The organism is Streptosporangium sp. NPDC002544 (assembly GCF_040295965.1).
GTDB lineage: Bacteria > Actinomycetota > Actinomycetes > Streptosporangiales > Streptosporangiaceae > Streptosporangium.
Genome location: NZ_JBEOWJ010000051.1, coordinates 1 through 55503, shown reverse-complemented (window position 1 = coordinate 55503; position 55503 = coordinate 1). Strand labels below are relative to the sequence as shown.

The following is a 55503-nucleotide window of genomic DNA, read 5'->3' as shown; positions in this document are numbered from 1 at the left end:
TGGGTCCGTCTCAACGTACCGCGGCCGTTCGTGCCGTTCACCGAGGGCTTCCCGACGCCCTCGGGCCGGATGGAGTTCGGCGCGGGACCCGCCTATGTCCCGCCGCACACCGCCTCGGCCGCGCCGGGACCGTATCCGCTGACCCTCATCACCCCCGCCTCCCACACCTTCCTCAACACCATCTTCGGCAACAACCCCGAGTTGCTGCGGCGCTCGAAGGGCCCGCGGGTCCTGGTGAATCCCACGGACGCCGCGCCGAGGGGGCTGAGCGACGGGCAGCGGGCCCGGGTTTTCAACGCCGGCGGCGAGTTCGAGGCCGTGGTCGAGATCAGCGAGCGGGTCCGGCCGGGCGTGATCGCGTCCACCAAGGGGCACTGGCGCAAGCTGAGCTCGGGGGGCACGACCGTGAACGCCGTGGTGGAGGCCCGCGACGCCGACATGGGCCGTGGCGCCGTCTACCACGACAACCTGGTCGAGATCGGCCCGAGCGCCACCGAGTGACCGGACGGGTCACCTCGACGCCGACCCCTGGCCGATTCAGGTCAGCGCGAGTTTGTAACCCTCGTGGGACGCGACGAAGCCGAGGGAGTCGTAGAAGCGGTGGGCGTCCGCACGGGTCTTGTCCGTGGTGAGCTGGACCAGGGCGCAGCCTCGGGCCCGCCCGCGCTCGACGGCCCATTCCATCATCGTGCGGCCCAGACCCCGCCCGCGCAGCTCCGAGGCGATCCTGACCGCCTCGATCTGCATCCGGAGGGCACCCCGGCGGGAGATGCCGGGAATGTAGGTGAGCTGCATGGTGCCCACGACCTCGCCGTCCAGCTCCGCGACGATCAGCTCGTTGGCGGGGTCGGCGTCGATGACCTCGAAGGCGGCACGATGCTCCTCGCCGTAGGCTCCCTGGCGGGCGGCCGCGACGGTGTCGTCGGCGAGCATGGCCACGATGAGCGGAACGTCCTCGGCACGGGCTATACGGAAGTTCACCGGCATGGGGGTCAAACTATCCCGAACCGGTGCCGCCTCGGCTCCTCCCGTACCCCTGAGGGCGCTCTCGTGAAGACCTCCGGAGGCGGATGAAACTGTCAGCGGCGGTCGTAGTGGGCGACGATGACACCCTTCGTGGTCGTGACACTGCTGGTGAGGCGGTACTGGGTCAACGGCGCCGGCCCCTCGAACATCCGGGTACCCGAGCCCAGGGTGAGCGGGTGAACCACCAACGTGTAATGGTCGATCAGATCGGCCGCATGCAGGCTGCGCACCAGTGCGGAGCTGCCGATGATGCTCAGGTCGTTGCCGTCCCGCGCCTTCAACTCCGCGATCGTCCGCGTCGCGTCGCCGCGCAGCAGCACCGAGTTCTGCCAGGCACTCGCGTCGTCAAGCGTGGCCGAGGCGACGTACTTGGTGACGGCGTTCATACGGGCGGTGTAGGGGTTGCCGTCCTCGCGGTGCGCCCACACGGTGATGAAGTCCTGCCAGGTGCGGCGGCCGAGCAGCATGTCGCCGGGACCACTCATGCCCTTGGCCATCTCCTGGGCCAAGACCTCGTCCTGATGCCAGGCCCCCCAGCCGCCGTGCGTGAAGCCTCCGCGGGTGTCCTCATCGGGACGACCTGGGCCCTGTACGACGCCATCCAGGCTGATGTTCATGGTGACGGTGATCGAACGCATCGGAATCTCTCCTCCGCTCCTGCGGGCCGCCCCAGTGACGGCCCGATCACCCTCTACACGAGCGCCGACCGCCCGAATCGACATCGTTGAACGACAAATTTGTGCTTTCTGTCCGACCCGTTCCGGCGCCGCGGCGAGGTACACACAGATCAGCGATCTCCGGCTTCAAAGACACGCTTTGAAGCGGTGCGGCTCACCCCACCCAGACCGTCAACAGCGATGTGCGGCTGGAGTACGCCGCACCTGGCACGGTCCCGGAGAGTATGGGCAGCGGAGAACGGTAACCGCGGAAGCCAGATCATGCGGTTACCCGATCGCGGCGCCGGTTACGCGGTCAAGCCGGCTTTCAGCAGGAGACCCAGGCGACGCTCGTGACCGGCCAGGGCGTGATCGTCGCGCTGGAGGTCTGGCCGACGGGCACACAGGGACCGGTGATCAAGATGGGACCGACCACGGGTGAGGGGTGCTGCTGCCGTACGACCACCATGTGCCCACCCGTACCGGAGGTGCAGTGGCTGGTGGCCCACTGCTGGGCCAGGTTGTACTGGACGGTGCAGCCGGAGGGGGCGGCCATGGCAGGGCCGGGGGTGAGCGCCATGGCGCTCAGACAGAGGGCGGCGACGCCCGAGAGGGTTGCCACACGACGACGAAGGCTCATGACGAATCTCCTAGAGGTGGGGGGTGGGTACTAATCCCTTAGGAAACTTTCCTAAAGGAAACCTAGATCGCGGCAAACGGGCGGTCAATAAGCAACACGAACGGCGGCCGATACAGCAGGTAGGGGAACAATCAGGGTCGCTCCCCGATGTGAGCAAGGGTGTTCGGGAGGCAGCCTTGATGGCATGAACGACGAACTGACTCGACGTGACGAGATGTCCCTCGCCGGAGCGGCGCTGCGCGGCGCTCCCTGGAAGGCCGCCGCGGTGACCGGTGGCGCGGTGACCGCCACCAGCTTCGGACTGGGCGTGCTCACCGGTGGCGGGGATCTGACCTGGGCGATGGTGGTCGGCATCGGCCTGTTCTCGCTTATCGCGGCCATCGGCTCGATCGGCAAGCCCAACAGCGGGGACCGGGTGACCCGGCAGGCCCGGCTCTGGGCGCTGCGCCACCCCTGGAGGTTCGCCCTCTACCCCTCGCTCGGCGCCGCGATGCTCATGTACCCGGTGCAGCTCATCGTCGACGGCGAGGGCGTGTTCAGCGCGGCGCTGGACGCCCTGCAGGGCGGGGTCGTGGTCTACCTGATCACGGCTGTCCTGGCGCTGACTCTCAAGGGCCGCGGCCAGACCTCGCTTCCCGGCGGTCGCTGAGCCCTCGGGTGATCGCCGACCTTCCGGTGATCACCCGGCCTCGTGGGGATCACTCGTGTCGGCCGCCGCAGATCGCCTTCGGTCGCCGGGGCTCGCGGCCCGGCCGGGCCTTTCTGGAGTGACCGGGCCCAGAGCCGCTCCGCTAGACGCGCTCGTATTCGGCGCGGCAGACGCAGAACTCGTTGCCCTCGGGATCGAGCATCGTCACCCAGCCGGTGCCTTCGGGGTTGCGCATGTCCGCGAAGACCGTGGCGCCGAGCCCGAGCAGGCGCTCGACCTCCTCGTCGCGGGTGGTGCCCGCCGAGCCGGTGAGATCCAGGTGAAGGCGGTTCTTGACGGACTTGCCCTCGGGAACCTTGATGAACAGCAGATTCACCCCGCCGCCCCGCAGGAGGATCTCATCGTCCTCCTGCTTCGTCTCCGGATGGAGCTCCCCGCCGGTGGCGTCGCGCCAGAAGGTCGCCAGTTCGTACGGCCGGGCGCAGTCGAAGGTCACGTATTGAACAACAATCATGCGCCCACCCAACCCGACACCATCAAAACCGTCAAGCCGGTTTCGGGCGACCCCGGTCCGAGCGGGGTCGCCCGTGTCCACCCCTCCCGATCACGTCGTACGGCGTGCTCGGGCAGGCGTACGGTCAGTGGCCGCCGGCGGCGAGGTTGAGCCCGACGACGCCCGCGACGATGAGCAGGATCGAGGCGATCTTGAGGGCCGACGCGTTCTCGCCGAGGGCGACGATGCCCAGCACGGCGGTGCCGACGGCTCCGATACCCGTCCAGACGGCGTAGGCCGTGCCCACCTCCAGGGTCTTCAGGCCCACCGCGAGCAGGCCGAAGCTGAGCAGGCCGAAGACGGCGAAGCCGACGCTCGGCAGCAGCACGGAGAATCCATTGCTCAGCTTGAGCGAGTACGCCATCGCGACCTCGAACAGACCGGCGACGAGGATGACAACCCAGGCCATGACAGCTCCTCCTTTGATCAGGAGCGTCGTCTTTGCCTACCGGGTACGGCGCGTCTCGTCCGGGAACACCCCTTTTGAGGGTTCGATCGGTGGAACGCGGCAGGGGCTCACTTTGATTCCCACCAGAGTGTGAACCACCGGTCCCGGGGGACCGGCCACATGTCCAGCTCGATCACGGCCGCGATGACCTCGTCGGCCCGCTCCCGGCCGAGGCAGAGCCTCCGGCAGGCGCTCTCGGCGAGGTCTTCGAGCCGGGTGAAGCGCGGCAGCGGGGCCAGGCGCCACTCGTGGTGGACCTCGTACCCGAGCCCCTCGGCGATGGCGATCACGTCGTGGGCCGTGGGGCGGCGGGGGCGGGTGATGCCGTGGAAGTGCTGCCAGAGGGGGTTGAGCCAGCTCATCGGGTGTTGCCCGGTGAGCTCCAGGACGACCCGGCCCCGGGCGTGGCCGGTGAGCTCGGCGAGGAATCCGGCCAGCCCCGGCACGTTGTAGACGACGTGGGCGGCGACCGCGACGTCCGCGACCGGCGTTTCGGCCGCGATGTCGGGCCAGCGGCCCCGGAAGAACCGGGTGGGGACGCCCAGCGTGTGAGCCCGGGAGGCCAGTTCGGCGAGCATGGCGTCGGAGACGTCGACCGCGATCAGCTCTCCCAGATCGGGAGCGAGCGGCAGGGAGGCCGCCCCCGTTCCGGCACCGACGTCCAGCACGCTCCCGCCGGGCGGGAGCGCCTCGGCCATCCGCGCCAGCGTCGGCCCCTCGGGGGCCGCGAGCGCGCGGTCGGTGCGCTCGGCGAACCGCGCCGACGAGTGCCCCCAGGGGTCGGCCGGCGCCCTGGCCGCGATCTCCTCGGGAATGCCCCACAGTTCGAGGTCGGCCCGCCATCGTTCGTCCATGTGGCGAGCCTAGAAGAGCTTCGGGGGGCCGGTCGATCGACGCCGGCGCGGGTGTCTTCGCATGTCGTGACGAACGTCCCAGTCGGTGCGGTTTTCTAGGGGTTACTGACGGGTAGCATTACCGGTAACGTTACTGGCGAGTATGGAAAGTTCCGGTTCCCCCGGTTTCAAGGAGCAGACCCCATGGGCCACTACAAGAGCAACGTCCGTGACCTGGAGTTCAACCTCTTCGAGGTGTTCGGGCGCCGGGACATTCTGGGCACCGGCCGCTACGCCGAACTGGACGAGGACGTGGTGCGGAGCCTCCTCGACGAGGTCAACCGCCTGGCCACCGGCGTACTCGCCGACTCCTTCGAGGAGGGCGACCGCAAGCCGCCGGTGTTCGATCTCGCCACCAACTCGGTGACGATGCCGGAGGGCTTCAAGAAGTCCTTCGCCGCCTACCGCGACGCCGGCTGGACCAACCTCAGCCTCCCCGCCGAGCTCGGCGGCCCCGGCCTGCCCAGCAGCGTGAGCTGGGCGCTGGCCGAGATGGTCCTCGGCTCGAACCCGGCCATCTGGATGTACTCCAGCGGCCCGGCCTTCGCCCACGTGCTCCACGTGATCGGCACCGAGGAGCAGAAGCGCTACGCCGAGCTGGCCATCGAGAAGCAGTGGGGCGCCACCATGGTGCTCACCGAGCCGGACGCCGGTTCCGACGTGGGCGCGGGCCGCACGAAGGCGGTACGGCAGGACGACGGCACCTGGCACATCGAGGGCGTCAAGCGCTTCATCACCAGCGCCGAGCACGACATGAGCGACAACATCTTCCACCTGGTGCTGGCCCGCCCCGAGGGACACGGTCCCGGCACCAAGGGCCTGTCGATGTTCCTGGTCTCGAAGTACCACGTGGACCTGGAGACCGGCGAGCTCGGCGAGCGCAACGGCGTCTACGTCACCAACGTCGAGAAGAAGATGGGCCTGAAGGTCTCCACGACCTGCGAGCTCACCTTCGGCGACAAGCACCCGGCCGTGGGCACGCTGATCGGCGAGGTCCACGAGGGCATCAAGCAGATGTTCATGATCATCGAGCATGCCCGGATGATGGTCGGCACCAAGGCGATCGCCACGCTCTCCACCGGCTACCTGAACGCCCTGGAGTACGCCAAGGCCCGGGTGCAGGGCGCCGACCTGACCCAGATGGCCGACAAGTCGGCCCCGCGGGTGACCATCACCCACCACCCGGACGTACGCCGGGAGCTGATGCTGCAGAAGTCGTACACCGAGGGCATGCGGGCGCTGGTCCTGCTCACCGCCACCTACCAGGACGACGTGCTGATCGCCGAGCACGAGGGCCGCAGGAACGGCCACGCCGAGGCGATGAACGACCTGCTGCTCCCGCTGGTCAAGGGCGTCGGCTCCGAGCGCTCCTACGAGCTGCTCGCCCGCTCCCTGCAGACCCTGGGCGGCTCGGGCTACCTGCAGGATTACCCGATCGAGCAGTACATCAGGGACGCCAAGATCGACTCCCTGTACGAGGGCACCACCGCGATCCAGGGTCAGGACCTGTTCTTCCGCAAGATCCTGCGCAACCAGGGCGTGACCCTCGGCTCGCTGTACGACGACGTGCAGGCCTTCGCCGCCTCCGAGGCCGGCAACGGGCGGCTGAAGGAGGAGCGCAAGCTTCTCGCCGAGGCCGCCGACGAGGTCAAGAGCATGGCCGACACCATGGCGGGCTGGGCCATCGGCTCGCTGGAGGCGCCGAAGGAGATCTACAAGGTCGGCCTCAACACCACCCGGTTCCTGCTCGCGCTGGGCGACGTGGTGATCGGCTGGCTGCTGCTGCGCCAGGCCGAGGTGGCCCTGGCCGCGCTGGGCTCCACCGAGACCGCGCAGGGCGACCAGGCCTTCTACACCGGCAAGGTCGCCGCGGCCTCGTTCTTCGCCCAGACCGTCCTGCCCCGCGTCGCCGCCGAGCGCCGCACGCTGGAGGCCACCGGCCAGGACCTGATGGAGCTGCCGGAAGAGGCCTTCTGAGCAAGCCACCTGCTCCCGCGGCAGGCATGGGGGCGGTCCCGTCTTGACGGGACCGCCCTTCGCCTTTCTCGGGGCCTGGGACCGCGCGCCGTTGCGAGCGGGTTGACACCGGCCTTTGTTATTCTCATACTGAGATTGTCTCACTTTGAGAAGGACATGTGATGGATGAGTCCGAGTTTCTGGCGGGTTACGACCCGCGGATGTACCCGGCGGTCGCGGTGACCGTCGACGTGGTGGCGCTCACCATTCGCGGGGGCGGGTTGCGCGTTCTGCTCATCAGGCGGGGCGAGCAACCCCATGCGGGGCGGTGGGCGCTGCCGGGGGGGTTCATCCGGCCGGGAGAGGACCTGCCACAGGCCGCGGCGCGGGAACTGGCCGAGGAGACGGGGCTCTCGGGCCTCGGGGACCGAGTCCACATCGAGCAGCTCGCCAGCTACGGGACACCCGACCGTGATCCGCGGATGAGGGTCGTGTCGATCTCCTACCTGGCGTTCGCCCCCGACCTGCCCGATCCCCGGGCGGGCACGGACGCGGCGGACGCCGCCTGGCAGCCGGTCGACAAGCTGCCGGAGCTCGCCTTCGACCACGATCGCATCCTGGCGCACGGGCTGGAGCGGGCACGCGGCAAGCTGGAGTACACCCCGCTGGCCACCTCGTTCGCCGGTGAGACGTTCACGATCTCCGAGCTGCGCGGTGTCTACGAGACGGTCTGGGGCGTGCCACTGCACGCGGGCAACTTCCACCGCAAGATCCTTTCGGTGCCCGGTTTCGTGGAGAGCACCGGCGAGACCACCGAGAGCGGCGGGGCCAGGGGCGGCCCCCGGGCCAAGCTCTACCGGGCCGGCGACGCACGACTCCTGCACCCCGCCCTGCTACGACCCGCCAGGGAGGAACAGATCAGATGACCAGGGCCGAGGCGATCGCGCTGGTGACCGCTGCCCGTACCCCCGACGACCTGTTCGGCGGGGACTCTGCGCACCGGTCGTACCGGAGGCTGGCGAGGCTGCTCCACCCCGACCTCGCGCCGGGAGTCGAGGCCGCCGAGGCGTTCGCCAGGCTGGCGGAGCTGTGGGCGGCCCGCGGCGGGGCCCCGGGGCCGGCCGCGGAGACGGTGATCACCACCGGGCGGGGGACCTACCGGATCGGGGGCGTCTTCCGGCGGGGCGCCTCGGCCGTGCTCTACGAGAGTGGTCCGGACACGCTGCTCAAGCTCCCGCGCAGCCACGCGGACAACGACCTCATGTGCCGCGAGACGGACGCCCTGGAGACGATCGCGCGAGACGGCGACCCGCTGCTCCTGCCGTACGTGCCACGCCTGGTGGATTCGTTCCGGCACCGCCGCGACGGGGTCGAGCGGCGGGCCAACGTGATCAGCCGGGTACCCGACGGGTTCGTGAGCCTGGACGAGGTCAGGCGGCGGCGGCCGGTGCTCGACGCGAGGGACGTGGCCTGGATCTGGCGGCGGCTGCTGGTGGCCGTCGGCGCGGCCCATCGGGCGGGGGTCGTGCACGGCGCGGTGTTCGGGCACCACGTCCTCGTCCACCCGGTCGACCACGGCCTGGTGCTCGTCGACTGGAGCCAGTCGGTACCGCTCGGCACCCCGCTCACCGCCCTGGTGACCAGGCACCGCGACGACTACCCGCCGGAGGTCCTGGCCAGGAAACCCGCCACCCCCGCCACCGACATCCACCTCGCCACCCGCTCCGTGGCCGCCCTCATGGGCGACCAGGCCCCCACTCCGATCAGGCGCTTCGTCCGGGGAAGCCTGCTGAGCCCGCCCGGCGACGCGTGGCGGCTCCTGGGGGAACTCGACGACCTGCTCGACGACCTGTACGGGCCGAGGAAATACCGGCCACTGCACCTTTGAGAACGTGCCATCCCTGATCCGAGGAGATCCCCCGTGGGAAGCGGAATCTGGTCCACCGACGTCTACTCCGCCGCCGCGAGCTACCGCGCGGCCAAGGGCTCAAGCGCCTTCGCCTACAGCGACGGCGGCGCCCGCTCCACGCACCCCGACCTCGACCCGCGCGGGGTGACGCTCCGCGAGAGCCGCGACTCCGCCGAGCACCCCGACTCCCTCGCCGTGGCCGTGCTGTTCGACGTGACCGGCTCGATGGGCGGGGTGCCCCGGACCCTCCAGACCAAGCTGCCCGACCTGCTCGGCCTGCTGCTCCGCAAGGACTACGCCACCGACCCGCAGATCCTCTTCGGCGCGATCGGCGACGCCACCTGCGACCGGGCCCCGCTGCAGATCGGCCAGTTCGAATCCGACAACCGGATGGACGAGCAGCTGGGCAAGGTCCTGCTGGAGAGCGGGGGCGGCGGCCAGATGAGCGAGTCGTACGAGCTGGCGATGTACTTCATGGCCAGGCACACCTCGATCGACTGCTTCGAGAAGCGGGGGCGCAGGGGCTACCTGTTCATCATCGGCGACGAGCTTCCCTACCCCCAGGTCAAGCGGCGCGAGGTCGAGGGTGTCATCGGCGACCGGCTCCAGCGGGACATCCCGACCAGGGAGATCGTCGCCGAGCTGACCAGGGTCTACGACGTCTACTACATCCTTCCGGCGGGGACGAGCCACGCCAGGGACGGCCGGGTGCTGGCCGCCTGGCGCGAACTGCTCGGCCAGAACGTGCTGGAGCTGGACGACCTCGACGCCGTCTGCGAGACCATCGCGCTCACCGTCGGTCTCGGCGAGGACGCCATCGATCTGCGGGAGGGACTGGACGACCTCGACGAGCTCGGCTCGACCGCCGGGGCCGCCGTGGGCAGGGCCCTCGCCAAACTCGACCGCGGCACGCTCGTGGTCGCCGACGGTCTCGACCTGGGCGGCGACAGCGGCGTGACGCGGCTCTGAAGACCTCCCCGCCGTGCGGCGGCCACCGCGAAAGCGGCGGGGAGTGCCACCACGAAGGGAAACGGCCCCTGCCCGGCGGTGAGAACTCACCGCCGGGCAGGGCGCCACCACGAACAGAGGACCACATGCGCGAACACATGATCGTGACAGACCTCGGCTACGGCGACGCGGGCAAAGGCACGATCATCGACTGGCTCTGCACCCGCGAACCCATCGGGGCGGTTGTCAGGTTCAACGGGGGTGGGCAGGCCGGCCACAACGTCGTGCTGCCCGACGGACGGCACCACACGTTCGCACAGTTCGGATCGGGCACGCTCAGAGGCGTGCCCACCCACCTGTCCAGGTTCATGGTCACCGACCCGCTCTCGCTGGCCCGGGAGGCCGCCCACCTGAGCGAACTGGGCGTTCCCGACCCGTTCCGCCTGCTCACCGTGGACCGGGACGCCCTGCTCGCCACGCCGTACCACGTGGCGGCGGGGCAGGCCAGGGAGCTGGCACGCGGCGAGGACCGGCACGGGTCGTGCGGAATGGGCGTCGGCGAGACCATGGCCTACGCCCTGGAGCACCCGGAGCTCGCGCCGACCGTCGGCGACTGCGAGGCCCCGGCCCGGCTCACCCGCAAGCTGTACGCGCTCCGCGAGGCGCTCGGGGTGACCGGGCCGCCCGTCGAGGACTGCGTCGCCGCCTACCGGGCGTTCGCCGAGCGGGTGATCCTGGTCGGCTCCTCCTTCACGACCGCGCTGCTGCGCAGGCGGCCCGTGATCTTCGAGGGGGCACAGGGCGTGCTGCTCGACGAGTGGCACGGCTTCCACCCGTACACCACCTGGAGCACGACGACCTTCGCCAACGCGCTGGAGTTGCTCGACGGGGTGCCGGCCGTACGGCTGGGCGTGCTGCGGACCTACACGCCCAGGCACGGCCCGGGACCGCTGGTCACCGAGGCCGCGGCGCCGGTGCTGCCCGAGGCGCACAACGGGACCGGTCCCTGGCAGGGGCCCTTCCGCACCGGTCACTTCGACGCGGTGGCCCACCGCTACGCGCTGGCGGTCGCGGGCGGGGCCGACGCCCTCGCGCTCACCCACCTGGACGCGCCGGTCTCGCGGATGTGCGTGTCGTACGACATCGGCGAACTGCCGGTGGGCACGGCGGGTGACCTCGAAGGGCAGGCCAGGCTGACCGGGCGGCTGTCGGCGGCCCGGCCGCACTACACCGACGGTGTCGACGACTGGCCCGCGGCGGTGGCCGGGGCCCTGGGGGTTCCGGTGTGGCTGGGCTCCCGAGGACCCACCGCCGCCGACAAGGTCCTTTTCAGTGGTGTGACCGCGGCCGAAAGGGTATGACCCTTCTCGTACTCTCCCTTTACCTGGCAGGCAGCCTTACCCGGAGGAACTCATGGGTGTCGGGGTCAGCATCTTCTTTCTCACGCTTGGCGCCATCCTCCGCTTCGCCATCGACCCCACCGTCCTCGGCGAGGCCGTCCACATCGACGTGATCGGCCTGATCTTCATGATCGTCGGTGCCGTCGGGGTCGTGCTGAGCATCGTGATGGCCCCCAAGCGCGGGAACACGTCCGAGGACCGCCTGATGCACCGCGAGAACCACCCACCGGAGGTCTAGGCCCTGCCCCCTGGATCTTTTGCCTACCGCGGTCGGTCAGGCGGCGCCTCGCCGCGTTGTCGCCGGTCACCGCAGCACGCTGCGGCTCCCTCCTCCGCCCTGCGAGACACCACCTGACCGATCCTCGCCACGGCAAGATCCGCGGGGCAGGCTCTAGAGCTCGAACTGGATCGCCGCCCGCGAGGCCACGATCGGCTTGATGTGCTCGGCGATCACGGCCTGGTGCAGCGGGTGGTCCCGGTAGGCCAGGTAGTCGTCGACGCTGTCGAAGTCCGCGACGACCGCGAACTGGTGGTTGCCCGGGTTCACGCCCGCGTCCGTGCCAAGGGTGTAGGAGCGGATCTCCGTGATGGCTTCGGGCAGCTTGCCGAGCTCCGTCGCGACCCTGGCCCTCTGCTCATCGGTGGCCTCTTGTGCCCAGGTGAACAGCACGACATGCCGGAACATGATCTTCCCTTCGTTTGGGTGCCCGGCCAGCGTAAGGCCAGGCGTCATCGGAACCGGCAACGGCCCCGCGACCGCGGAGCGGGGCAGGGCGGGGGGATGTGCGACGGAGAGCCCCGGACGGGGTGTCGCGGCCCGTCCGGGACCTGAATCGCCGTCGAGAGGTGATCCGCGCTCACACCGAGCGCGGTGCGGAACGGCGGCTGATCCTTATCCGGCTGGAACGCCGCGGCACGGCTTCGAGCACGATCTTCTGGGCCGCCTCGGGAATGAAGCGGAGATCGTGGGTGATCAGGATGGTCGTGCGGCCGGCCATGAGCCTCTTGAGCGGTTCCATGATCCGTTCTGCGGTGAGCGCGTCGAGCCCCGTCATCGGCTCGTCGAGGACGAGCACCGGGGCGTCACGCAGGATGGCCCTGGCGATGGCGATCCGCTGGCGCTGCCCGCCCGACATCAGTCGCCCACGCTGCCCGATCGGCGTGTCGTACCTGTGGGGAAGCGTGTTGACGAAGTCGTGGACGTCCGCCATGACGGCGGCGCGGACGATGTCGTCCAGGTCCGCGCCGGGGCGGCCGTAGGCGATGTTGTCGCGTACGGTCCCCGAGAAGAGCAGGTTCTCCTGCTGCAGGATGGTGATGTTGTCACGGAGCGACTCGCGCGACAGATCCCGGATGTCGGTTCCGTCGAGCAGGATGCGCCCGGCGGTGGGATCGTAGAAGCGGAGCAGCAGCTTCGCGAGCGTGGACTTGCCCACCCCGCTCGGCCCGGTGCACACGACCAGTTCCCCGGGCTCGGCGACGAAGGACATGCCGCGCAACGTCGGTCTCCTCCTGTTCGGGTAGGTGAAGCCGACGTCCTGGAACTCGACGCGGCCACGGCCACGCCCCAGATGGACGGGGGCCTCGCGGTCGGTGACGGCCGGCCGGGCCCGCAGGATCTCGATGACCCGGTCGGAGCCCGCCGCCGCCTCGGAGACGGTGAGGGCGATCTGCCCCAGGCTCTGCACCGCCGGGTAGAGGTAGGCGAGGTAGGCGGCGAAGGCGAGCAGTCCGCCGATGGTGAGGCGCCCCGAGGAGATCTCCCACGCGCCGAACCCGAGGATGGCGATCAGGCAGATGGTCTCGATCACCTGCACGACGGGCCCGTACAGGGAGGACAGCCACGCCTGTGCCACGTTGGCCCGCATCCAGGTGCTCCCCTCCACGTGCAGCCGCTCGGCCTCGGTGCCCTGACGGTTGTAGGACTGGACGAGCGCCTGGTTGGACAGGCTCTCCTCGATGACGCTGTTCATGGTCCCGTTGCTGAGCCGCTCGCGCGCCGACACGGTCCTGAACCTGCCCGCGAAGACCTTGGAGACCAGCAGGAAGGCCGGGGCCAGCAGGAACGTCAGCAGTGCCAGGTCCCACCGGATGTAGAAGGCCGCACCGGCGAAGAAGACGACACTGGCGAGCGTGGTGAAGAGCTTGACCAGGCCGGAGGCGATGAGTTCCTCGATGGCCTCGATGTCGTCGGTGAGCCTGGCCATCAGGTCACCCAGGCGGCGGTTGTCGAAGAAGTCGGGCGTGAGCGTCTGGATGTGCTCGAACACCCTGTCTCGCAGCCGCAGCAGGAAGCGCTCGCCGCCCAGGGCCGTGAGGTAGGACCCCATGAAGGAGACCAGCCCCGCGACGGCCGCGAGGCCCAGCCAGGCCGCCGCGGGGAGCCAGAAGGCCCCCAGGTTCTGCTTGCTGAGCACCTCGTCGGTGATGAAGCCGAACAGGCCGATCGCGGCGACCTCGCAGACGGCCGCGACGATGGCGAGCACGCCACCGGCCACGAGCAGCCGGCGGAGGCCGCGGGTGTACGGCCAGAACTCCCGGAAGGTCCTGCGGATGGAGACCGTCGGCGCCGTGGGAGGACGACGCACCGCTGCCCTCGCCCCGTTGGGCGAGAGCGACTCTGAGAATGAGAGCCGGCGGTTCACCCGCCGGCTCTCATTTGTTTCTGCTAGCACCGGATCTGGTTACCACCACCACCCGCCGCCACACCCACATCCACAGCGGCGGCGCCGGCAGCAGCATCCACCCCAGGTCACGTACTGGCTGGACGGGAAGAGCTGCTTGAAAGTCATGGCTTCCCCCTTCGTGCTGAGCTTGTCGCGCTTACCAACCACGACACTAGCACCCATACCCAGACAAACACCCCATATCGACGCGCATTAAAGATGTTTTAACAACCAATTCAGAAATGCCGTAAAACGTATCGAGAGCAAAGCCTGACAAAAGTTTCACACGGCAGCCCGACCGCCTGCCCGAGCTGGGGATACGCACCACAAACCCTGATCCACAGGGGACAAAAGAGGCTTCCCGATTATCGCCGGGACGGCGGCCCGCACGGCGTCGCGGCGGCCGGGAGGGCCGTCCCGGAGGCCTCGCCCATTTCCCGTAACACCAATTGACAGGCCCGGCCGTCATGTTTAGCGATTCGCCTGCCGGATTTACCCGGCAGGCGAATCACCGCTCTGTCATGAAACCGGCTCCGGAATCACCGGGTCATCCCCAGGCGAGCATCCGGAGAGGGTCCTCAAGCATCGCGCCGACGTCGCGCAGGAACAGCGAGCCGATCTCCCCGTCCACCACCCGGTGGTCGAACGAGACCGCGAGCGTGCAGACCTTACGCGGCACGACCTGCCCGCCCACCACCCACGGCATATCCCTGACCTGGCCGAGGGCCAGGATCGCCGATTCGCCGGGGTTGAGGATCGGGGTGCCCGAGTCCACCCCGAAGACGCCCACGTTGGTGATCGTGATCGTGCCCCCGGCCATGTCCGCGGGCTGGGTGCGGCCCGCTCTGGCGGTCTCGGCGAGAGCGCCGAGGGCGCCGGCCAGAGCGGGGAGCGACAGCAGGTGGGCGTCCTTGACGTTGGGGACGAGCAGGCCGCGCGGGGTGGCCGCGGCGATGCCCAGGTTGACGCGGTGCTTGACCACGATCTCCTGACGCGCCTCGTCCCAGACAGAGTTGATCATCGGGTGGCGGCGGGCGGCGACGAGCACGGCCTTGGCGACCAGGAGCAGCGGCGAGACCTTGACCTCGGCGAAGTCGGGCAGCTCCCGGAGGCGCCGGACCGCGTCCATGGTCTCCGTCATGTCCACCTGGAGGAACTCCGTCACGTGCGGTGCCGTGAACGCGGAGGCCACCATGGCCTGCGCGGTCGCCTTGCGCACCCCCCTGATCGGGATCCGCTCCTCGTCCTCCGCCGCCTGCGTCACGGCCGGCGTCTGCGGCCAGGCCGTCTCCCGCGTCACGGCCGCCGACCGCGGCCTGGCCGGCGCGGCGCCGACCGCGGCCTGGACGTCGTCCCTGGTGATCGAGCCGTGCGGGCCGGTCCCGGTGAGAACGGTCAGGTCGATGCCCAGATCCCTGGCCAGCTTCCGCACCAGGGGCTTCGCCAGCACCGCGGCATTCGTAGGCGGTGCGGCCGTGCCGGCGCCGCCCTCCCGCACACCGGACGGCACCGCCTCGGGTGACCGCAACCCGGTGGCCGTACCGGCAAGGGACGCACCGGCGGGAGGCGTACCGGCAGGGGAGCCGCCGGTGGGAGAGGTGCCGGACGGCGACGGTTTGCGGGGGCGGCGCTTGGCCGCACCCGGCTTGACGCCGTAGCCCACCAACACCGGCTGCCGCACCTCGGCGGGTGGCGCGGGCACCAGGTCGGCGGCGGCGTCGGCCAGGGCCGCCGGCCGCTCCGCGACGGGAGCCCCGGGACCGGCACCGTCGTCCACCGAGATGATCGGCTTGCCGACGTCCACGGTCTCGCCCTCGTCCGCCATCAGGGCCGCCACGACGCCCTCGAACGGGCAGGGCAACTCGACGACCGCCTTGGCGGTCTCGATCTCCACGATGGTCTGGTTGACCTTGACCGGGTCTCCGACCTTCACGTGCCAGCGGACGATCTCCGCCTCGGTCAGTCCCTCTCCCACGTCGGGGAGCCTGAACTCCTTCATTTCAGCCCTCCCCTAGAACGCGAACGCGCGGTCGACGGCGTGCAGGACCCTGTCCAGATCGGGCAGGTAGTGGTCCTCAAGCCGCGAGGGCGGATAGGGAGTGGAGGGCCCTCCGACCCTCAGGACCGGGGACTGCAGGTTGTAGAAGCACTCCTCGGTGACGCGGGCGGCGATCTCCGCGCCGAAGCCGTTGTAGACGGGCGCCTCGTGCACCACGATGCAGCGCCCGGTCCTGCGCACCGACTCCGTGATCTTCGGGACGTCGAGCGGATTGAGCGAGCGCAGGTCCACGACCTCCAGGGACCGGCCGTCGTCCTCGGCCGCCTTCGCGGCCTCCAGGCAGGTCTTCACCATCGGCCCGTACGCGAGCAGGGTGGCGTCCGTGCCCTGCCGTACCACCTTGGCCTCGTCGAAGGGGGTCCAGTCCGAGGAGTCGACATCCACCTCGGCCTTCTCCCAGTAGCGCCGCTTGGGCTCGAAGAAGACGACGGGGTCCTCGCAGCGGATCGCCTGCTGGATCATGGCGTAGCCGTCGGCCGGGTTGGAGCAGGCCACGACGCGCAGGCCCGCGGTGTGCGTGAAGTACGCCTCGGGCGACTCGCTGTGGTGCTCCACCGCGCCGATGCCACCGCCGCAGGGGATCCGGACGACCACCGGCAGTCTCAGCTTGCCCAGCGAGCGCAACGGCATCTTGGCGAGCTGCGTGATGATCTGGTCGGCCGCGGGAAAGACGAATCCGTCGAACTGGATCTCGCAGACCGGGCGGTAACCCCGGAGCGCGAGGCCGATGGCCGTCCCGATGATGCCCGACTCGGCCAGCGGGGTGTCGATGACCCGCTGCTCGCCGAAGTCCTTCTGCAGGCCGTCGGTCACCCGGAACACACCGCCGAGCTTGCCCACGTCCTCCCCCATGACGAGGACCTTGGAGTCGTCCTCCATGGCCTTGCGCATGCCCTCGTTGAGCGCCTTGGCCAGCGTGAGAATGGTCATGCCTCGAACCCCTCAAGGTAGGTGGCGAACTCCGCGCGCTCGGCGTCCATCAGGGAGTGCGGCTCGGCGTAGACATGGTCGAAGATGGCCAGCGGTTCGGGGTCGGGCAGCGCGAGGCAGCGCTTGCGGACGTCCCGCCCGAGCTCGTCGGCCTCCGCGTCGATCGTGTCGAAGAAGTCCTGGTCGGCGATCTGGTTCTTGAACATGTAGGCCCTGACCCGCTCGATCGGGTCCTTGAGCTTCCATCCCTCCAACTCTGCGGCCACCCGGTAGCGGGTCGGGTCGTCGGAGGTGGTGTGGGCGCCCATCCGGTAGGTGAACGCCTCGATCAGCACGGGCCCCTGCCCCGACCTGGCCTCGGCCAGTGCCTTTCGGGTGACGGCCAGACAGGCGAAGACGTCGTTGCCGTCGACCCGGACACCGGGGAACCCGAACCCGCTGGCCCTGCGGTACAGGGGGATGCGGGTCTGCTTCTCCAGCGGCTCGGAGATGGCCCACTGGTTGTTCTGGCAGAAGAACACCACCGGCGCGTTGAACACGGAGGCCCAGATGAAGGCCTCGTTCACATCACCCTGGGAGGTGGCGCCGTCGCCGAAGTAGACGATCGAGGCGGCCTCGGCACCGTCGCGCTGGATGCCCATGGCGTAGCCGACCGCGTGCAGGGTCTGGCTGCCGATCACGATGGTGTAGAGGTGGAAGTTGTGCTCCGCGGGGTCCCACCCTCCGTGGTTGACGCCGCGGAACATGCCGAGCAGGTTCACCGGGTCGACGCCCCTGCACCAGGCCACCCCGTGCTCGCGGTAGGTCGGGAATGCCATGTCGGCCTCGGTCAGCGCCCGGCCGGAGCCGATCTGCGCGGCCTCCTGCCCGAGCAGCGATGCCCACAGACCCAGTTCGCCCTGGCGTTGCAGGGCCACGGCCTCCAGGTCGACGCGGCGGACCAGGGTCAGGTCCCGGTAGAGACCTCGGATCTCCTCGGGGGTCAGATCAATGTCGTAGTCGGGATGCTCGACCCGTTCTCCTTCCGGGGTCAGCAGTTGAATGAGCTCCGGGGGTGCTTCCGCACCACGAGAGGCGTCGGCTGTCACGTGCCACTCCTGTGTGCTAGGGGCCGTCTGGATGGGTTCGCCACCGCTGTCCGGCCGATTCGCGACGCGTTCGACCCGTCTGATGGTGGTTCGTACGCGCTTGTGGCCATCGTGGCAGAGGTCACATACGTGTGCGCAAGACCTACCTCGGCGTCCATATGCTCCCCGTTCCCCGCGCGCTCCCTTTCACCCGCCCGTTTCGTCCGCGTGGCGCGGGTCCGGCCCCCGCGCCTGAGCACGGCCGGAGCCGGTTACTCTTGAGGCGCCGAACCGTCCCCGTCGCAACCAGGAGGAACATCGTGGCGCGCGTCATCGTCGACGTCATGCTGAAGCCCGAGATTCTCGACGCGCAGGGGCAGGCGATCGCCCGCGCGCTGCCGCGGCTCGGCTTCTCCGGTGTCTCAGCGGTACGGCAGGGCAAGCGGTTCGAGGTGGAGGTCGATGGGCCCGCCGACGAGGCGGCACTTTCGGACGTCCGGAAAATGGCCGAAACCCTGCTCGCCAACACGGTGATCGAGGACTACACCGTCACTGTCGAGTCCTAGGCCGTCACTCCGCGCAGATCAACCGCCCAGATCCAGCTATATCCGGCAATATGGGCGGAGCAATCCCACGGCTTGACCACTAGTCAATAACATTACGGTTATTTTGCGGTTAGCCCGGATTCTGCAGGGAAGCCTTCACGAGGTGACGTCTGACCCCGGGAGGAAACCGGTGGACATGGAGTTCTCGCTGGCTCTGCCACGACAGGCCATCGGCATCCCGATGGTCCGCAGGGCGCTCGGCGACTCCCTGCGCTCACTCGGCGTCACCGAGGACTGCGTCTCCGACATCCTGCTCGCGGTGACCGAGGCATGCGCCAACGCCGTGCGGCACGGGGGTCCGGCCAACCGCTACGAGGTCGAGACCGCCATCGGCCACGGCCGCTGCGACGTCCGCATCATCGACCGGGGCCAGGGCCTCGTCGGAGTGCCGGAGCACTACCCGTCGGCCGACGTCGAGAACGGCAGGGGCCTGCTCATCATGCAGGCGGTGGTGGACGAGATCTCCTTCGACATCACCCCGGGCAGGGGCACCGTCGTGCACCTGCGCAAGCACCTGGACTGGGATGACGACGCCGTCTTCTCCCGCGACCGGGTGCTCGCCGCCGTATAGCCCCGCGGCCCACCGGGAATCCGGCTCTCCCCGGCCCCGTACGGGCCGGAAGACGCCCATGCCGGCTGCCCGGTTGTGTGATCCGGCACTCCGCGTATGACCGCTTGTCCGGAGCGGATAGCCTGGACGCACCGCCGCAGACCGACGTCCGATGTAAGAGACGCCGGCGCGGCGCCCGTTTGCGGAGGGGAACGTTGCCATGAGTGCTGCCCGCGTGGGCGTCGTCACTTTTCCAGGAACTCTTGACGATCAGGACGCGGCCCGCGCCGTGCGCCACGCGGGTGGCGAAGCCGTGCCGCTGTGGCACGCGGATCCCGATCTCAAGGGGGTGGACGCGGTCTTCCTGCCCGGCGGGTTCTCCTACGGGGACTACCTGCGCTGCGGGGCCATCTCCAGGTTCGCCCCGCTGATGGAGGAGCTGATCCCCGCCGCCAGAGCCGGGCTACCCGTGCTCGGCACCTGCAACGGCTTCCAGATCCTCTGCGAGGCCCACCTGCTGCCCGGGGCGCTGATGCGCAACGCCGGGCTGCACTACATCTGCCGCGACCAGGGCATCCGGGTCGAGAGCAACACCACCCCCTGGACCTCCGACTTCACCGAGGGCCAGGAGATCGTGCTGCCGATCAAGCACGGGGAGGGCCGCTACGTCGCCGACGAGGCGACCCTGGGCGCGCTGGAGGCGGGCGGCCAGGTCGTCTTCCGCTACACGGGTGGCAACCCCAACGGCTCCCTGAACGACATCGCGGGCATCCGCAACGAGGCCGGCAACATCGTCGGTCTCATGCCACACCCCGAGCACGCCGTCGAGGACCTCACCGGCGCCCCGAGCACCGACGGGCGCGCCTTCTTCTCCTCGATCCTGAAGAAGCTGGTGAACGCATGAGTCTCGACACCGTCAAGCGGGCCGAGGAGACCCCCGGCGAGCGCCAGCCGTACGCCGAGCTGGGTATGAAGGTCGAGGAGTACGAGCGGGTCCGCGAGATCCTCGGCCGCCGTCCCACCGGCTCCGAGCTGGCCATCTACAGCGTCATGTGGAGCGAGCACTGCTCCTACAAGTCGTCCAAGGTGCACCTGCGCCAGTTCGGCACCAAGGCCCCCAAGTCGGCGGCTCTGCTCGTCGGCATGGGGGAGAACGCCGGGGTCGTGGACATCGGTGACGGCTGGGCCGCCACCTTCAAGATCGAGTCGCACAACCACCCGTCCTACGTCGAGCCCCACCAGGGCGCGGCGACCGGCGTCGGCGGCATCGTCCGCGACATCATGTCGATGGGCGCCCGGCCGGTCGCGGTGATGGACGCGCTCCGCTTCGGCGGCGCCGACGCCCACGACACCCGGCGGGTGCTGCCCGGCGTGGTCGAGGGCATCAGCCACTACGGCAACTGCCTGGGCCTGCCCAACATCGGCGGCGAGGTCGTCTTCGACCCCTGCTACATCGGCAACCCGCTGGTCAACGCCCTCTGCGTGGGCCTGCTCCGCAAGGACCAGATCAAGCTCGCGGTGGCCCCCGGACCGGGCAACAAGGTGGTCCTGTTCGGCGCGCTGACCGGCCCCGACGGCATCGGCGGCGCGTCCGTGCTGGCCTCGGCCACCTTCGAGGACTCCTCGCATGCCAAGCGCCCCAGCGTCCAGGTCGGCGACCCCTTCATGGAGAAGCTGCTGATCGAGTGCTGCCTGGAGCTCTACCAGGCGGACGTGGTCGTCGGCATCCAGGACCTCGGCGCCGCCGGTGTCTCCTGCGCGACCACCGAACTCGCCGCCAAGGGCACCGGTGGCATGAACGTCAGGCTCGACCTGGTGCCGCTGCGCGATCCCTCGCTGCGGCCCGAGGAGATCCTGATGAGCGAGTCGCAGGAGCGCATGATGGCGGTCGTCACACCCGACGACATCGATGCCTTCATGGCGATCTGCGCGAAGTGGGACATCCCCGCGACCGTGATCGGCGAGGTCACCGATGGAGGCCGCCTCGTGATGACCTGGCACGGCGAGACCATCGTCGACATCCCGCCGGGCACCGCGGCCGACGAGGGCCCGGTCTACGAGCGGCCGTTCCAGGAGCCGGCCGGCCAGATCGCGCTGAACAGCGACACTCCCAAGCGCCTTGCCCGCCCCACCGACCTGCGCGCGGCGCTGCTGGAGCTCCTCGGCTCACCGAACCTGGCGTCCAAGGAGTGGGTCACCTCCCAGTACGACCGCTACGTCCGCGGCAACACCGTGCTGGCCCAGCCCGCCGACGCGGGCGTGCTGCGGATCAGCGAGGCCATGCCCGGCGCCGAGGAGACGACGCGCGGAATCGCGCTGGCCACCGACGGCAACGGCCGCTACGCCCGCCTCGACCCGTACGCGGGTGCCCAGCTCGCCCTCGCCGAGGCGTACCGGAACGTGGCCACCACCGGCGCGACGCCGCTGGCGGTGACCAACTGCCTCAACTTCGGCTCCCCCGAGGACCCCGAGGTCATGTGGCAGTTCGCCGAGGCCGTGCGCGGCCTGGCCGACGCCTGCAAGACCCTCGGCGTCCCGGTGACCGGCGGAAACGTCTCGTTCTACAACCAGACGGGATCCGTCCCGATCCACCCGACGCCGGTCGTCGGCGTGCTCGGTGTCATCGACGACGTGGCCACCCGGGTACGGTCCGGTTTCACCGGTGACGGCGACCGGATCGTGCTGCTCGGCGAGACCGAGGCGGAGTTCGGCGGCTCGGAGTGGGCGCACGTGGCCCACGGCCACCTGGGCGGCCTGCCGCCCAAGGCACGGCTGGCCTCGGAGCGCGACCTGGCTCTCGTCCTGACCACGGCCGCCTCGCGGGGACTGCTGACCGGCTCCCACGACCTGTCCGACGGCGGGCTGGCCATCGCCCTCGCCGAGGCCTGTCTCGCCCAGGGCATCGGCTGCGCGGTCTCCCTGACCGGCGACGACGCGTTCGTCGAGCTGTTCAGCGAGTCGTCGGCCCGCGCGCTGGTGACCATCAGGCCCGAGTCGTTCGACACCTTCGCGAAGCTGTGCGCGGCCCACGAGGTGCCCTGCTACGGCCTGGGCACCACCGGTGGTGACTCCCTGAACATCAAGGGCGTGCTGGACATCCCGGTCACCGAGCTCCGCCAGACCCACACGTCCACCCTGCCGGGCATCTTCGGCTGATCCTCACGCACCATGGAGGGGGTACGGCTCGCATGAGCCGTACCCCCTTTTCGTTTTCCATGCCTTGCACGGCACCCGGTCGGGCCCGTCTCCAACCTGGAAGAAGGCCCCCGACATGGGAGAAGGCCCCCCGGAAGCCATCCGGGAGGCCCTCTGTCGCGCTGTCGTGCTCAGTCGGGGATCAGCCCATGCAGAGTGCGTAGACGGTGCCGCTGGAGTTCTTGCCGCTCACGGTCCAGCTGGAGGAGCCGCTGGGCGCGCTCGTGTAGATCTGACCGGAAGAGCTGCCGCCACCGCCACCGCCACCGCCACCGCCACCGGGGCTGCTGCTGAAGCCGCCGCCCGTGACGACCTTGCCCGCACCGCAGCTCACGGTCTCGCTTCCGCCCTGACCGCCGAAGGTGAAGGAGTCGGTGACGGTGGTGATGGTGGGCTTGGCGCCGGTGCCGTCCTTACCCGCGGGACCCGCGGGACCGGTCGGACCCGCCGGGCCGGCCGGGCCGGCCGGACCCTGAGCACCCTTGGCACCGTCCTCGCCGTCCTTACCGGGGAGACCAGGCTTGCCGTCGGCACCGGGCTTGCCGGGGAGACCGTCCTTGCCGTCCTTGCCGTTGAAGCCGTTCCGGCCGTCCTTGCCGTTCTTGCCGTCGACACCCTTCAGCCCCTGCGGGCCGGTGTCGCCCTTGGGACCCTGCGGGCCGGTGTCACCCTTCGGCCCCTGCGGACCGGTGGCACCGTCCTTGCCGTCGGCGCCCTTCGCCCCGGGGGCGCCGTCCTTGCCGTCCTCGCCCTTCGGACCCTGAGCACCGGTGTCGCCCTTGGGGCCCTGCGGACCGGTGGCACCGTCCTTGCCGTTCTTGCCGTCGACACCCTTCAGCCCCTGCGGGCCGGTGTCGCCCTTGAGACCCTGCGCACCGCGCGGTCCCTGCGGTCCCTGCGGTCCGGCGGTGGCGACGCCCTGCTGGCCCTCGCTCTCCTGGCCCCATCTGATCCGGATCTCGGTGGGCTTGCACTTGGCCGTCGCATTGACGATGCGGGCGTAGCGCGTCTGCTTGTGGACACACGCGTGGATCTCCGCACCCGCCGACGCGGCTACGGCACTGCCGCTCGCGGTGAACAACGTTCCGGCGAGCACACCAACGGTCACGACGGCGAGCGTGCGTCCGCCCGGCAACTTGATAGCCACTGGGCTTCCTTTCTGCGACACCAGAGTCTGGTGTGATGGGAGAGATACACGTAGTACACGGTTCGACCGTTCCAATGGTTGACCCGTGAAACATCACACTTTGATCTCGGAAGCACAAATGTCCGGATGCCTGCCGACAGCGGCCGCGTGCGGGATAATCGGGCCGTTCGGGGGAACCCGCCCGCTGGGCGTGGACGAACAACACAGGGAACCAACCGGGTTCTCCAGACGCGGAGGCCACCGTGCCGACCATCGACCCGACGGACACGGCCCCACAAGACCGTTCCGAACGGGAACCGTACCTGCCGCCCGCGACCCAACCGGTCCGCACCCTGGTGTGGGCGTTGCATCTGGCACTGCCGATGCTCGGACTCTGGCTGCTGCTGGCCCAGCCCGACCTGAACATCGTCCTGCAGGACAATCCCAGTCATTTCTGGTTGATCATCACTGTCGCCGGGATCAGCCTGGTTCTGGGCCTCATGATCAGCGAGGCGTCGGCCAGGCGGGCGGACGCACGCCTGCTCCTGGTCTCGCTGGTCTTCCTGAGCAGTGCCGGATCCTTCCTGGTGCACGGGCTGAGCACCCCGGGCATCATCCTGGGCACCCCGAGCCACGGGTTCGACCTGTCCCACCCGGTGGGCCTCCTCATCGCCTCGGTGTTCGCGTTCATATCGGCGCTGCCCCTGGGGGGCCGAGCGGCCGAGATCGTCCTGCGGCGCCAGATGTGGCTACGCGGCGGTCTGGCCACCCTGATCACCGGGTGGGGTGTCGCCTGCCTGGTGCCCGGCCTGACCCCGCTGAGCGACGCGCCCCCCGAGGGCACCGGCCTGGGCGGCCTGGAGTGGGTCGGGGTGGCCCTGTACCTGGTGGCGGCCGCGATGATGTTCCAGCTGCACCGTGGCCGCCCCGCGGTCGTGCTGATCAGCCTGGTCACCGCGTACGCGCTGCTCGCCGAGTCCCTGGTCGCGGGGTTGTCCCACCACAACTGGCACCTGTCGTGGTGGCTCTGGCACGTGCTGCTGACCACCGCGTTCCTCTTCGTCGCCTACAGCGCCTACCTGCAGTTCCGGCGGGAGGGCACGAGCGCCGGGCTGTTCGACTCGGTGGCGCTGTCGGCGACGGTCCGCAGGATCAGAGCCGACTACGAGGCCGCCCTGGAGGAACTCGTCGGCCACCTGCGGCGCAGGGAGGAGAGCAGGGTTCCGATCGCGGACAGGCTGGCGGGCAAGTTCGGGCTCACCGAGTCCCAGGTGGCGGTGCTCGACCGGGCGGGTGAGGCACTGGCCAACGAGCGGGAGCTGACCGACAGGCTCGCCGCGCTGGTCGAAGTGGGCAGGCAGGCCCGCGTGGGCCTGCCGGAGCGCGAACTGCTGGCGCAGAGCCTCGACCGCGTACGGCAGGCGTACGGAGACGTCCGGATCAAGCTGGTCGACAACGGCCGGGTCACCGTGAACTCCAGGGAGTACGGTCCGAAGGACTTCCCCGGCGACCAGCCGATCCGGCTGGAGAGGAAGGTCGTCCACCCCCTGACCGTGAAGGGCAGGCTCGCCGGGGCGCTGGAGATGCCGACCGGCAGGACCCCGCAGGACGAGGCGCTCGCCGCCATGCTGGCCGGTCAGCTGTCCATCTCCCTGGAGAACGCCCGCCTCTACAGCGAGCTGGAGACCCTCTTTCGGCAGTACATGTCGCCGGACGTGGCCCAGTCCCTGCTGGCCGACCCGCAGACCGCGGCGCTCGGCGGCGAGTTGGTCGAACTGACCGCGCTCTTCGCCGACCTGAAGGGCTTCACGAGCTTCTCCGAGCGGGTGGCGCCCGGCGAGATCGTCGAGATGCTGAACCGCTACCACACCGCGGCCGTGCCCATCGTGCTCGGCAACGGCGGCACGATCGTGCAGTTCGTGGGTGACGCGCTGCTCGCGCTGTTCAACGCCCCCGCCCGGCAGTCCGACCACGCCCTCGCCGCGGTGCGGGCGGGCCTGGCGATGCAGGAGGCCGCCGAGAAGATCGCGGCGGGGATGCCCGGCTATCCCCGCTTCAGGATTGGGATCAATACCGGTGAGGCGCTTGTCGGAAACATCGGCAGCCCCGAGCTTCGCGGTTTCAACGCGATGGGCGACTGCGTCAACGTGGCCGCCAGACTTGAGGGAATCGCCGATCCCGGCAGCGTCGTGATCGGCCAGAGCACCCTCGACCTGATCGGCCCCCGGGCCCAGACTCGTTCCCTGGGCCCGCTCAACCTCAAGGGCAGGGAACAACCCGTCCATGCCCACGTGCTGTCCGGGCTCTCGTAGCAGCACCTCTCGCCCCGGGAGCCGTACGGACACGATCGAGATCACCATGAGGTGGTTATGACTTCTTCCCCCGAACCAGGTGAGTTCATCACATTGCTCACGAGCGATGAGGTAGCGGCTCTGTACGCCGCCGGGCGTCCCCGGCGCTGGGACAGGGGCGCGACGATGTTCACCGAAGGCGACGTGAACGACTGGGTGGTCATCCTGACATCCGGCCGGGTCAAGGTGTCCTCGCACACCGCGATCGGCAGCGAGGTGGTCCTGGCGATCCGGGGACCCGGGGCGTTGCTCGGCGAGTTCGCGGCGATCGACGGGCTGCCCAGGTCCGCCACGATCACCGCCCTCGAACCCGTCGAAGGAGTCACGGTCCGCGACTTTCCCGCCTACCTGCGGGACCACGGGAGGGTCGCGGTGCTGCTCATGCGGATGGTGATCGGCAAGATGCGCGACTCCGACCGCAAGCGGATCGAGTACGGCGCGTTCGACACCACGGGCCGGGTGGCCACCCGGCTGGTCGAGCTGGCCGAGCGGTACGGCGAGCCCACCAACGGCGGGGTCCGGGTGACGTTGCCGCTCTCCCAGGACGAGCTGGCCGGCTGGACCGGAGCCTCCCGCGAGGCGGTCAGCAAGGCGTTGCGCTCCCTGCGCGACCGCGGGCTGATCGAGACGGGCCGCCGCCGCGTGATCATCCACGATTTGGAGGGCCTGCGCAGACGGGCGCGCTGAGGGCGCGCCGGACGACCGGCGCGGGGGCGCGCCTACCCGCGAGAGGGAAAACGTCGCCCCCGGCGGTGACGAGCACCACGATCACCGCCTCCGGCCCGGCCCGGGACGCGATCCGGACGGGCGTGCCGTGCCCCGCCACCCGGCTGCCGTCCGCGCCGGATGTGGCCTGACACGAGGCGCGAGCGGGTTGGACGTGCTCTGTGGCGGGTCTGGATCAAGATCGACGTACAACGTACGTCAGACTGTAGCTCATGGTCGCAATCCCCCAAGACCTGCCCGGATCCCCTGAATACCTATCCAAACTCCGGTACGCGTGGCGGGTCTGCTCGGTCACCAGCCTCGGCATGGTCATGATCGGCATCTCCGGCAGCACACTGAACGTCGCACTTCCCACCGTGGTCAGGCACTTTCACGCGGACGCGTTCGCGGCCGGCTGGGTCCTGCTGGCCTTCCTCCTCGTCAACACCGCGACGCTGGTGTTCTTCGGCCGGGTGGCCGACCTGCTCGGCCGACGGGAGATCTATCTGGCGGGGTTCCTCCTGTTCACCGTCGGATCGCTGCTCGCCGGGCTCTCACCCGGCGTCTGGTTCCTGATCGCGATGCGCGCCGTGCAGGCGATCGGAGCCGCGATGGTCCTCGCCAACGGAACCGTGATCATCACCGACGCCTTCCCGCCGGACAGGCTCAGCCAGGGCATGGGCGTCTACATCGGCACCCTCTCGGTCGCCCAGCTCGCCGGCCCCACCCTGGGCGGCCTCATCGCCGAGACCGCCGGCTGGCAGTGGATCTTCTGGATGAACGTACCGGCCGGGCTGACCGCCCTGGTCTGGGGAGCGCTCACGCTGCGCCGGGGGCCCCGGGGGGCGCGCAGGCCGGTGGACGCGCTCGGCAACCTGATCGTGTTCGCCGCCCTCTCCGCGGCCCTGATCGCGCTCTCCGAGGCGGGGTCCCGGGGCCTGTCCAGCCCCGTGGTGACCGTCGGCATGGCGATCGCGGTGGCGCTGGTCCCGGTGCTGGTCCTGGTGGAGCGCCGGGCGTCGCACCCCGTACTCAACGTGCGCCTGTTCGGCGAGCGCATGCTGGCCTTCGCCAACCTCGCCTCCTTCTGCAACGCGCTGGCGCGCTCGGCGCTGATCCTGCTGGTCGCCCTCTACTTCCAGGCCGCCAGGGGCGTCGACGCCGTCACCGCGGCCCTGGGCGTGCTCCCTGTCCCGATCGGCATGGCCCTGGCCTCCCCGGTCACCGGCGCCCTCGGCCGCCGGATCAGGCCGTACGCGCTGTCGGTGGGGGGCACCCTGATGAGCGCGGCCGGGCTGGGCATCCTGCTCCTGAACACCGCTCCCGCCACGCCGTACTGGATCATCGGGGTTGGCCTGTTCCTGTGTGGCTGCGGCAGCGGCACCTTCCTGACCGGCAACACCACCCAGGTCATGGCGGCTCTGCCGGCGGGGAGCCTGGGAGTGGTGAACGGCTTCCGGCTTATGATCATGAATGTCGGGATCGTGCTGGGGGTCGCCCTCACGCTCAGCGTGCTGACCGGCTCGGTCAGCGCCGAGCTACGCGGGCAGGTGTACGCGGGCACGCTGTCGCGCCTCTCCCCCGTCGCCGTGGACCACCTGATGGCCGGCTTCCAGCGGACCTACGCGGTCCTGTTCTCCGTCGCCCTGTGCGGGGCCGTCGCCGCGGCGCTGGCCCGCCCTCGCCGTCCCCTTCGGGTGGCCGGGAACGACTGATCGGCTCGGCGGCGGGCCCGATAACCGGACATGGCCCCGTACCAGCGTGTCTCCCCCTCCTTGTGCGACATGGCCGACACAATGGAGACGGCCCGCCTGATCAGGATGGATGCCGGCACCCCCGCCCGGGTCGTCCCGGACATGTCTTCTCCCCAGAAACCCGCGTCGCACCGCCCCTCGGGTGTCCGACAGGAGGAGCACATGCGTTTCGTCACACGGATCGGGATGGCCACCGCGCTCATGATGAGTCCGGGCGTTCCGATGGAACCGGACGCCACCCCCACACCCACGCCCACATCCAGCCCCACGACGACGTCCACACCCACCCCCAGCGCCACCCCTACCCCCACACCCACACCCAGCGCCACAGTGACGTCCAGCGCCACCTCCGACACCACCGCCACCGTCACCACCAAAAACCACCAGACGGTGACAATGCCCCCTATAGGGGGCAGAAACACCATCCCCAAGGCGCTGAAGAACGTCCCGTCGCTCCGCATCCTTCCCCCGTGGCCCCGCCAGGCCAGCCACGTCCGGATATTCGTGCACTGCCCTCCCTCGTCGAACCACGCGATCGTCGGCTCCACCGCGTTCAACCTGAAGGGGTCGAGCCGTCTCTACCGGGAGATCGGGATAGGACTCTCCAACAGGGGACTGATGCACCACAGCGCGTCCATCTCCTACTACGCCCTGCCGGGACCCCACGGGGCCTGCCTGAAGTGCGTGAAGATCACGATGAACAAGAAAACCCGGATCAGGCGGATCCGGGTGACCGGCCGGGCCTCCGCCCCGCTCTTCGTACGGAGGTTCAGCATCTGGCAGTTCTTCGACTGATCGGGTGTCGCCAACGAGTCCGATCCTCGTGGCTCTCACCTGAGCCACGAGGATCGGACCCGTGCTTCCCGGAAGCGGAGACGGCGGTCAGGAGCCGATCTTGCCGCCCCTCGTGTGCCAGGCGACCACGACGGACGGGCGAGGCTGGGAGGTGCCGCCGTCCGGCCAGTGGCTGCTGGGAGCCTCGGGGGTGGCGCCGTTGGTCTCGCCGGGGTGTTGCACGGCCACGAAGACGCTGCGCTGGTCCGCACTGACCAGCGGGCCGCAGGTCTCCGCGCCGACCGGCACGCTCAGGAACTGCTTGAGGTGGCCGCGCTCGGAACCACGGACCGGCATGACGAACAGGCCGTCGTTGGCACCGAGCTGGCTGCCGTCCGTGGCGATCCAGAGGTTACCGTCGGCGTCGAAGGCCACGTTGTCCGGGCAGGAGATCGCCGAGACCTTGGTCTTGTCGAACCCGGCGAAGTAGGTCGCGGGGTCGTTCGGATCGCCGCAGACCAGCGGCAGGGACCAGGCGAAGGTCGTGGCCCCGGCGTCGTTCCGCCGCTCGACGATCTCCAGGATGTGGCCGTGCTTGTTGGCCGGGCGCGGGTTGGCCTCGTCCACCTGGGCCGGAGTCCGGTTGGTGTTGTTGGTCAGCGCCACGTAGACGCCGCCGGTGACGGGGTTGCGCTCCACGTCCTCGGGGCGGTCCATCTTGGTCGCCCCGACCTTGTCGGCCGCCACCCGGGTGTAGACGAGCACCTCCGCGGCCGTCATCCCCGGCACGTGCGAGACGTCACCGGTGACCAGCGGGATCCACTCGCCCGAGCCGTCGAACTGCCCGTCGGCCGGGAGCCTGCCGGTGCCGTCGATCTCGGTGGCGGGGCTGTCTCCGGTGAATTTGGCCACGTACAGCGTGCCGTCGTCCAGCAGGTCCCGGTTGTTCCGGTCGAAGCCGGGAATGTAGCGCTTCCTGGAGACGAACTTGTAGACGTACTCGAACCGGGAGTCGTCCCCCATGTAGGCCACCACCCGGCCGTCGGCGGCCAGGGAGGTGGTGGCGCCCTCGTGGGCCAGCCTGCCCAGGGCGGTGCGCTTGATCGGGGTGGAGTCCGGATCGAACGGGTCGATCTCCACGATCCAGCCGGTACGGTTGATCTCGTTCGGGTGTTTCGCCAGGTCGAACCGGTCCTCGACCCGGTCGAACCTGCGGTTTCCACTCGGGATGCCCGTCGTGGCGCTCACCCCGTACCGGGTGAGGTAGGGCTTCTGCGCCTCGGGCACGCCGTTGCCGTTGACGAAGTACTGGTTGAAGTTCTCCTCGCCACTGAGCACCGTGCCCCACGGCGTGGTGCCGCCCGCGCAGTTGTTCAGCATGCCGACCGGCGTGGTGCCCCTCGGGTCGGCCGCGGTCTTCAGCAGGTCACTGCCGGCCGCCGGGCCGGTGAACCTCATCCGGGTCTGCACGGTGATGCGACGGTTGTAGCGACGGGAGCCCTTGGTCACCAGCCTCCACTGGCCGGAGGCGCCCACCCGCTCGACCTCGACCACCGAGCCGCCGTGCGCGGCCATCGCGATCCTGATCTGCTCCTCCGTCGCGGCGGTGCCGTCCGTGTAACCGCGGAACATCAGGTTCTCGTCGGTGTACTCGTGGTTGACCCAGAGCAGGCCACGGTGCTGCCCCAGCTGGAAGAGCGTCACGTAGTCGCAGTTGTAGCCGAACTGCTTGGCCTGCGCGGCGGCCGTCTGGTTCTCGAAGTCGAACGCCGGAGCGCCGGGCAGCACCGGGTCACCCCAGCCCACCACGACCGCCGACAGGTAGCCCGTGGGGACCGTCACCTTGTCGTCGGTGTTCGGCGCGATGGCGGTGAAGCGCGGGCCGCCCTTCCGGCCGGTGGCCTTCGCCCCCCGGTCCGGGTCGGCGACGGCCGGGAGCGCCGTACCGACCCCCACCCCCGCGACGACGGCGCCCAGGGCACCCGCGCGCAGCACCCCGCGCCGGGTCATCGCCTCGGCGACCACGTCGCCGAAGTAGGCGTTGTCACTGGTGTTCATCACATCGTGGGCGCACTGGTCACCGCAACGGAACCGGCAGGTGAGCGCGCTGCGGCCACCCTTGTGAGGGCTCATGAGCAGGGGCAGCAGGCGACGCGGCGACATGTTCGCCACAGGGTCCTCCAAAAAGGGGTGGAGTCTTACCGCCCGGACGCTACGTGCGCCGGCCAAACCTGAGGTGAACGACATTTGCCCGGACGGTGAACCGTTCGGTGGAGCGGGCCCGGCGATCATCGGGATCGAGCAGCTCGGCGGTGTCCTGTCGTCGGGACGGCCCGCTCCGGCGGGCATCATGGAGGGCGTGCCGCCTTACAAGCCCGACCCCGCCAAGGTTCACGCCGTTCTCGACACCCAGCTGAGCTCCCTCGACGAGCCGCCCTACGACGGCCCTACCGGGGTCACGGCGCTGCTGGACGCCTGCGTGAGCGTGGTGCTGCGAGCCTTCGAGCGCGAGATCCGCCCGGAACGGGAGATCACCCGCTTCGCCGTACGGCACCTGCTGGACAGGCTGGCGACGGCCGCTCCCGGCCGGACCGTCGAGGTCCGGGTCCCGCCCTACGCGGCGGTGCAGTGCGTGGAAGGTCCCCGGCACACCCGCGGCACCCCGCCCAACGTGGTGGAGACCGACGCGCGCACCTGGCTGGACCTGGCCACCGGCCGTCTGACCTGGTCTGCGGCGATGGCCGCCGGTAAGGTCGCGGCGAGCGGAGCCCGCGCCGACCTGTCGGAGCATCTGCCTCTGCGATAGCCCTCGCCGTTCCCCGGCACATGGTGGGACGCTGAGCCTCTCTGGAGGCTCAGCGCCCCACCGCCCCTCAGGAGGTGGGCTGGAGCCGGACGCCGAGCCTGTCCTCGATGCAGCGCTGCTGTAGCTCCGGTGGCAGGTTGGCGCAGTCGCCGATCTTGCTGTAAAGCCAGCTCAGGAACGCCGCCGCGATGATCAGAGTGAGGACGCTCAGCGCTATGCCCACCCAGGCCCTGCCCGGGGCGGACTTCTTGACGAGCGCGACGATGCCGACGATCAGGCCGATGATCGCCACCAGCACACCGAGGCCGCAGACGACGAGCGACACGATGGCCACGATCCCGAGCACGAGCGCGGCGGTGCCGAGCCCGTCGCTCTGCCTGCGCCCCTCACCCGGATACGCCGGGTAAGGCGCGGCGCCCGGATAGGCGGGCATGCCAGGCGGCGGGTACGGCGGCGGCTGGTAGGGGCCTGGCGCACCCTGAGGCGGCTGGTAAGGGCCTGGCGCGCCCTGAGGCGGCTGGTAGGGGCCCTCCGCGGACGGCGGCTGCGGGCCGGGACCTCCGTAGGGCTGCCCGGCCTGCTGGGCCTCCCCGTATCTCGGCTGCTCCCCGTAGGCGTGCCGGCCCGAATAGCCCGGCTGGGGAGTGCCGGGAGCGGGCTCGGTGGGCCGAGGCTGGGCCGCGGGTTCCGCCGAGGGCTCAGGCGGTTCGTAGCGCGAGGGCTGGGTGGGGCCGGGGTGATCAGGACCGCCCGGAGCCTCCGAGGCGCCCTCCCAGCCGGGATACGCGGCGGGCGTGGCACCGGGCACGGGGTGCGGCGGCCGTTCCTCCGGTTCGGGGACTTCCCGCTCCCGCCCACCGGACTCCGGCGTCTCGTCCCCCTTGGGCGCGTCCGGATCACCGGCCTGGTCAGGCTGGGGGACCTCCGGCGCGACCGGCGTGTCCGGGTGCGGCGGCACCCTCGGCTCTTCGGGAACGGGGGGCGGTGGCCGGTTCGGCGTCTCGCCGGGGTCGGGTACGGGCGACTCGGGATCCGGCTCCTTCCACGGCTCCCGCCGCGGATCGGGCTGGTTCGGGTCCACAGGTGTTGTCACGTCTCTTCTCCCGACGCTTGGGCATGCCGGATATCTCACACTCCCCTGTCACCTGCCGACGAAACAGGCTGACACGGCAAAACACCGATGATCGTTCGGTCAGGGTGCGACATGCCACGGAACGGACCCTAGGTGCGAGCAGGGAAGAAGCCGACCTAGAATGAAGCATGTGTTGAAGGGCGACGGCCATCTGAGCCATGACCTTGACCCCCACGACCGGCCTCCGAAGGACGCATGTGGCGTCTTCGGGGTCTGGGCTCCTGGGGAGGAAGTCTCCAAACTCACCTACTACGGACTGTACGCGTTACAGCACCGCGGTCAGGAGTCCGCGGGCATCGCGGTCAGCGAGGGCAGCAGGATCCTCGTCTACAAGGACATGGGACTGGTCTCCCAGGTCTTCGACGAGTCCGTGCTCGGCACCCTCCGCGGCCACCTGGCGATCGGCCACTGCCGCTACTCGACGACCGGGTCGAGCGTCTGGGAGAACGCGCAGCCGACGCTGAGCTCGACCGAGGGTGGCGGGCTCGCACTCGCCCACAACGGAAACCTGATCAACACCCCGGTGCTGGCCAGGCGTCTGGCCCCGGGGTCCACCCGGGCGACCACCGACACCGAGGTGCTGACGTCGCTGCTGGCCCAGGACCGCAGCCAGTCCATCGACGACGCGGCCGCCGAACTTCTTCCGCAGGTCAGGGGCGCCTACTCGCTCGTCTTCATGGACGAGCGGACACTTTACGCGGCCCGTGACCCCCAGGGCGTCCGCCCGCTGGTCCTGGGGCGCCTGGAGCGCGGCTGGGTGGTCGCCTCCGAGACCGCGGCCCTGGACATCGTGGGCGCCACGTTCGTCCGCGAGATCGAACCGGGTGAGCTGATCACCATCGACGAGCGCGGCGTGCGCTCGCGGAAGTTCGCGCTCGCCGAACCCAAGGGCTGCCTGTTCGAGTACGTCTACCTGGCCCGCCCGGACACCACGATCGCCGGGCGCGGCGTGCAGACCACGCGCGTCGAGATCGGCCGCATGCTGGCCCGCGAGCACCCGGTCGAGGCCGACCTGGTCATCCCCACGCCCGAGTCGGGCACCCCCGCCGCCGTCGGCTACGCCGAGGAGAGCGGGATCCCGTACGGCCAGGGCCTGGTCAAGAACTCCTACGTGGGCCGGACCTTCATCCAGCCGTCCCAGACGATCCGCCAGCTGGGCATCCGCCTGAAGCTCAACCCGCTGAAGGAGGTCGTCGCCGGCAAGCGCCTGATCGTCGTGGACGACTCGATCGTCCGGGGCAACACCCAGCGGGCGATCGTCAAGATGCTGCGCGAGGCGGGCGCCAGGGAGGTGCACGTCCGGATCTCCTCCCCGCCGGTCAGCTGGCCGTGCTTCTACGGCATCGACTTCGCCACCCGGGCCGAGCTGATCGCCGGTTCGCTCAGCGTGGAGGAGATCCGCGCCTCGCTCGGCGCCGACTCGCTCGGATACATCTCGCTGGAGGGCCTGACCAAGGCCACCACGATCCCCGCCGACCGGCTCTGCCGCGCCTGCTTCGACGGTAACTACCCGATCCCGATCGACCAGGACAACGTGGGCAAATACGTGCTGGAGGCCAAGCATTGAGCAGGTCAGGCAGTCAGACCGCCCGGCCGACGAGAGAGGCCCCATGACCAGCTACGCGGCCGCAGGAGTGGACATCGACGCGGGTGAGCGCGCCGTCGAGTTGATGAGGTCGAAGGTCGCGCGGGCCCGGCGGCCCGAGGTCGTGGACGACGCCAGCGGCTTCGCCGGCCTCTTCGACGCCTCGGCCCTGCTGTCGTACCGGCGGCCGCTGCTCACCACGTCGACCGACGGCGTCGGCACCAAGGTCATGCTGGCCCAGCGGCTGGGCAAGCACGACACGATCGGCCTCGACCTGGTCGGCATGGTCGTGGACGACCTGGTGGTCTGCGGTGCCGAGCCACTGTTCATGACCGACTACATCGCCTGCGGCAAGGTCGTTCCCGAGCGGATCGCCGAGATCGTGGGCGGCATCGCCGAGGGCTGCCGCCTGGCGGGCTGCGCCCTCATCGGCGGGGAGACCGCCGAGCATCCCGGAGCCATGGGCGCCGACGAGTACGACCTCGCGGGTGCCGCCACCGGCGTGGTGGAGGCCGACCGGATGCTCGGCCGGGACAGGGTCCGCGAGGGCGACGTGGTCCTCGCGCTGGCCTCCTCCGGCGTGCACTCCAACGGCTACTCGCTGGTCCGGCACATCATCGACCGGGCCGGGCTGTCGCTGGAGGCCGAACTGCCCGAGCTGGGCCGGACGCTGGGCGAGGAGCTGCTGGAGCCGACCAGGATCTACTCACTCGACTGCCTGGAGCTGGCCCGCACGGTCGACGTCCACGCGTACGCGCACATCACGGGCGGCGGCCTGGCGAGCAACCTGGCCCGTTCGCTGCCCGACGGGCTGGACGCGCTGCTCGACCGCTCGTCATGGACCCCGCCCGCCGTCTTCGAGGTGCTCGCCGGACACGGCCAGGTGGCCCAGGCCGACATGGACCGCACGTTCAACCTGGGCGTGGGCATGACCGCGATCGTCGCCGCGGAGGCCGTGCAGCCCGCCCTGGCGCTGCTCGGCGAGCGTGACCTTCCGGCCTGGGTGCTCGGCGAGATCGTCGAGGGCTCCGGCCAGGCACGTTTCCGATGACCCGATGGATCTTCCCCGCCCCGGGCCGGGGCGGGGAAGATCCCGGATGAGTCGAGTACCACGAAAAGCGCCCCGGACCACCGGAGCGCCGCATATTGTCGACTCCCAGCGAGAAGGACACCCGGCCGCTATGTGCTCACCGCCGGGTGCCCTGCTCACCGTCAAACCGAAACCCGCCTAGCGGCGCCCGGATGTCCCGTCGTCGCGGTCATCCTTGGAGCCGAAGTCATCGGCGTAATCGGCGTACCGATCCGCCAGCTCGTCGTAGGCGTCGTTGGAGTCGTCGTTGTGGTTGGAGTCGTCTCTGACTCCGAGCTCGTCGCGAAGACGCTCAAGATCAGTGCCACCGCTGTTGTACTTCAGCTGGCGAGCAACCTTGACCTGCTTGGCCTTTGCTCGGCCGCGCCCCATTGGCTCGACCCCCTCGTGTGGGGTCGTGCCCGACCCCTCGTCGCTAACGCACCACGCACTGACGCCACCTGACTTGAGGCGCCAGCTCTCGTTCGCCTACAACCGTACCCGTTTTACGCCCGGCTCGGTACGCCGTATGGGCGTGTGGGGCTAGTGGCCCAGCCAAATGCCCCTAATTCGCCCGACTTCCGACATTCTTCGCTCAGCCAGCCTATCGGCTGCGACAGCCGGAGGAACGCCGTCCTCCGCCGCAGTGGAGAAGATCTTAAGAGTCGTGTCGTAGATCTGGGTGGCCTTTGCCCGCGCCCGGTCCATGTCGAACCCGGCGATCTCGTCCGCGACCTGGATCACCCCGCCGGAGTTGACCACGTAGTCGGGCGCGTAGAGGATTCCCCGGTCGGCGAGCTGCTTCTCCACGCCGGGATGGGCCAGCTGGTTGTTGGCCCCGCCGCAGACGATCGTGGCGCGCAGGCGGGCCACCGTCTCGTCGTCCAGCGCCCCGCCGAGGGAGCACGGCGCGTAGACGTCGATGTCGGATCCGGTGAGCTCCAGCCGGTCGGCGACCACCTCCACCCGCGGGTGACGCCGCAGCAGCCGCTCCACGGCCGCCTCGCTCACGTCGCAGACCACGACCTCGGCGCCGTCCTCGACCAGGTGATCGACCAGGCGGTGGCCGACCTTGCCCACGCCCTCGACACCGACGCGCCTGCCGCGCAGCGTCGGCGTGCCGTAGGTGTACTCGGCGGCGGCGCGCATGCCCTGGAAAACGCCGTAGGCGGTCAGGATCGACGAGTCCCCGGCTCCGCCGTTGGCCAGCGTGCGGCCGGTCACGTAGGAGCTCTCGCGGGCCACGACGTCCATGTCCTCGCTGTAGGTGCCGACGTCACACGCGGTGTAGTAGCGGCCCCCGAGTGACTGGACGAACCGGCCGTAGGCGCGCAGCAGCGCCTCGCTCTTGTCCTTCGCCGGGTCGCCGATGATGACGGCCTTGCCGCCACCGAGGTCGAGTCCCGCCAGGGCGTTCTTGTAGGCCATCGCCCGTGAGAGATTGAGCACGTCCGCCAGCGCGGCCTGCTCGCTCTCGTAGGGGTAGAACCTGGTGCCGCCCAGGCCTGGGCCCAGGGCCGTGTTGTGGATGGCGATGATGGCCCGCAGGCCACTGCGCTCGTCGGAGCAGAAAACGACCTGCTCGTGCCTGCTCTGGCCGGTTACCGGGCCCGCGTCCTTGTGGGACAGCCCGAAGACGTCGGTCACTGTGGTGACTCCCAGTCGTCCGTTCCCGCCGCTCCGTTGCGGCGGAGATCGCCTTCAGCGTAACCACAAGCCCGCAGCGGGACGACTCACGCGAAGGTCTCATCACGCTTGACGAGGGGGCCGCCTCGCCGCCGTGGTTCCCGCGTTCGAAACGGTCAGGCCCTCGAAGGAGCGGAGGAGTCGCCCGGACGGCGGCCACGAAAGCCGGTCCGGTACGGACAGCGGCCCGTCGTTCGTGACACGATGCGGACGTGCTGCCCTACGCCGCGTACCTCCGCGTCTACGAGCCACTGGTCGCGTTCACCCCCGCGGAACGCGTCTCGTGGGCCGCCTACGCCGAGGCGGCCGACCGACCGCGCCGAGCCGGCGCCCTCCACGCCGAACACGGCGAGGCGGTGCGGCGCCTCCTGGGGATCCCACCGGCCCCGGCACCCGCCCAGGAGAGCCCCAACGCCTATCTGAGGCGCGTGGAGGAGGTCCTGTACGTCTGCCCATGGCAGAGCAGGCTGAGGTCGTGGCTGGCCTTCTCACGCTTCCGTGGGGCGACCCCGCCCAAGCTGATGGAGCGGTTCGTGCCACCCGCCGTCGCGGAGCAGACCGCCGACGACTTCGACCGGTTCAAGCGCCGTACCGACTCGGCCGCGCTGCGCACGCACATCCGCGGCTCCACCTGGCACGTTCCGACCTCGTGGTTCGTCCCCTTCGACGGCAACGAGCGCTGGCTGGTCATCGACGGCGACGGGAGCCAGGGGGGCACGACCACCACGCGCAATCTGATCTACGTCACCTCCATGGCCCATGCCAGGCGCCGCAGCGCCCGTGCCCTGCAGATCATCAGGAGGCAGGTCGGCGAGGTCTCGATCACCGCCGAGGTCGAGGACGTGGCGCGCTGGCTGGAGGAGTTCCACCCGCATTCGCTGGTCGAGCTCGACTACGGCGGCATCGTCAACCTCATGGACGACGAGACACTCCAGGCCGACGAGTCCGTGGCGGAACTCGCGGCGGCGCTGACAGGTCTGGAAAAAGGCGAGGAAGAACTGGCGTTCGCCATGTACCAGCGCGTCATCCTCCGCTGGCGATCAATACAACTTCTCGAATCGGCAAACTGACTCGCAAATCATCCCTTCGACCTGCGTAAGTAGGTCCGTCGATGACCGGGGATGCACCTACGAACTGAGTAGTTTGCCGTTTTCACTGCGATACCACGAAACGTGTCGCTAGAATCACCGAGCGTGACAACAACACGTGCACAAGAGAGATGAGTCACTCAAAGACTCGCCAATCGCTCTACGTGGCTGTATGGTCACATCGGGTGATGCCGTATATGGCCCAAACTGCCGCACGCAATGGCCATAGGCGGACATCCGTGACAAGCGTCAAGTCGCAGGATCGCTGTCGCCGGTCCACATGGAGGAGAGGCCGCACAAATGTCAGCTCGTACACCCGAGGCAGAGCCGCTGCTCACCCCGGCGGAGGTCGCAACCATGTTCCGCGTCGATCCCAAGACCGTGACCCGGTGGGCGAAGGCGGGCAAGTTGACGTCCATCCGCACCCTGGGTGGACACCGCCGGTACCGGGAGACCGAGGTTCGCGCGCTGCTCGCGGGGATTCCGCAGCAGCGCTCAGAGTAAGACGGGGGCCGTCACTGACCTAGGGGGATTGGTGCGCGCTCACCCTGTGAGCGCGTAGGCCACACAGGTTTATGGGGAGCGGCGTCGCCCGCCCGGCGCCGCCCCAGCCACCTGCCCGGTGTCCTTCCCGGACCGTGGATCAGCTCGTCTGTTCCCGGAGCAGGTTGTCCAGCAACTCGCCGACCTGCGAGTCGTGCCTGGCCGCCACACCGAGCAGCGCCACCATGTGGTCGACCAGCATGCGCTCCAGGGTCGGCCGCTCGATGTCGCGGTGCTCCAGCCAGTCGAGGCCCGCGGTCTCGACGGAGGCGATCCAGGAACGCAGCGTGATGCGGAGCGCGGGGCCGGGCTCCTCGACCCGCATCTGCTTCATGATCAGTATGAACAGCCGGTTCCTGACCGAGTCGACGATCTCCCCGATGTCGCCGCTGCGGTTGGCGGGACCGCCCCTGAGCAGCGCGGCGAAACCCGCCGCGTGCTCCTCCACGAAGTCGAAGTATCGGGTGAGCCCTCCAGCCAGCTCGTCCAGCGGGCGGCCGTCCTCGTGGGGCTTGAGCCTTGCCTCCAACTGGGCCGCGGCGCTTTTCAGCGCGGCGACGTAGAGCTCCTGCTTGCCGCCGAAGTAGTGGTAGACCAGAGCCCGCGACGCGCCGGCCGCGGAGGCCACGTCATCGATCGACACGTCTTCCGCGTCCCGCCTGCTGAACAGCTCCAGGGCCGCCGCCATGAGCTCCTCACGGCGCCGGTCCACGCTGAGCCTGCGCCGCGCCGGTCGCGCGTCACCCGCCGCAGGTTTCGCCTGTTCGGCGGCTCCGGATGTCGAACCCACACCGTGCAGACTATCGGAGTCGGTACGCACGGCGTTGAGGTCAAGATCGGAGTTCCCTACCCCAAAGGCCGTACCCCATTCGGAACTCGATCGTTTTGAGTGACAGGTGCCCATCCACCATCGCGGGGGAGAGCCATGTCAGGACCGCCGGTCAACACCACCGTCACCCGAGCCCGCGGGTTCGCCGAGCCCGTCTTATCCGACGGGTGCGGACCACGCCCGAGACCCACGATCCGCAATGTGGCCGAACGGGCCGGTGTCTCCAAATCACTGGTCTCGCTCGTCCTGCGCGGATCGCCACACGTCAGCGAGCATCGCAGGCAGGCCGTGCTCCAGGCGGCCAGAGACCTCGGCTACCGGCCCAACGCGGTCGCGCGCAGCCTGGTCGAGGGCCGTACCCATCTGGTCGGGGCGCTCGTCGCCGACCTGCACAACCCGTTCTACGCCGAGTTCCTGGACGGCCTGCAGGAGAGCCTGCACGGCGACGGGCTGAGGCTCCTCATCGGCAACAGCCAGTGGGACCCCGCCTTCGAGGACGAGGCGGTCGAGGCATTCCTCGAACTGCGCGTCGACGGGCTCGTCCTGCTCGGCATCGCGCCCACCAGCGGCACGCTCATCGAGGCCACCGGCTACACGCCCACGGTCGTGGTGGGCGAGCGCGACATCGACCTCGGCGGCGTGGACATCGTCGTCGACGACGACCAACTCGGCGCCCGCCTGGCCGTCGACCACCTCGTGGAGCTCGGCCACCGCCGAATCGCCCACATAGAGGCCTCGGGCATCTCCTCCGGGCGCTTCCGGTGCGAGGGTTACCTGGTCGCGATGCGCAGGCACTCCCTGGCCCCGTACATCATGGTCGAGGAGGGGGCCTCCAGCGAGGAGGGCGGCGCGCGGGCCGCGCACAGCCTGCTCACCCGCGACCCCCGGCCCACAGCGATCTTCGCCGCCAACGACCTGGTGGCCATGGGCGTGCTCTCCGCGGCCGCCGAGCTGGGCCTGCGGGTTCCCGAGGACCTGTCCGTGGTCGGGTACGACAACATCCACCGTGCCGGGACCCAGCCGATCTCGCTGACCACCGTGGACCAGCCCCGCCGCGCCATGGGCCGTTCCGCCGCCGCGCTGCTGAACGACCGGATCGGCGACCCCGGCAAGGCCGCACGCCTGCGCCAGGTCGCGCCGCAGCTGGTCGTACGGAACAGCACGAGTTCCACCGAGCGCTGAAGCGCCTGCCTGGAGCGTTACAGGACGCCCAGGCAGGCTTCATCAACTCCCCAAAATCAGGTCAACATCGCGAACGCCGGTGTGCCGCCGGTGTTGACTCTGGCCGAGACGAGGGGGGTAACAATGCGTGATCCAGAACTGGTGTCATGCGCCCAGCGGGCCGCCGCCGAGCTTGAGCGGGCGTGGGCGCACTGGCGGGCCGCCCGGGGCCGCAGCGGAGACGCCGGAGCCGAGTCCGTCGCCAGTTACGTGGCCCATTCGATCGACCACCCGTGGGGGCGTCCGCGCGTGGTCCTCGGGCTGGACGCCGAGGACGCCAGGGAACTCGCCTCGCTCCTGCAGAAGCAGGAGGTCGGCGAGCACGCCTGGTAACAGAAGGTGACAGCCGGGTACATATCGCGACAACGGCCTAGCCATGGCGTCGCGCCGCGTAAGTTGGGTGGTTGACGACCTACTTGGGGGCGATGAGCGTGACCGGCAGAGCACTCGCGACGGCCCTTGTCCTGTGCGGCCTGAGCGCCGCCGCCTGCGGCGGCGGCACCGCGGACCTCGCGCGAGATCGTGTGGGAGTCCCACCGGCGGCCGCCACGACCGCCCGCCCCGTGACCGGCGACATGGCCGCCCCCCTGACCGGCCCCGCGGCCGGCGTGGCGAGCGGTTCCACGGCGAGTCCCACCGCAGCCGGAAAACCGCTGAGCGGCAAGGTCGTGGTCATCGACCCCGGCCACAACGGGCAGAACTACCGCCACCCCGCGGAGATCAACAAGCAGGTCGACGTGCTGACCAAGCGGAAGGCCTGCGACACCACGGGCACCGCCACCGCGAACGGCTACAGCGAGGCCGCCTTCGCCTGGGACGTCTCCCAGCGCCTGGACAAGATCCTCAAGAGCCGGGGCGCGAAGGTGGTGCTGACCCGCCAGAACAACAACGGCGTCGGACCGTGCATCACCCAGCGGGCCGCGATCGGCAACAAGGCCAAGGCGAACGCGGCGATCTCGATTCACGCCGACGGGGCGGGCCCCGCCAACCACGGCTTCCACGTGATCATGCCGAAGAAGATCAACGGCCCGGTCGACCCGGTGGTCAAGGACTCCGCGAGGCTCGGCATCGACGTGCGCGACGCCATGAGGCGCGGCACCGGCCTGTCGTACTCCACCTACATCGGCAAGGCGGCCCTGGACTACCGCAACGACCTCGGCGGACTGAACCTCTCCACGGTTCCCAAGGTCCTCGTCGAGTGCGGCAACATGAAGAACCCGACCGAGGCGGCCAAGTTCCAGCAGGCGGCGTTCCGGCAGAAGATCGCGCTCTCCCTGGCCAACGGGCTGCAGCAGTACCTGACCCACTGAGGCCCACTCAGCCTCTCGCCGGACCGGCCAGGCCCAGCGACCCGAGGTTGTCCTCGGCCGGGTGCCGGCGCGCGGCCGGACCGGCCGCGAAGGCCCGCAGGATGTTCCCCGTGGCCCTGCGGACGAAGGAGGCGGCCCGTTCCGTGACGCCGTGGCCGCAGCGGGCTCCCCGCATCGCGCACACCCAGCGCATCGTGCCCGAGGAGAACACGGCGGCGCCGCTCGGCACCGTGTAGTAGGCACTGTGCGCGACCGTGGAGCGTCCGCCGCAGTCGACCGGGGAGACGGACAGGACCTCCATCGGGCGGGGCACGCCCGCACCGACCCGGTCGGTCTCCACCCCCACCATGCCGGGGAAGGTGGTGCCGCGCCGCACCCCGGTCCCCTTGAAGATCCAGTTGCCGGGACGCCAGACCACGTAGGCCGACTCGGAGGGGAAGCAGTCGTACATCGGGCCGGTCAGCGAGCTCTCCGGCCTGCCGGTCGCGCGCCACAGGACCGTGTGGGCGTCCTCGGCGGCGTCCTTGTGGCAGACGACCAGGCGGCGGTGGCCCAGAGGCGTCGCGGCGAAGCGGATCCGCCAGTAGACGGCGTTGGCTCCGAGGAAGGCGAGGTTGGTGCCGTGGTCACGGGCCGCCTCGACGGTGCGGCGCATGCGTGCCGACCAGTACTCGTCGTGGCCCAGGGAGACCAGGCCCCTTGCCCCGTCGAGGAGGTGCGGGTCGCGGTCGAGATCCGCGCTCGTGACATAGGCGAGCGGGACACCGCTGTGCTCGGCGACCTCGATGGCATCGCGTTCCATGTCCAGGAAGAGCCGCGCTCCCGATGTGTCGTAGGGGCGGTCGAAGCTGACCGCGCGGGACCTGTCCTCGAAACCGCCGGGCCCTCGGTAGAGGCTACGGCCACCCCAGTCGTTGTACGCCTGCCAGGTGGTGACCGCGTTGACGACGACCAGGCGTCCCCTGGTGGAGGTGGACCTGACGGTGAGCGGCACGTAGCGGCTGCCTCCGCTGGCGGCGTCCAGCCTGATCAGGTAGGAGCCCTCCGGCCAGCCGGAGGTGTCCACCTCGGGGCCCGGCTTCCAGTGGGCGGCGGTCACCGTGCGGGTGGCGGCGATCGTCCTGGCCGGGGCCTGCCTCATGCCGGGCAGCCCGCTCGCCCGCCAGACCTGCCTGGCCCCGGCTCCGCCGTACCAGCCCATGCGGAAGGCCCTGGCGGTGTAGCGGTCGGCGGTGGTCGAGACGTACAGCCGGAAGCTCTCTCCCGGCGGCACGCTCACCCGGTCGGCGAAGCCCTCGATCTCGTGCTCGGCGCCGCGGTGGCGCACTCGCCAGTCAGGGGTGCCCGGCCTGGCGTTCTCGATCGTGGTGGCGTCCGCCGCCCCGGCGCTCCGCACCGCGGACGCCGAGGTCGAGGGAGTGGGCGAGGGCGGCTCCGCGGGCCGCTCGGCGGTGGCGCCACATCCGGCGACCAGCAGTATCGCCATCAGGGTCATCAGCGGTGTACGGGCCGAATGCCAGGACGTTTGGAACATGAGCAGCAGCATGTCCACCTGGAAGATCCTCCGTGGCCCTCCCCCGCCGGTCTTGGGTGGTTCTTGGCCTCATGATCCGGATCGGCAAAGTAAAAGGCTTATCCGCCGATGGGTTTGGCATGATGCGAACCATGACTGACCTCCTTCCGCTTCCTGCCGCGTACACGTCCGTGGACGGCTCCCTCGGGCTCTCTCCCGGAGTCGGTGTCCAGGGCCCCGCCGGGCTGGTCGACGCGGTACGGCTCGCACTCGCCGTACTCGACCCGCGTCCCGACGGGGCAGGTGTGATCAGGGTGGAACCCGACGCGTCGCTCGGCGCCGAGTCGTACACCCTGGACGTGACGGCCCAGGGCGTGCGGATCGCGGCCGGAGACCGCGCCGGGGCCTTCTACGCGGGCCAGACGCTCCGGCAACTGCTCCCCGCCGCTGCGTTCCGCACGGTGGCGGGGACGGGCTGGAGCGTCCCCCTCGGCCAGGTGCGGGACGCGCCCCGGTTCTCCTGGCGCGGGGTGCACCTGGACGTGGCACGGCACTTCATGCCCAAGCGCGAGGTGCTCAGGATGGTCGACCTCATGGCGGCGCACAAGCTGAACCGCCTCCACCTGCATCTGGTGGACGACCAGGGCTGGCGGGTCGAGAGCCGCAGGCACCCGCGGCTGCACGAGGTGGGCTCGCACCGCCCGCGCACGGTCACCAGCTACTACCGGGAGGACCTCGCCTTCGACGACGTGCCGCACGGCGGCTACTACACGCTGGACGACCTCGCCGAGATCGGCGCCTACGCGCGGGCCCGCGCCGTGACCGTCGTGCCCGAGATCGACGTGCCGGGACACGCCTCGGCGATCCTCGCCGCCTATCCCGAGCTGGACGCCCGCGCCACCGGCGGCCGGCGGCCCGAGCCCTTCCGGGTGCTGGAGCGCTGGGGCATCTCCCCCGCGATCCTGGCCCCGCTGCCCGGCACCGTCGACTTCCTGACCGACGTGTTCGACGAGATCCTGGCGGCGCTGGGCGAGACCCCGTACGTCCATATCGGCGGGGACGAATGCGTGCTCGACGACTGGGCCGCCTCCCCCGAGATCGTCGCCTTCCAGGCGGAGCTGGGGCTGGGAAGCCTCGCCGACCTGCACGCCTGGTTCCTGCGCCGGCTGGCGGATGTGCTGGCGACACGTGGCAGCCGGGCCGTGGTGTGGGACGAGGCGTTCGTCAGCGGCATGCTCAGGCCCGACACGATCGTGATGCCCTGGCGCGGCCCCGGGGTGGCCAGGCGCGCCGCCGCGGCCGGGCACGACGTGGTGCAGACTCCGGTCTTTCCGCTGTACTTCGACTACGCCGAGGCCGCGTCCGAGCTGGAGCCGGTGGCGATCGGCGACACGATCACCGTCTCGGACGTCGCGGCCTTCGCCCCGGCGCCACAGGAGTGGACGGCCGGGGAGCGGGAGCGCGTGCTCGGGGCGCAGTTCCAGCTGTGGAGCGAGCGGCTGCCCAACGGGCGCGCGGTGGACTACCGGGCCTGGCCCCGGGGGTGCGCGCTGGCCGAGGTCACCTGGTCGGGCTCGGCCGGGGCCGGGTTCGACGCCCGGCTGGAGACGCATCTGGGCCGCCTCGACGCGCTCGGCGTCGAGTACCGGCCGCCGGCCGGCCCGCACCCCTGGCAGTTGGGCGGTACCGGCCATCGGCGGCACCGGCCAGGGGTCGTCAGGGCGGACGAGGCCATGAGGCATCTGGAGGAGAAGACCCACGACGCCGACTCGACCCGGCCCAGCCTCTGACCCCGGCGGGCCGGGGCGGGCCGGGGCGGAGGACCCCTGACCGCCCCGGTCGGCCGGAGAGGACCGGCAGCGGATCAGCCCGCCACCTGGTAGCCGGCCTCCTTGATGGCGGCGCGGATGGCCGCGTCGTCGGGAGAGTCACCGGAGACGTCGACCCTGCCGGTTTCGAGGTCGACGTCGACACCGGTGACGCCGGAGACCTCGCCGACCTCCTCCTTGACCGAGCTCACGCAGTGGCCACAGGTCATGCCGGTGACGGTGTATGTGATCACGCTCATCGTGCCTCCAATGCCCCAAGGTTACCCACCCAGGGTATATCGCCTCCCCGGCGGGGGCGGATCAGGCCGCGGTACGGCCGATTATCTGGCGGAGGTCCACCACGCCGTGACGGCGGAGCCTGCGGGCGAGCTCGCGGTTGACGCGATGCGCCCAGAAGGGCCCCTCGTAGATCAGCGCGCTGTAGCCCTGAACGAGCGTGGCCCCGGCGAGCAGGCGCTCCCAGACGTCGTCCACGTCCTCGACGCCGCCTACGGAGACGAGCACCAGGCGGTCGCCCACCCTCGCGCGCAGCCTGCGCAGCACTTCCAGGGACCTGGCCTTCAGCGGCCTGCCGGACAGGCCGCCGCTCTGCTGAGCCCGGTCACGTTCCGCGCCGGTCAGCGCCTGCCTGCTGATCGTGGTGTTGGTGGCGATGATGCCGTCGAGACCGAGCTCCAGGGCCAGGTCGGCGACCGCGTCCACATCGTCGTCCGCCAGGTCGGGCGCTATCTTGACCAGCAGCGGGGTGCGCTTGGGGGTGGCGTCGGCGATCTCCTTCACCGCCCGCAGCAACGGGCCGAGCAGCTCCACGGCCTGGAGGTCGCGCAGCCCGGGGGTGTTGGGCGAGCTGACGTTGACGACCAGGTAGTCGGCCAGTGGAGCGAGCTTTCTGGCGCTGGTCACGTAGTCGTCGACGGCCCCCGACTCGGGCACCACCTTGGTCTTGCCGATGTTGACGCCGACGATCGCCGGAACGCCCCTGGGCCTGCTCAGCAGCCGGGCCGCCGCGGAGGCTCCGGCGTTGTTGAAACCCATCCTGTTGATGATCGCCCGGTTTCCCACGAGGCGGAACAGCCGGGGCCGGGCGTTGCCCGGCTGCGCGTGGGCGGTGATCGTGCCGACCTCGACGTGGCTGAAGCCGAGCGCGGACATGGCCTCCACGCAGCCGGCGTCCTTGTCGAAGCCGGCCGCCAGCCCGAACGGGCCGGGGAAGTGCACACCGAAGGCCTGCACGCGCAGTGCGGGATCGCGCGGCGCGAGGCTGCGGTGAAGCAGCCTCTTGACCACGGGCATGACCGAGAGGGCACGGAGCGCGCGCACCGTCAGATGGTGCGCGTCCTCCGCGTCGAGGCGGCTGAGGACCTGCGAGAAGACGAATCTGTACATCACCGATCAGGTTAGTGCCGGCTCGCGCCGACCAGGTCACCGGTGTGTCTGATCAGCGGGCATTCGCCGGGTTCAACCCCCGGGACGTGAGCAGGATCACCGCATTTCTCCGGCTCCCTCACCGAGCAGCTCGGCTGCGAGGTCGGCGACGCGACGGCGACTGTCCCTGGCCTGCTTGCGCAGGCCGGTGAAGGCCTGGGTGGCGGTCAGGTCGTGCTTTCCCATCAGGTAGCCGATCGCCCGCTCGATGACCACGCGGTAGTCGAGGGCGTACTGGAGCTGCTCGGCCAGCGCGCTCTTCTCCTCGGCGGCCATCGCGGCGGCGAGCAGTTACTCGATCACGTCCGCGTAGCCGTAGAGGGCTTGAATGTCCGACTCGTCCCACTGGTAAACCGTGGCCTGGTAGACGTTCAACGTACCCACCGGCTCGCTGCCAAGCCGGACGGGCACCCCGGCCACCGCCCGCACCTCCGGGTGGAGCCGGTCGGCGAGTTTCGGCCAGCGCGGATCGACGCTCACGTCGCTTGAGGTCACCGCGCAATTCTCTTCAAACGCGGAAACGCACGGCCCCTGACCAAGATGGAGCTGCGCGCCCTCAAGACTCCGCCCCGGATCGTCGGTGGCGACCAAATAACGAAGATCCTTGCCCTCCTCCGCGAACATCAGCCCCGCACCCGAATACCCGAACAGCGAGTTCACCACGTCCACGGCACGCTCCAACTGATGGACTATGCCTGTGGCGGACGAGGTCGTCCTGAGCTTTCTCAAACTCGCGACCAGCGCTTCCGGATCAATGTGAGTCATATGTGGGGCGCCTTTCAGCGTCGACCTGGCTACTTGACATGCACACTACGACTGCCCAGAAATAGGAGTTCTATCGGCCGGCGCTTGGAGAACCATCACCATGAGCTCGCCGAGGCGTTCTCCGGCCCGGACTTTCGCGGGTTGCCATTCATGGCTCATCCGGTCGTAGAAATTCAGGGTGCCGATCAGCTGTTCCTCGGTTCGCAACGGCACCGAGAGCACCGCACGGACCTCCGAGACCCGCGCGGCCACGCCGGGGAACCCGAGGGGTCTGGCCGCCCGCAGGTCGTCGACCGTGACGTCTTCCCCTCGGCCGGGCTCTCGATGGCCGGCCCGGAACCGATCTGCTCCTGGATCAGCTCCAGGCGCCGGCCGTGGTCGTCGGAACCGCCGATCGCTCGCAACCGGTCGTGGTCGTCTATCAGCATGAGCGCCGAGAACGTCGGCGAGAGCACCGAGGGTGCGATCGATGAGCCGGGAGAGTTCGAGGACCTGTGTCATGGGCGGGCTTCCTCCACGTCGAGGTAGCTCCGCGGACACAGGGCGGAATGATCTGCGGATCAGAGCCTGGTGCTGCCCGATGACTCCGGCCAAGCGGTTCCTCTCCCCGGCCGCATATCGCCGTCAACACATCGTTAAGCGTTCGGCAAACAGAGATCGGCAGGGTGGATACATGAACACCCTGTCACGTTCGGCCATCGCCCGGCGGCGGCGCACCCTGGCGCACATCGTGCTCCGCGACCTCGCGGAAACCGGTGATGTCACACTCCCTGTCTGGTGGGAGGAGGAGATCCAGCGGGAGTTCGACGGGCTCGGCGGGTTTCTGGCCGAGCTGAGCCGGCAGTGGTGGACCGCCTACGCCGCGCATCTGGACGCGCTGATCGAGCTCGGCGTCGACGACCCGTCCCAGGCGTGGGACGACGTCGCGGCGCAGATGCCGCAGCTACGGGCCGTCCTCGACGCCTACCCGGACGAGGCGGCACTCGCCGAGGCCGAGCGGCGGCACTGCGACGTCCTGCGCTGGATCACCCGGCGCGAATCCCGGCCCGCGGCCTGAGGCTTTACCCGGAGTGGAAAGAATATTCACCGGAAATCGGGTAGCCATGAACGATGGTCCGAACTGTCCAAGGTGAGTCATCGCCGCACGGAAATCCCGATGACAACTCCGCCGACCTGCGCCTGGGCATACGCCTGACGCTTGCGGTGGTGGCGGTGGCGATCTTCACGGTGCCGTTCGTGGTCCTGCTCGTACTCGTGAAGACCTCCTCCTCACCGCTCAGGAGCTTCGACGAGAGCATCGCCCTCCAGCTGCACGCCCAGGCACTGGAGCACCCCGGCTACACGGCCTTCCTCAACGTGGCGACCGAGGTGTTCGGCCCCTGGACATGGCGTGGGCTGGTGCTGCTGACCGCCGCCTGGCTCTGGTACCGGGGCGCGCCGCGGCTGGCCGTCTGGGCGGTCGCCACGATCACCTTCGGCGGCCTGCTGAACCTCGCGGTCAAGGGGATCGTCGACCGCGCCCGGCCCGACCTGCCCGATCCGGTGGCCTCGGCGCCCGGCGCCTCCTTTCCCTCCGGCCACGCGATGGGCGCCGCGCTGGGCGCGTGCATCCTCGTGCTCATCTGGCTGCCCTTCCTGCGGACTCCGGCCTCCCGGATCGCCGCCTGGATCGTCGCGGCGGTCGTCGTGGTGTTCGTCGCCTACAGCCGGGTGGCGCTCGGCGTCCACTGGACCAGCGACGTCGTCGCCGGGGTCGCGCTGGGCGTGGTGGTCGTGGTGGGGACGGCCGTGGGCTTCGAGGCCTGGCGCCGGGGAGAGGGCCGCAAACCCGTCGAGCCGCCCATGGAGGGCATCGAACCCGAGGCGTTCCGGTGAGGCCATTCGGGGTAGCCGACGCGCCATGTCAAAAATGTCGGTGGATTTCAGAGGCGTGACGCGCCTCATCCTGGTGCCGCTGGCCATCATGGCCGCCCTGACGATCGGCGTCGGACTCCTCATCACCAAGATCCTGCAGACGACGACCCTCGTGGCGAACGACCAGGGGGTCAACGAGCAGCTGGCCCAGGGCCGCACCGCCTACTGGAGTTCGATCACCGACGTGGTGTCGGGCCTGTCCGACACCCCGGTGATCATCACTGCGACCGCGTTGCTCGTCATCGGCTTCCGGCTGGTCTTCAGGCGCTGGAACGAATCGATCTTCCTCGCGCTGGCGGTCTTCTCCCAGTCGGCGATCTTCCTGCTGGCCACCGTCTTCGCCCAGCGCAAGCGACCCGCCGTCGAGCATCTCGACCCCGCCCCGCCCACTTCCAGCTTCCCCTCGGGCCACACCAGTGCCGCTGTCGCCTTCTACTGCGGCGTCGCCCTGGTGCTGACCGTCCACACCCACCGTTACAAGATCCTGAACGTGCTGTGGTGGCTGGTCGGCCTGGGCATCCCCCTCGGCATCGGCTACTCGCGCGTGTATCGCGGCATGCACCACCTGAGCGACGTGAGCTGGGGCTTCCTGCTCGGCCTGGTCTGCATCGCGGTGGCGGCCAACGCGCTGCTGTTCCGGCCGGTGGTGCGGGAGAGGGAGAAGGCCCCAAGACCACGGGGAGACGCCCGGTCGTACCAGGAATCGGCCGAGAGGTGAGAGAGACATTCCCCACCCGCGGGATCGCTTCACATGAGACCGTTATGAAGCAGCGTCACCAAGTCCCACATCTGTCACTTGGGGTCGCTCAATGATCGCCCTGCGCTACGAAGTAAGATAGAAACCCCAATAGGGAGATTCACCTCTCTCCGGCGGGGCACGAGCAGCCAGCCGGCCGGACAGAGAGACGTTCGACGGCTACCCTCAAGGAAGGAAGCCGGCCATGGATCATCAGTCCGTCGTCTGCGTCAAATGTACGGGCGTTCTCCTCGCCACCGACTCCCGCACCTACACGGCACAGCGAGGTCGCCTGATCCTGACCAACGGCTACTGCGGCTGCCCTGCCGCGCAGGCCCCCGTCGAGCAGGTCACCGAGCAGCAGCAGCCCCAGCCCGTCGCGGAGCAGCCCGTCGCGCACCCGCAGCCCGCGCACACCCCTCAGCAGAACGCACAGCCCGCAGGCCAGAACTCGATGGTGGTCGCCTAGCGACATCCGCGGAGGGAGCGGTCGCGGCGTCGGGGGGCGTACGCGACGGCTCGGCCACTCAGCGGCCCCGCGTGTTCAGCCGCTGAGTCCCCAGGCCAGCACCACCGACAGACCGCTCGTCGCGAGCAGGCCGACGAGCACCACTATCGCAATCACCCGACGGTTCATACCCGAAAGCCTAGCCAGGCCGTTCGGGTGCTCCCGCACGTCCACGTGCGGTCTGACCGCTCCTACCTCGGCCAGGCGGTCGGGATGAACTGCTCTCGCTCCGCGCGGATGATGTGGATCACCGCGTTGATGAGTGCCAGGTGGGTGAACGCCTGGGGAAAGTTGCCGAGGTGGCGCCCGGTCACCGGGTCGATCTCCTCGGCGTAGAGTCCGAGGGCGCTGGCGAAGGAGAGGACCCGCTCGCAGAGCCTGCGGGCCCGGGTGTACTCCCCGATATCGGTCAGCGCCGAGACGAGCCAGAACGAGCAGATCGTGAAGGTGCCCTCCTCGCCCGACATGCCGTCGTCCGTGTACTCCGTCCTGTAGCGCAGGACCAGGTCGTCGGCTGTCAGCTCGTCGGCGATGGCCAGAACGGTGGCACGGACCCGGGGATCACTGGCCGGCAGGAAGTGCACCAGCGGGATGAGCAGGAGTGACGCGTCGAGAGCGTCGGAGTCGTAGTGCTGCTTGAACACGCCTCGCTCGCTGACACCGTTGGCGCACACGTCGGCGTGGATCTCGTCGGCGATCGCCTGCCAGTGCGCGGCCAGCTCGAACTCCTCCCTGAGCAGGGCGAGCCGGGTGCCCCTGTCGATCGCCACCCAGCACATGACCTTCGAGGAGGTGAAGTGCCGTGGCTCCCCGCGCACCTCCCATATGCCCCGGTCGGGCTCCTGCCAGTGTCTGATGGCCGACTCGACCTGTCGCTTCAGGACGGGCCAGATCCGCTCGTCCAGGCGGTCCCGCGACCGGGTGTGGATGTAGAAGGAGTCGAGGACGGCGCCCCAGACGTCGTTCTGGCGGTGCTGGTAGGCGTCGTTGCCGATCCGGACGGGCCTGGCGCCCTCGTATCCGTGAAGATGGTCGAGGACGTACTCCTTCAGCTCACGCTCGCCGTCGACGCCGTACATGATCTGGAGTTCCTCGTCCCGCTCCGCGACGTCGGCGATGAACCAGAAGAAGTCGTCGGCCTCCCAGTCGAAGCCCAGCGTGTAGAGGCCCCAGAGGGCGAGGGTCGAGTCCCTGATCCAGGAGTAGCGGTAGTCCCAGTTGCGGCTGCCGCCCGGGGTCTCGGGCAGGGAGGTGGTCGCCGCCGCGACGAGCGCGCCCGTCGGGGCGAAGGTCAGGCCCTTGAGGGTGAGGGCGCTGCGCTCCAGGTAGCTCCGCCAGTGGTGGTCGGGAAAGTTTCCCCTGGCGAGCCAGTGCTGCCAGTGGTGGGCGGTCCACACCAGCCGCTCGTAGGCCTCCTCGAAGGTGTACGGCGGCTCGTGCACGGTCCACGACAGCGCGCAGAAGCGCGTGTCCCCCTCCTTGAGGAGGGTGCGCGCCGTCGCTCGCCCGGCCTCGAACCCCAGCCGCAGGTCCGTGGTGAGCCTGAGCTCCAGGCTCTGCCCCGCCGCCCTCGCGACGCCCTGGTGGTAGCCCCTGTCGGTGTACGACCAGCGGGCGGGGATGCGGCCGTAGTCGAACATCGGCTCGCAGCCGAGCGTGACCTGTGCCTCCCCGCTGACGCAGCGCGCCGTGCGGAGCAGCACGTGGGAGGCGTCGTAGTCGGTCGGTGCCCTCCGGTGCGTGTGGGAGAGCTCCTCGTGGTGGTGCCAGGGTCCCACCAGGAGCAGGTCGCGCACGATGACCCAGCCGGTGGGCGTGCCCCAGCTCGTCTCCAGGATCATGGTGCCGGGCAGGTAGCGGCGCGCGGCGGGCACCCTCAGATCCGCGGGACCGAACCTGAAGCCTCCCGCGCCCCGATCGAGGATGGCGGCGAAGACGCTGGGAGAGTCCATCCTGGGCAGGCAGAGCCACTCGACGTTCCCACTCGGCGCGATCAGCGCGGTGACCTCACAGTCGGACAGGAACGCGTAGTCGGCGATGGGCGGGAAGGGAGAGTGGCCGTGCAGCACGCTCACCGGTGGATCCGCTGTCATGAGCCCTTTCCTCCCTCCGGGTCGCCCTGCTCGGGAACACCTGCCGTCACGCCCGCCGGTTCCGGGATCTCCGGTCCGCGGCGGGGAACCAGGCTGTCCGCTTCGCCAGGCCCCCCGCCCGCCGGCCCCCCGGGTCAGGTGGTGGTCTCCACCATCTCCTGGAATTCCCCGGGAAGCTGTGCCAGAACATGATCGAAAACTTCGTCGTCGACCATCTCGCGCACCGTGACCAGAACGGCCCGCACCCCGGCGGTGGCCTCCTTCATGGTCAGGCCGGTGCGCTCGCTGACCCGGGTGACGAAGTCATGCAGCCCGAAGTCCTCGACCCTGTCCTGTACGTGAAGCGAACCCCGCAGGGGTTCCGGCAGTGATATCGCGAGACGCCTGGCCTCCCCCGCGCTCAGCTGATCTCCCAGCATCTCCACAGTCGCGCGAGCGAGGTCTTCCGCCTCCTGGCGCGACAGGGCCGCGCGCTCCGCCACGGCGCGAATGAAGTCCTTGTATTCCATGTCGTCCCCCTCGACCGGCTAGCCTTCCCGGTCGGTACGAGAATGAACGCCCAGGTCACGACCTGTGTCGAGGACTTCCTGCCCGGGGAGCCGGCTACCTCGCCCCGGCACGGTGCTCCTGCGGGCTGACCCCGCGTACCCGCTTGAAGGCCGTGCTGAGCGCGAACGAGCTGCCGTACCCGACCTGAGCGGCCACCGCGCCGACCGTGGCGTCGGTCTCGCGCAGCAGGTCGGCGGCCATGGCCAGCCGCCAGCCGGTGAGGAAGGCCATCGGGGACTCACCGACCAGCTCGGTGAAACGGCGGGCCAGGGCCGCGCGGGAGACGCCGGCCCCGGCGGCCAGGGCGGCCACGGTCCAGGGGTGGGCGGGGTTGTTGTGCAGCATGCGCAGGGCCTTGCCCACCACCGGATCGCTGTGCGCCCGGTACCAGGCGGGGGCCCCGGCCTCGGGACGGGAGAACCAGGCCCGCAGGACGGCGATGAGCAGCAGGTCGAGCAGCCGGTCGAGAACGGCCTCCTGCCCCGGCTCGTCCTTGACGATCTCGTCGGCGAGCAACGGGATGATGGGGCAGTTCCAGGCGCCTTCCGGCAGGACCAGCAGCGTGGGCAGCGCCTCCAGTAGACGCCGGCTGATCTCCCCGCGCATCTGGTAGGCGCCGGTGAGGATCACCGTCGACCCGTCCGGGCTGTTGCCCCAGGTGCGGATGCCCAGATCCATCGCCTGGGCCAGGTCCCGCCCGTCGAGGGTGGTGCAGTGCTGCCCGGGATGGATCACCACCTGGGGAGGCGTGGCCGGGTCGTCGGCGACGGTGTAGGGATCGGGACCGCGGATGATCGCGACGTCCCCGGGGCCCAGGCGCACCGCGTCACCGCCGTCGGGGACCACCCACGCCTCGCCCCGCACCATGGCCGCCAGGGCGAGCGGCGCCCGATCCTGGATGCGGAGGGACCAGGGCGGGCTCAGGATCGAGCGGAGCAGGAACGCTCCACGGGCTCTCGGCCCGTCCAGGAGGTCGGTGAGTGCGTCCACGGACTCACTTTAGACGTTGGAACATGGAATTGCGCTTCTCAGCCATGGACCGTCTCACCATTTCCCGGTTCACTGGCGGTATGACGGAGAACACGCACGAGAAGAGCACGACGCTGGTCCTCGGAGGCACCGGCAAGACCGGCCGCCGGGTGGTGGAGCGGCTCACCGCGCGCGGCCTGCCGGTGCGGGTCGGTTCCCGCTCGGGCGAGCCGCCGTTCGACTGGGAGGACCAGGCGACGTGGGCGGCCGCGCTGCGAGGGGCGGGGTCGGTGTACCTGGTCTACTACCCGGACCTGGCGTTCCCCGGGGCCGCGGACTCGGTCCGCTCGTTCGTCTCGCGGGCGGTCGGGAGCGGCGTCCGGCGGCTGGTGCTCCTGTCCGGCCGGGGCGAGGAGGAGGCCCAGGTGAGCGAGCGGACGGTCAGGGAGTCCGGCGTCGAGTGGACGATCCTGCGGGCGAGCTGGTTCTGCCAGAACTTCAGCGAGGACTACCTGCTGGAGCCGGTCATGGGCGGCGAGATCGCGTTCCCCGCGGGGGACGTGGCCGAGCCGTTCGTCGACGCCGAGGACATCGCGGACGTCGCGGTCGCGGCACTGACCGAGGACGGGCACAGGGGCGAGCTCTACGAGCTGACCGGCCCCCGGCTGCTGACCTTCGCCGACGCGGCCGCGGAGATCTCCAAGGCGACCGGCCGCGAGATCGGCTACCTGCCGGTCTCCCCCGAGGAGTACGCGGCCGGTCTGGTCGAGCACGGCGTACCGGCCGGGTACGCGACGCAGTTGGCCGGGCTCTTCACCGATGTCCTGGACGGCCGCAACGCCCACCTGACGGACGGCGTCCGGCGTGCCCTGGGCAGGGAGCCCAGGGATTTCACCGACTACGCGCGAGAGGCCGCCGCCACCGGTGTCTGGGGCGGCTAGGCCCTGTCCTGCGGATCTTTTGCCTACTGCGGTCGGCCAGGCGGCGCCTCGCCGCGTTGTCGTCGGTCACCGCAGCACGCTGCGGCTCCCTCCTCCGCCTTGCGAGACACCACCTGACCGATCCTCGCCACG

The 55503-nt window shown here is 69.8% G+C and carries 56 protein-coding genes and 1 riboswitch (1 of these 57 only partly in view); of the genes, 30 read left to right on the top strand and 26 right to left on the bottom strand.

What is annotated here, in order from left to right:
* Positions 1-501 carry the final stretch of a molybdopterin-containing oxidoreductase family protein gene (locus ABT061_RS44765; protein WP_350929781.1) on the top strand. Its footprint begins 1515 nt before the window's first position, so the window shows 501 of its 2016 coding nt (coding positions 1516-2016); its start codon lies off the left edge, out of view; its stop codon occupies positions 499-501.
* 36 nt (positions 502-537) lie between these two features.
* Here ABT061_RS44765 and ABT061_RS44760 read toward each other — a convergent pair whose 3' ends face one another.
* The 3 genes from ABT061_RS44760 to ABT061_RS44750 form a co-directional block, all read right to left on the bottom strand.
* A complete protein-coding gene (locus ABT061_RS44760; RefSeq protein WP_350929780.1) occupies positions 538-987 on the bottom strand; it encodes a GNAT family N-acetyltransferase in 450 nt (149 codons plus the stop codon).
* A 92-nt stretch (positions 988-1079) separates the two neighbouring features.
* Positions 1080-1664 carry a dihydrofolate reductase family protein gene (locus ABT061_RS44755; protein ID WP_350929779.1) on the bottom strand — a complete coding sequence of 195 codons (585 nt, stop codon included), beginning with the start codon at positions 1662-1664 and terminating at the stop codon, positions 1080-1082.
* 346 nt (positions 1665-2010) lie between these two features.
* The gene (locus ABT061_RS44750) at positions 2011-2322 is read right to left on the bottom strand and encodes a hypothetical protein (protein ID WP_350929778.1); all 312 of its coding nucleotides are present in this window, start codon (positions 2320-2322) and stop codon (positions 2011-2013) included.
* A gap of 184 nt (positions 2323-2506) precedes the next feature.
* Here ABT061_RS44750 and ABT061_RS44745 point away from each other — a divergent pair, with 184 nt between their 5' ends.
* Positions 2507-2971: a hypothetical protein gene (locus tag ABT061_RS44745; protein WP_350929777.1), complete on the top strand. Its 465-nt coding sequence runs from the start codon at positions 2507-2509 to the stop codon at positions 2969-2971.
* A 142-nt stretch (positions 2972-3113) separates the two neighbouring features.
* Here the strand turns inward: ABT061_RS44745 and ABT061_RS44740 are convergent, their stop codons facing one another.
* From ABT061_RS44740 to ABT061_RS44730, 3 genes are all read right to left on the bottom strand, one after another.
* Positions 3114-3485 (bottom strand): VOC family protein, encoded by a 372-nt coding sequence (locus ABT061_RS44740; protein ID WP_350929776.1) that lies wholly within the window; start codon positions 3483-3485, stop codon positions 3114-3116.
* Positions 3486-3609: 124 nt separating this feature from the next.
* A complete protein-coding gene (locus tag ABT061_RS44735; protein ID WP_350929775.1) occupies positions 3610-3933 on the bottom strand; it encodes a DMT family transporter in 324 nt (107 codons plus the stop codon).
* A gap of 20 nt (positions 3934-3953) precedes the next feature.
* Positions 3954-4020, bottom strand: a riboswitch (guanidine-III (ykkC-III) riboswitch).
* Between the two features lie 20 nt (positions 4021-4040).
* Positions 4041-4826 carry a class I SAM-dependent methyltransferase gene (locus tag ABT061_RS44730; RefSeq protein ID WP_350929774.1) on the bottom strand — a complete coding sequence of 262 codons (786 nt, stop codon included), beginning with the start codon at positions 4824-4826 and terminating at the stop codon, positions 4041-4043.
* A gap of 183 nt (positions 4827-5009) precedes the next feature.
* Between ABT061_RS44730 and ABT061_RS44725 the strand changes: the two genes are divergently transcribed.
* From ABT061_RS44725 to ABT061_RS44700, 6 genes are all read left to right on the top strand, one after another.
* On the top strand, positions 5010-6842 hold the full coding sequence (locus ABT061_RS44725; protein ID WP_350929773.1) for an acyl-CoA dehydrogenase: 1833 nt from the start codon (positions 5010-5012) through the stop codon (positions 6840-6842).
* A 161-nt stretch (positions 6843-7003) separates the two neighbouring features.
* Complete coding sequence (locus tag ABT061_RS44720) at positions 7004-7747, top strand: NUDIX hydrolase (protein WP_350929772.1); 744 nt, start codon at positions 7004-7006, stop codon at positions 7745-7747.
* Positions 7744-8709 (top strand): lipopolysaccharide kinase InaA family protein, encoded by a 966-nt coding sequence (locus tag ABT061_RS44715; protein WP_350929771.1) that lies wholly within the window; start codon positions 7744-7746, stop codon positions 8707-8709. The genes ABT061_RS44720 and ABT061_RS44715 overlap by 4 nt, the downstream gene beginning before the upstream one ends.
* A gap of 33 nt (positions 8710-8742) precedes the next feature.
* Positions 8743-9699 carry a hypothetical protein gene (locus ABT061_RS44710; RefSeq protein WP_350929770.1) on the top strand — a complete coding sequence of 319 codons (957 nt, stop codon included), beginning with the start codon at positions 8743-8745 and terminating at the stop codon, positions 9697-9699.
* A 137-nt stretch (positions 9700-9836) separates the two neighbouring features.
* Complete coding sequence (locus ABT061_RS44705; protein WP_350929769.1) at positions 9837-11039, top strand: adenylosuccinate synthetase; 1203 nt, start codon at positions 9837-9839, stop codon at positions 11037-11039.
* A 52-nt stretch (positions 11040-11091) separates the two neighbouring features.
* Positions 11092-11316 (top strand): DUF6458 family protein, encoded by a 225-nt coding sequence (locus tag ABT061_RS44700; RefSeq protein ID WP_030917415.1) that lies wholly within the window; start codon positions 11092-11094, stop codon positions 11314-11316.
* Between the two features lie 153 nt (positions 11317-11469).
* Here ABT061_RS44700 and ABT061_RS44695 read toward each other — a convergent pair whose 3' ends face one another.
* From ABT061_RS44695 to pdhA, 5 genes are all read right to left on the bottom strand, one after another.
* Positions 11470-11763, bottom strand: a complete 294-nt coding sequence (locus tag ABT061_RS44695; RefSeq protein WP_350929768.1) for a Dabb family protein — start codon at positions 11761-11763, stop codon at positions 11470-11472.
* A gap of 172 nt (positions 11764-11935) precedes the next feature.
* Complete coding sequence (locus ABT061_RS44690) at positions 11936-13666, bottom strand: ABC transporter ATP-binding protein (RefSeq protein ID WP_350929767.1); 1731 nt, start codon at positions 13664-13666, stop codon at positions 11936-11938.
* A gap of 625 nt (positions 13667-14291) precedes the next feature.
* Positions 14292-15743: a dihydrolipoamide acetyltransferase family protein gene (locus ABT061_RS44685; protein WP_350929766.1), complete on the bottom strand. Its 1452-nt coding sequence runs from the start codon at positions 15741-15743 to the stop codon at positions 14292-14294.
* Positions 15744-15755: 12 nt separating this feature from the next.
* The gene (locus ABT061_RS44680; protein WP_350929765.1) at positions 15756-16733 is read right to left on the bottom strand and encodes an alpha-ketoacid dehydrogenase subunit beta; all 978 of its coding nucleotides are present in this window, start codon (positions 16731-16733) and stop codon (positions 15756-15758) included.
* On the bottom strand, positions 16730-17821 hold the full coding sequence (gene pdhA, locus ABT061_RS44675) for a pyruvate dehydrogenase (acetyl-transferring) E1 component subunit alpha (protein WP_350929764.1): 1092 nt from the start codon (positions 17819-17821) through the stop codon (positions 16730-16732). Before pdhA ends, ABT061_RS44680 begins: the two co-directional genes overlap by 4 nt.
* A 299-nt stretch (positions 17822-18120) precedes the next feature.
* Here pdhA and purS point away from each other — a divergent pair, with 299 nt between their 5' ends.
* The 4 genes from purS (at position 18121) to purL (ending at position 22111) form a co-directional block, all read left to right on the top strand.
* Positions 18121-18366 (top strand): phosphoribosylformylglycinamidine synthase subunit PurS, encoded by a 246-nt coding sequence (gene purS, locus ABT061_RS44670; protein WP_350929763.1) that lies wholly within the window; start codon positions 18121-18123, stop codon positions 18364-18366.
* 142 nt (positions 18367-18508) lie between these two features.
* Complete coding sequence (locus ABT061_RS44665) at positions 18509-18976, top strand: ATP-binding protein (RefSeq protein WP_350929762.1); 468 nt, start codon at positions 18509-18511, stop codon at positions 18974-18976.
* Between the two features lie 199 nt (positions 18977-19175).
* Positions 19176-19859 carry a phosphoribosylformylglycinamidine synthase subunit PurQ gene (gene purQ, locus ABT061_RS44660; protein WP_350929761.1) on the top strand — a complete coding sequence of 228 codons (684 nt, stop codon included), beginning with the start codon at positions 19176-19178 and terminating at the stop codon, positions 19857-19859.
* Positions 19856-22111, top strand: a complete 2256-nt coding sequence (purL, locus tag ABT061_RS44655; protein WP_350929760.1) for a phosphoribosylformylglycinamidine synthase subunit PurL — start codon at positions 19856-19858, stop codon at positions 22109-22111. Before purQ ends, purL begins: the two co-directional genes overlap by 4 nt.
* Positions 22112-22292: 181 nt before the next feature.
* Here the strand turns inward: purL and ABT061_RS44650 are convergent, their stop codons facing one another.
* Entirely contained in the window at positions 22293-23297 is a 1005-nt protein-coding gene (locus ABT061_RS44650; protein WP_350929759.1) for a collagen-like domain-containing protein, read from the bottom strand.
* A gap of 242 nt (positions 23298-23539) precedes the next feature.
* Between ABT061_RS44650 and ABT061_RS44645 the strand changes: the two genes are divergently transcribed.
* The 4 genes from ABT061_RS44645 (at position 23540) to ABT061_RS44630 (ending at position 28881) form a co-directional block, all read left to right on the top strand.
* A complete protein-coding gene (locus ABT061_RS44645) occupies positions 23540-25588 on the top strand; it encodes an adenylate/guanylate cyclase domain-containing protein (RefSeq protein WP_350929758.1) in 2049 nt (682 codons plus the stop codon).
* Between the two features lie 57 nt (positions 25589-25645).
* Positions 25646-26314, top strand: a complete 669-nt coding sequence (locus ABT061_RS44640) for a Crp/Fnr family transcriptional regulator (protein ID WP_350929757.1) — start codon at positions 25646-25648, stop codon at positions 26312-26314.
* Positions 26315-26565: 251 nt separating this feature from the next.
* Positions 26566-28047: an MFS transporter gene (locus ABT061_RS44635; protein WP_350929756.1), complete on the top strand. Its 1482-nt coding sequence runs from the start codon at positions 26566-26568 to the stop codon at positions 28045-28047.
* A 201-nt stretch (positions 28048-28248) separates the two neighbouring features.
* Positions 28249-28881 carry a hypothetical protein gene (locus tag ABT061_RS44630; RefSeq protein ID WP_350929755.1) on the top strand — a complete coding sequence of 211 codons (633 nt, stop codon included), beginning with the start codon at positions 28249-28251 and terminating at the stop codon, positions 28879-28881.
* 87 nt (positions 28882-28968) lie between these two features.
* Here the strand turns inward: ABT061_RS44630 and ABT061_RS44625 are convergent, their stop codons facing one another.
* The gene (locus ABT061_RS44625; RefSeq protein ID WP_502991617.1) at positions 28969-31032 is read right to left on the bottom strand and encodes a PhoX family protein; all 2064 of its coding nucleotides are present in this window, start codon (positions 31030-31032) and stop codon (positions 28969-28971) included.
* Positions 31033-31096: 64 nt separating this feature from the next.
* Between ABT061_RS44625 and ABT061_RS44620 the strand changes: the two genes are divergently transcribed.
* Complete coding sequence (locus ABT061_RS44620; RefSeq protein WP_502991616.1) at positions 31097-31666, top strand: sterol carrier family protein; 570 nt, start codon at positions 31097-31099, stop codon at positions 31664-31666.
* Between the two features lie 67 nt (positions 31667-31733).
* On the opposite strand, the gene ABT061_RS44615 is transcribed toward ABT061_RS44620, so the two are convergent.
* A complete protein-coding gene (locus ABT061_RS44615) occupies positions 31734-32759 on the bottom strand; it encodes a hypothetical protein (protein WP_350929754.1) in 1026 nt (341 codons plus the stop codon).
* 160 nt (positions 32760-32919) lie between these two features.
* Between ABT061_RS44615 and purF the strand changes: the two genes are divergently transcribed.
* Together purF and purM are read left to right on the top strand one after the other, a co-directional pair.
* Complete coding sequence (purF, locus tag ABT061_RS44610) at positions 32920-34365, top strand: amidophosphoribosyltransferase (protein WP_350929753.1); 1446 nt, start codon at positions 32920-32922, stop codon at positions 34363-34365.
* 43 nt (positions 34366-34408) lie between these two features.
* Positions 34409-35434: a phosphoribosylformylglycinamidine cyclo-ligase gene (gene purM / locus ABT061_RS44605; protein WP_350929752.1), complete on the top strand. Its 1026-nt coding sequence runs from the start codon at positions 34409-34411 to the stop codon at positions 35432-35434.
* 177 nt (positions 35435-35611) lie between these two features.
* Here the strand turns inward: purM and ABT061_RS44600 are convergent, their stop codons facing one another.
* Positions 35612-35845, bottom strand: coding sequence for a DUF3073 domain-containing protein (locus tag ABT061_RS44600; RefSeq protein ID WP_030917477.1), 234 nt, complete (start codon positions 35843-35845; stop codon positions 35612-35614).
* A 150-nt stretch (positions 35846-35995) separates the two neighbouring features.
* Complete coding sequence (locus ABT061_RS44595) at positions 35996-37099, bottom strand: Glu/Leu/Phe/Val family dehydrogenase (RefSeq protein ID WP_350929751.1); 1104 nt, start codon at positions 37097-37099, stop codon at positions 35996-35998.
* Positions 37100-37350: 251 nt separating this feature from the next.
* Here ABT061_RS44595 and ABT061_RS44590 point away from each other — a divergent pair, with 251 nt between their 5' ends.
* Both ABT061_RS44590 and bldC read left to right on the top strand, forming a co-directional pair.
* Positions 37351-38208, top strand: a complete 858-nt coding sequence (locus ABT061_RS44590) for a DUF8083 family protein (protein WP_350929750.1) — start codon at positions 37351-37353, stop codon at positions 38206-38208.
* 318 nt (positions 38209-38526) lie between these two features.
* Entirely contained in the window at positions 38527-38730 is a 204-nt protein-coding gene (gene bldC / locus ABT061_RS44585) for a developmental transcriptional regulator BldC (RefSeq protein ID WP_013133571.1), read from the top strand.
* Positions 38731-38869: 139 nt separating this feature from the next.
* Here the strand turns inward: bldC and ABT061_RS44580 are convergent, their stop codons facing one another.
* On the bottom strand, positions 38870-39559 hold the full coding sequence (locus ABT061_RS44580) for a TetR/AcrR family transcriptional regulator (protein WP_350929749.1): 690 nt from the start codon (positions 39557-39559) through the stop codon (positions 38870-38872).
* 135 nt (positions 39560-39694) lie between these two features.
* Here ABT061_RS44580 and ABT061_RS44575 point away from each other — a divergent pair, with 135 nt between their 5' ends.
* From ABT061_RS44575 to ABT061_RS44565, 3 genes are all read left to right on the top strand, one after another.
* Positions 39695-40780 (top strand): LacI family DNA-binding transcriptional regulator, encoded by a 1086-nt coding sequence (locus tag ABT061_RS44575; RefSeq protein WP_451935509.1) that lies wholly within the window; start codon positions 39695-39697, stop codon positions 40778-40780.
* A gap of 123 nt (positions 40781-40903) precedes the next feature.
* On the top strand, positions 40904-41152 hold the full coding sequence (locus tag ABT061_RS44570; protein ID WP_030917491.1) for a hypothetical protein: 249 nt from the start codon (positions 40904-40906) through the stop codon (positions 41150-41152).
* A 71-nt stretch (positions 41153-41223) separates the two neighbouring features.
* Positions 41224-42129: an N-acetylmuramoyl-L-alanine amidase gene (locus ABT061_RS44565; protein ID WP_350929747.1), complete on the top strand. Its 906-nt coding sequence runs from the start codon at positions 41224-41226 to the stop codon at positions 42127-42129.
* A gap of 7 nt (positions 42130-42136) precedes the next feature.
* Here the strand turns inward: ABT061_RS44565 and ABT061_RS44560 are convergent, their stop codons facing one another.
* Complete coding sequence (locus ABT061_RS44560) at positions 42137-43675, bottom strand: N,N-dimethylformamidase beta subunit family domain-containing protein (protein WP_350929788.1); 1539 nt, start codon at positions 43673-43675, stop codon at positions 42137-42139.
* Between the two features lie 119 nt (positions 43676-43794).
* On the opposite strand from ABT061_RS44560, the gene ABT061_RS44555 reads away from it, so the two are divergent.
* Entirely contained in the window at positions 43795-45432 is a 1638-nt protein-coding gene (locus ABT061_RS44555; protein WP_350929746.1) for a beta-N-acetylhexosaminidase, read from the top strand.
* Positions 45433-45506: 74 nt separating this feature from the next.
* Here the strand turns inward: ABT061_RS44555 and ABT061_RS44550 are convergent, their stop codons facing one another.
* The 5 genes from ABT061_RS44550 to ABT061_RS44530 form a co-directional block, all read right to left on the bottom strand.
* Entirely contained in the window at positions 45507-45710 is a 204-nt protein-coding gene (locus ABT061_RS44550; protein WP_350929745.1) for a heavy-metal-associated domain-containing protein, read from the bottom strand.
* Between the two features lie 61 nt (positions 45711-45771).
* On the bottom strand, positions 45772-46857 hold the full coding sequence (locus ABT061_RS44545; protein WP_350929744.1) for a quinone-dependent dihydroorotate dehydrogenase: 1086 nt from the start codon (positions 46855-46857) through the stop codon (positions 45772-45774).
* Positions 46858-46953: 96 nt separating this feature from the next.
* Entirely contained in the window at positions 46954-47172 is a 219-nt protein-coding gene (locus ABT061_RS44540) for an ANTAR domain-containing protein (RefSeq protein WP_350929743.1), read from the bottom strand.
* Positions 47173-47187: 15 nt separating this feature from the next.
* Positions 47188-47565 (bottom strand): GAF domain-containing protein, encoded by a 378-nt coding sequence (locus ABT061_RS44535; RefSeq protein WP_350929742.1) that lies wholly within the window; start codon positions 47563-47565, stop codon positions 47188-47190.
* Positions 47566-47706: 141 nt separating this feature from the next.
* Entirely contained in the window at positions 47707-48162 is a 456-nt protein-coding gene (locus tag ABT061_RS44530; protein ID WP_350929741.1) for a GAF domain-containing protein, read from the bottom strand.
* Positions 48163-48334: 172 nt separating this feature from the next.
* Between ABT061_RS44530 and ABT061_RS44525 the strand changes: the two genes are divergently transcribed.
* From ABT061_RS44525 to ABT061_RS44510, 4 genes are all read left to right on the top strand, one after another.
* The gene (locus ABT061_RS44525) at positions 48335-48718 is read left to right on the top strand and encodes a hypothetical protein (protein ID WP_350929740.1); all 384 of its coding nucleotides are present in this window, start codon (positions 48335-48337) and stop codon (positions 48716-48718) included.
* 53 nt (positions 48719-48771) lie between these two features.
* Entirely contained in the window at positions 48772-49536 is a 765-nt protein-coding gene (locus tag ABT061_RS44520; protein ID WP_350929739.1) for a phosphatase PAP2 family protein, read from the top strand.
* Positions 49537-49591: 55 nt separating this feature from the next.
* Positions 49592-50293: a phosphatase PAP2 family protein gene (locus ABT061_RS44515; protein ID WP_350929738.1), complete on the top strand. Its 702-nt coding sequence runs from the start codon at positions 49592-49594 to the stop codon at positions 50291-50293.
* Positions 50294-50516: 223 nt separating this feature from the next.
* On the top strand, positions 50517-50780 hold the full coding sequence (locus ABT061_RS44510; RefSeq protein ID WP_350929737.1) for a hypothetical protein: 264 nt from the start codon (positions 50517-50519) through the stop codon (positions 50778-50780).
* Positions 50781-51010: 230 nt separating this feature from the next.
* Here ABT061_RS44510 and ABT061_RS44505 read toward each other — a convergent pair whose 3' ends face one another.
* From ABT061_RS44505 to ABT061_RS44495, 3 genes are all read right to left on the bottom strand, one after another.
* Positions 51011-52912: a glycoside hydrolase family 15 protein gene (locus tag ABT061_RS44505; protein ID WP_350929736.1), complete on the bottom strand. Its 1902-nt coding sequence runs from the start codon at positions 52910-52912 to the stop codon at positions 51011-51013.
* Positions 52913-53046: 134 nt separating this feature from the next.
* Positions 53047-53421 (bottom strand): DUF2267 domain-containing protein, encoded by a 375-nt coding sequence (locus ABT061_RS44500; RefSeq protein WP_350929735.1) that lies wholly within the window; start codon positions 53419-53421, stop codon positions 53047-53049.
* A gap of 94 nt (positions 53422-53515) precedes the next feature.
* A complete protein-coding gene (locus ABT061_RS44495) occupies positions 53516-54451 on the bottom strand; it encodes an AraC family transcriptional regulator (RefSeq protein WP_350929734.1) in 936 nt (311 codons plus the stop codon).
* 80 nt (positions 54452-54531) lie between these two features.
* On the opposite strand from ABT061_RS44495, the gene ABT061_RS44490 reads away from it, so the two are divergent.
* On the top strand, positions 54532-55371 hold the full coding sequence (locus tag ABT061_RS44490) for an NAD(P)H-binding protein (RefSeq protein WP_350929733.1): 840 nt from the start codon (positions 54532-54534) through the stop codon (positions 55369-55371).
* Positions 55372-55503 lie beyond the last annotated feature (132 nt).

Excerpts from the sequence above, each read along its gene's own strand:
- purL (WP_350929760.1), top strand. The coding sequence starts at position 19,856 with ATGAGTCTCGACACCGTCAAGCGGGCCGAGGAGACCCCCGGCGAGCGC.
- ABT061_RS44740 (WP_350929776.1), bottom strand. The coding sequence starts at position 3,485 with ATGATTGTTGTTCAATACGTGACCTTCGACTGCGCCCGGCCGTACGAA.
- ABT061_RS44755 (WP_350929779.1), bottom strand. The coding sequence starts at position 1,664 with ATGCGTTCGATCACCGTCACCATGAACATCAGCCTGGATGGCGTCGTA.
- ABT061_RS44570 (WP_030917491.1), top strand. The coding sequence starts at position 40,904 with ATGCGTGATCCAGAACTGGTGTCATGCGCCCAGCGGGCCGCCGCCGAG.
- ABT061_RS44530 (WP_350929741.1), bottom strand. The coding sequence starts at position 48,162 with ATGACACAGGTCCTCGAACTCTCCCGGCTCATCGATCGCACCCTCGGT.
- ABT061_RS44760 (WP_350929780.1), bottom strand. The coding sequence starts at position 987 with ATGCCGGTGAACTTCCGTATAGCCCGTGCCGAGGACGTTCCGCTCATC.
- purQ (WP_350929761.1), top strand. The coding sequence starts at position 19,176 with ATGAGTGCTGCCCGCGTGGGCGTCGTCACTTTTCCAGGAACTCTTGAC.
- ABT061_RS44705 (WP_350929769.1), top strand. The coding sequence starts at position 9,837 with ATGATCGTGACAGACCTCGGCTACGGCGACGCGGGCAAAGGCACGATC.
- ABT061_RS44730 (WP_350929774.1), bottom strand. The coding sequence starts at position 4,826 with ATGGACGAACGATGGCGGGCCGACCTCGAACTGTGGGGCATTCCCGAG.
- ABT061_RS44510 (WP_350929737.1), top strand. The coding sequence starts at position 50,517 with ATGGATCATCAGTCCGTCGTCTGCGTCAAATGTACGGGCGTTCTCCTC.
- ABT061_RS44500 (WP_350929735.1), bottom strand. The coding sequence starts at position 53,421 with ATGGAATACAAGGACTTCATTCGCGCCGTGGCGGAGCGCGCGGCCCTG.
- ABT061_RS44575 (WP_451935509.1), top strand. The coding sequence starts at position 39,695 with ATGTCAGGACCGCCGGTCAACACCACCGTCACCCGAGCCCGCGGGTTC.
- ABT061_RS44715 (WP_350929771.1), top strand. The coding sequence starts at position 7,744 with ATGACCAGGGCCGAGGCGATCGCGCTGGTGACCGCTGCCCGTACCCCC.
- ABT061_RS44745 (WP_350929777.1), top strand. The coding sequence starts at position 2,507 with ATGAACGACGAACTGACTCGACGTGACGAGATGTCCCTCGCCGGAGCG.
- ABT061_RS44490 (WP_350929733.1), top strand. The coding sequence starts at position 54,532 with ATGACGGAGAACACGCACGAGAAGAGCACGACGCTGGTCCTCGGAGGC.
- ABT061_RS44695 (WP_350929768.1), bottom strand. The coding sequence starts at position 11,763 with ATGTTCCGGCATGTCGTGCTGTTCACCTGGGCACAAGAGGCCACCGAT.
- ABT061_RS44545 (WP_350929744.1), bottom strand. The coding sequence starts at position 46,857 with ATGTACAGATTCGTCTTCTCGCAGGTCCTCAGCCGCCTCGACGCGGAG.
- ABT061_RS44735 (WP_350929775.1), bottom strand. The coding sequence starts at position 3,933 with ATGGCCTGGGTTGTCATCCTCGTCGCCGGTCTGTTCGAGGTCGCGATG.
- ABT061_RS44525 (WP_350929740.1), top strand. The coding sequence starts at position 48,335 with ATGAACACCCTGTCACGTTCGGCCATCGCCCGGCGGCGGCGCACCCTG.
- ABT061_RS44720 (WP_350929772.1), top strand. The coding sequence starts at position 7,004 with ATGGATGAGTCCGAGTTTCTGGCGGGTTACGACCCGCGGATGTACCCG.
- bldC (WP_013133571.1), top strand. The coding sequence starts at position 38,527 with ATGTCAGCTCGTACACCCGAGGCAGAGCCGCTGCTCACCCCGGCGGAG.
- purF (WP_350929753.1), top strand. The coding sequence starts at position 32,920 with ATGAAGCATGTGTTGAAGGGCGACGGCCATCTGAGCCATGACCTTGAC.
- ABT061_RS44600 (WP_030917477.1), bottom strand. The coding sequence starts at position 35,845 with ATGGGGCGCGGCCGAGCAAAGGCCAAGCAGGTCAAGGTTGCTCGCCAG.
- ABT061_RS44540 (WP_350929743.1), bottom strand. The coding sequence starts at position 47,172 with ATGGCCGCCGAGGAGAAGAGCGCGCTGGCCGAGCAGCTCCAGTACGCC.
- ABT061_RS44680 (WP_350929765.1), bottom strand. The coding sequence starts at position 16,733 with ATGACCATTCTCACGCTGGCCAAGGCGCTCAACGAGGGCATGCGCAAG.
- ABT061_RS44630 (WP_350929755.1), top strand. The coding sequence starts at position 28,249 with ATGCGTTTCGTCACACGGATCGGGATGGCCACCGCGCTCATGATGAGT.
- ABT061_RS44555 (WP_350929746.1), top strand. The coding sequence starts at position 43,795 with ATGACTGACCTCCTTCCGCTTCCTGCCGCGTACACGTCCGTGGACGGC.
- ABT061_RS44635 (WP_350929756.1), top strand. The coding sequence starts at position 26,566 with ATGGTCGCAATCCCCCAAGACCTGCCCGGATCCCCTGAATACCTATCC.
- ABT061_RS44725 (WP_350929773.1), top strand. The coding sequence starts at position 5,010 with ATGGGCCACTACAAGAGCAACGTCCGTGACCTGGAGTTCAACCTCTTC.
- ABT061_RS44560 (WP_350929788.1), bottom strand. The coding sequence starts at position 43,675 with ATGCTGCTGCTCATGTTCCAAACGTCCTGGCATTCGGCCCGTACACCG.
- ABT061_RS44750 (WP_350929778.1), bottom strand. The coding sequence starts at position 2,322 with ATGAGCCTTCGTCGTCGTGTGGCAACCCTCTCGGGCGTCGCCGCCCTC.
- ABT061_RS44685 (WP_350929766.1), bottom strand. The coding sequence starts at position 15,743 with ATGAAGGAGTTCAGGCTCCCCGACGTGGGAGAGGGACTGACCGAGGCG.
- ABT061_RS44700 (WP_030917415.1), top strand. The coding sequence starts at position 11,092 with ATGGGTGTCGGGGTCAGCATCTTCTTTCTCACGCTTGGCGCCATCCTC.
- ABT061_RS44520 (WP_350929739.1), top strand. The coding sequence starts at position 48,772 with ATGGTCCGAACTGTCCAAGGTGAGTCATCGCCGCACGGAAATCCCGAT.
- purM (WP_350929752.1), top strand. The coding sequence starts at position 34,409 with ATGACCAGCTACGCGGCCGCAGGAGTGGACATCGACGCGGGTGAGCGC.
- ABT061_RS44550 (WP_350929745.1), bottom strand. The coding sequence starts at position 45,710 with ATGAGCGTGATCACATACACCGTCACCGGCATGACCTGTGGCCACTGC.
- ABT061_RS44640 (WP_350929757.1), top strand. The coding sequence starts at position 25,646 with ATGACTTCTTCCCCCGAACCAGGTGAGTTCATCACATTGCTCACGAGC.
- ABT061_RS44505 (WP_350929736.1), bottom strand. The coding sequence starts at position 52,912 with ATGACAGCGGATCCACCGGTGAGCGTGCTGCACGGCCACTCTCCCTTC.